This window comes from Clostridium sp. 29_15, assembly GCF_001916075.1.
GTDB lineage: Bacteria > Bacillota > Clostridia > Clostridiales > Clostridiaceae > Clostridium > Clostridium lentum.
In genome coordinates, this window is the sequence record NZ_MNRT01000043.1 from 58,105 (window position 1) to 115,775 (window position 57,671).

Consider the following 57,671-nt stretch of genomic DNA (forward strand, 5'->3'; position numbering starts at 1 on the left):
TAGGTAAAAGTAAAATTAAAAAATTAGATGATATAATTCCAACAAAGTGGTCTACAAAATATTTTTATAATATTAAATTAACAGCACAAGAATATATTTGTAATATGGCTGTATGTAAAGCTCAAGATGCTGAAGATGTATGGTTTATTGCTAATAACCTTTCCGAACCTTATGCAATAAGGGAATACAAAAAAGATTTGATATCTAAGAAATGTTTAGAGATTTTAAAAATAATGGATTTAGTTTAGAAAGTACTTGGAGTACTGACATTCACTATGCAAAGATGTTATACTTTTGTGTTTGTATAGCATATTCTTATATAATTTCACTTGGTACATCTTGCACTAAAGATAAAAAGAATAAATTATTAAGTGCAACTAAAAATATTAAAGGAAAGAAAGTTAGAATTTACAGTTTATTTACTACTTTACTTTTATCTGTTACATACTTCACGAAAAGCAGTGTTAATATATAATCTTTATATTGAGATGCATCCATCCCCCCTCTAAGTTCGTCACAACTTTTCCATAATGAGCTACAATATACTTTACTTTCGTGTAATTATTAAACCCCCTAACGCAAAAATTCCCCAAGACTATAGCCTTAGGGAATATAAAACACACTATTAATTTTTCTAAAATCCCGCTAAACCTTTGATGCCAGGCTATTTCTTAATAAGCCTTACAACTGTCTCAGCGTGAGGAGTATTTGGGAACATGTCCTTAACTTTACTCTTTTCTACTTTGTAACCTGCTGCTAGTAGAGTTTCTAAGTTATCTACCATTGTTTTTGGATTACATGAAACATAGATTATTTCTTTTGCATTAAATTTAATTACGTAATCTAAGGCTTTTGGAGATACACCACTTCTTGGTGGATCTAAAATTATTATGTCTGGTTTAACTTTAACTTGCTTAATTGTTTCTGCAACATCACCAGCAATAAATTCACAGTTATCTAAACCATTTAGCTTAGCATTTTCTTTTGCTGCTTCAACAGCTTCTTCAATAAGTTCAAGCCCAATAACCTTTTTAGCATTAGGTGCTGCTATTTGCCCGATAGTTCCTGTTCCACAGTAAAGGTCAAACACAACTTTATTGTCCCCATTCCCCATGAAATCCCTTACTATACTATAAAGAGATTCTGCTCCTCTAGAGTTAGTTTGAAAGAATGAAAATGGTGATATCTTAAATTTAAGATCTAGTAATTCTTCTATTATATAATCTCTACCATATAGTATATTAACTTTTTCAGGTACTACTGCATCTGAGAATGAATCATTTTCAGTGTGTAATACTGATACTAATTTTCCTTTATAAGTTTGTGATTTTAAAAGTTCTGTATATCCACTTAAGTCAAAATCTATTTGGGTAGTTGTTACTAAATTAACCATAAGTTCTCCAGTGTTAGACGCTTTTCTAACTACAAGGTGTCTTAAGTATCCTTCTCTCTTCATTACTCTATAATAAGGAAGATTTTGCTTTCTAAAATACTCTACTGTAACAGTAAGAACTTTTCTAAAGTCTTCATCAACTATCATACAGTTATCAACTGTTAGCACACCAAAAGATTTACCTTTCATATGCATACCTAAAGTAAGTTCCCCACCTTTTTCTAAATCACCAAAAGTGAATTCCATCTTATTTCTATATTCCCAAGTATTTTCGCTACCTTTAACTCCAAGATACATTCCCATTGGGATATCTTTATCTTCAAATAGCTCACATACTTCATCACTCAATAACTCTAATTGTTTTTCATAAGTTAAGTTTTGAGAGCTACACCCTCCACAAACACCAAAATGAGGACATGGTGCCTCTATTTCATATGGTGCTTTTTCTAAAACTTCTACAAGTTTAACATCTGCATATGTATCTCTTTTTTTCTTTACAGTTCCTTTTACAGTTTGACCTGGGAAAGCCCCTTTAATATATAATTTTTTACCTTCAAATTCACTTATCCCAACAGAAGGAAATTCTGTCTTTTCAATTTTTATTGTAACTTGGCTTCCTCTTTTCATAGTCCACTCCTATTTATATTTATTCATCATAAGCATATTATCTTAATACAAATTTTCTTCCTAATGTTTTACCGCCTAAAAATTCTTGTACTAAAGGATAATATAACACATTACTTACAATAAACACAATAAGGAACATTTCCTCTCTCATAACTATTTTATAACCTGCAACCTTAAATATTAACGAAATTGCTAAATATAATATTAACGCAATAACCACTGCCACTATTTGGTCTACAATACCACTTAAAATATTTTTAATAAACCTAATTACTTTTCCATCTTCTTTTAAAACAGTATCTACTACTATTTCTTCTGATGTCCCTTCTTCAATATTTTCCTCTAAATTTTCAAATTCATCTTTATTATTCATTTATTATCTCCTCCATTTTTTATTTAAAGTTATACTCTTTACTTTCTAATGTATAAATTAAATAATCATCTGTTATAGTTATTGTTTCTGATAATCCATCAAGTTTATTTTCAATTTTATTTACTCCTGAACTATTAGTGATTATATCATATATTTCTTTATTTAATTCAGTATAATCCCTATTCTCTTCCCCTGTAAAGGCTTCTGAGAAAGCTTTTATAGCTGTATTTTCAAATTTGAATTCTCCTTCTTCTTTTATTGCTTTATTATCAAGGTTAAATCCAATTTTTAATACCAGCTTACCAGAAGATAAATCATTTCCATATTGAACTAATTCATATGTCATACTTTCTATTCTGTTGCTTTCTGGTTCTGGTATTTCTAAATATAGACCATTTCTATTTACAGTTGTTCCATTTTCATCTTTAACTTCTTCATGTAAACTATATTCATCTTGTACTTCTAGTATAGTACATATATCTTCTATTCTGTGTAATATTTCTTCATGTAAATTTTGAACTTCATTTCTAGAGTAATCAGTTGCCCATGTACCTTCAGCTTGTATATTTTCTATAACTCTAGCTTTATTATCCTCTAATGAAATACTAATATTATCTTTATTAGTACATGATACCATAGTCATCATTAATAATCCGCTTAAAATAATTGAAATTCTCTTTTTATTCATAAATTACCTCTTCTTCCATCGATAAAAGTTTTTATGATTTCTTAAATCCAATATATTATAACATTTCAAAAAGTTATTTTAAAGTTTTAGCACTAATCTTTAAATAAAATTCATATGTCAAATACTTATAAAGTTATTTGCTCTTTTATCTTTTCAAAAGTCTTATCACCTATTCCATCAACATTTTTTAATTCCTCTAAAGATTTGAAACCTCCATTAGCTTCTCTATAATCAATTATGCTTTGTGCTTTTATATTACCAATTCCTGTTATCTCCTTAAGTTGTTCTAAATCTGCTGTATTTATATTTATTAATGTGCTAACTTTATCGCTATTATTACCGTTACTACTATATGTACTATTATTTTGAACTACACTACTTTCTGTCTCATCATTAATATTACCAATAATAATAAGTTCATGATTTAGAAGTTCCTCTGCTCTGTTAATTCTGCTCAAATCTGCTTCCTCTGTAACTCCACCTGCCATATCAATTAAATCCTTAATAATACTTCCTTCTTCTAACTGATAAACATCTGGCTTTGCAACTTCTCCTTTTATTTCAACAATTATTTTATTTCTGTCTATACTATCTTCATTGATAATAGTGGTATCTTCTTCTAATGTTTCGGTATATTCCATGTTATCATTACTTTCTTCCTCAAATATTTCCGTCATATATTCTTCCTTGAAAGCATTACTACTTTTTTGTTTATATAAAAATATTGAAACAATAAAAATAATAATGGTTATTATAACTAACCCTATAATTTTTTTATTTTTTAAGTCAATCATTTTCTCCCACCTTTTTCATAATATATAATTATTAACATATATATTAAATTTAATCTGAATTTTAATGAAAAAGAATAAAAACATACATGGGAGATACTTATGGGGAACTATACAAAAAAAATAATTACTTCACTTTTTATTTTTGTTATTTTAATTTTGAATATATGCATGATAAATGCTAATGCTTATGTTAGTGAAGTACCTAAATTAAATGCACAGGGTGTGTGCTTAATAGATGGATATACTGGAGATATTCTCTATGAAAAAAATTCAGATGTTCAATTTGAACCAGCATCTACAACAAAAGTAATGACAGCAATAATTACTTTAGAAAACTGCTCACTTAATGAACAAGTTACCATTGGAGAAAATCCTCCTTATGCCGATGGAAGTTCTATGGGACTTCAAGAAGGTGAAGTTTACACTATAGAGGAATTACTTATTGGACTTTTATTACCATCAGCTAATGATGCTGCTGAAGCACTTGCTGAACATGTAGGAGGTTCAATAGAAAATTTTGCTCAAATGATGACAAGAAAAGCCCATGAAATTGGTGCTGTAAATACTACATTTAAAAATCCAAGTGGTTTACATGAAGAAGGACATCTTACTACTGCTCACGACTTAGCTTTAATATTACAATATGCAGCTGAATATAATGATTTTGTTAGAATATCACAAATTGATGAATATTATTACAAAAATCACCCTTATACAGATGGTAGTGAACGTTGGGCAATAAATGGTAATAATTGTTCACCTTACTCAAGTTATGCAAAATATAACTATCCTGAATATGTTTATGATTATATATTTACAGGGAAAACTGGCTGGACTGATGAAGCAAATCATACTTATGTGGCAGCTGCAAAAAAGGATTCTCAATATTTAATTGCTGCTTTTTTAAATGCAAATAATAAGGCTGAACATTATGAAAGCGTTGGTCCTCTATTTGAGTGGGGCTTTGAAAACTTTATTACAAAAAAAATAGTGTCTATAGGCGACATTTTAGATAATTATGTAATTAATGATGATGTTACTATTCCATTAACAAGTGACAGAGATATATATTATACTTTCTTATCAACTGATAATCTATATCCTTCTATAACTGTTAATTACGCCAAGAAAGATTATTCTACTCAAACTATTAGTGAAGGAGACATATTATTTGAAAATGCTTCACTTTTAGTAAATGGAAGTACCTATACTAATGTTAACTTGATAAGTGCAGGGTCAAGAACTTACACTACTTCTGTCAAGGCAGAAGAAACAGTAAACAGTATATCTTCAAACAAATTCTTTATTCCTAGCATAGTTTCTATATTTATTATTTTAATAATAATTTATTTCAATATAAAAAGAAAAATTCGTTACAATAAACGCAGAAGAAGAATAAGGAGAAAACATAGATTTTAATATTTCCAAGCAAAATAAATGAGTCCAAAATTGGACTCGTTTATTTTGCTTTTTTTAAGCTTACTATTAATTTTTCTATATCTGCTGGAAGGTTTGCTGTTAATGCTAATTCCTCTTTTGTTCTTGGAGATTGAAATTTTAATTTATAGGCATGTAAAGCCTGCCTACAAATTAAAGCACTATCATCTGTATCACCATATAAAGTATCCCCATAAATTGGATGACCCATTGCTTTCATATGAACTCTAATTTGATGTGTTCTACCAGTTTCTAATAGACATTCAACAAGTTCAGCATCTTTATAGCTTTCTATTACTCTATAATGAGTTACACTTCTTTGACCTCTTTTATCTACGACTCTCGCCATAACTCCTTCGATTTCTGGTCTATATATAGGAAGGTCTATTGTTCCTTCCTTTTCTGTAAAATTGCCATGAACTAAAGCTAGATATCGTTTTTCTACATTATTGTTTTGCATTTGATTAGATAGCTCGCTATGAGCATACTGGTTCTTTGCCACTATTATAAGACCTGATGTATCCATATCCAATCTGCTTACTAGCCTTACTATACAATCTTGCTTACTTTCTTTAAAGTAATATAATAACCCATTGGCAAGGGTTCCACTTTGATACCTTTTAGTTGGATGTACCACCATATTAGGTGCTTTATTTATAACTATGATATCTTTATCTTCATATACTATATCAAGATTTATCTTTTCTGGAGCGATATTTTGACTTTCCTTTTTGGCTAAATTTATTACAATTTCATCATTTTCTTTTAACATATAGTTCATCTTAACAGGAGTATTATTTACTAATATCCTCTTGTCAATTGATGCACCTTTTATGAGCCTTGATGATAATCCCATCTTTTCCTTTAAGAATTCCCTTATCTTTCTTCCTTCAAATCTCTTATCTACTTTTTCTTCTAAAGTGCTCATTAAACTCCTCCATCATAATATAAATTAATTATAGTCTTCACCTAAAATTATAACTGCATCATATTCAGGATAATTACTTATATCCTTACTTGTTTTACCTATGCCTGTATCACTTTTTAATATATCTCTAAGTTTACTGTCTTTACACATTATAATAGATTTATCCGTTGACTCTGCATTATCTATAGTAACATTTACATATCCTATTTTCTGAAGGTCGCTTCTAAAATTCCCTGCTAATCCATTAGTATTAGTTCCATTTAAAACTAAAATGTTATATCCAGTTCTATCCACAGAAGATACAGATGCACCTGACTTAAGGGCGTCTAATATATCTGTATTATAACTTTTTTCAACAACTAAAAATGATTGTCCATATATTTTTTCATCATACCCTTGTAATGTATGCATACTTATTCCTGAATTCTTTACAATCTTTAAAGCATAATTAATTATCTGACTACCACTCATATTCGTTACTACATTAGATTTTACAGCATTCATAATATCTGGCAAATCTAGTAAAATTAAAGGATTCATCATCTTCTTAAATACAGCTTGCATGAATCTTTGTTGATTTGATATTCTTCCTAAATCTCCATCAACAAATCCACTACCATCATTATTCTTTCTCCATCTGATAAATTCTTCAGATTTTTCACCATCTAAAAGAACTGTCTCACCTTCTTTAAAATGAATATGAAGATTTTGTGCATCATCATCATAATCCATATTTCTATCTATATACATCTCTATTCCACCAATGGCGTCTATTATGCTCCTAAATGCCTTATAATCTATTTCAACAATGTAGTTCACATCTATTTCTAATAATTTTTTCACCTGCATCACAAGTTCATCTTCGCCGCCTAAAGCATAAGCAGCATTTATTTTCCAATAAGGAATGTAATTCCCTTCAGAATCATAGGCATCTTCTACTTCTATAAGTGTATCCCTTGGTATTGACACAATATTAACAACATCAGTAATAGGATTATAATTAAATACCATCATTGTATCTGTTCTTCTAAGTCCAGCATTGCCTTCTTGATCAATATCTCCTATATCCATACCTACCACTAATATGTTTAATGATTCATTTTTAGCTGGTGCTTTTCCACCTCCAAGATTATCTGTCTTTAGCCCAAAAATAAATGATAAAGCATATATTGCGGTAAATGCTATCAGTAAAAAAATTAATATTACAAAAGAAGCTACTGCTCTTTTTCTTTGAGCTTTTTTCTTTGCTTTTCTTCTAGCTTCTTTCCTTTTTTCCATTTGTACTCTTTCAGCCTTACTAATCACCGAAGCATTAAGTCTCTTTTTCTTCGCGACATTATCACTTTTTTTATCATCTTTATGTGTAGCCATACCAATTACCTCACAAATAATTTTATATATCTATTTATAATTATTATACAATAAATAATTTCTTGCTTTCACTGTATTAACATCAATTAAACAGCCCTTTTCAAGTAAATATTTTATTGTATAAGTTAAAGCATTTAGCATAGCTTTATCTAAATCATCTTTGCTATCATTTCTTAATTCTTCTACCATTGAAAAATCTCTTGATGGTTCAATCATATCCGCCAAATATATTATTTTATCAAGCTTTGACATATTTTCTTTTCCAGTAGTGTGCCATCTTATGGCACTTAATATTTCTTCATCTACTATTCCAAAGCGTTCTCTAGCTACTATTGGCCCTACAATAGAATGCCATAACTCTCTAGTATTTTTTTCATCTACACTTAATGTAATATTATTTGCCTCTATAATTTTTAATAATTGCTCCGAAGATAAATTTTTTGCTATATCATGGGCTAAAGCTGCTATTTCAGCCTTTTTAATATCTACTCCGTATCTTTTAGCTAAATCCTTTGCTGTTTCAACTACACCTAAAGTATGTAGATATCTTCCCTTTACCAGATTTTCTTCCAAATACTCTTTCATGAATTCAATATTTTTCATTAATTAGTCCCCCTATAAAGATTATTATAATTTATATATTCCAAAACTTTATTAGGAAGGAAGAAGTCTACCCTCTTTTCTTCCTTGATTCTTTTTCTTATTATAGTTGAAGAAATATCTATAGACATAATATCAAGCAGTACTATTTCTGCTTGATATTTATTTTCTAGATATTCCTTTTGACTTTTTAATGTTTCTCTATTAAATTCCCCTCTATTAAATACTACAAAGGTACAATTATTTAATACTTCTTTAGTATTTTTCCACTTTTCAATATCCATTAAAGAATCAGCTCCAGCTATAAAGTATAGCTTAAGATTTACTTCTTTAAGTACATTCAAAGTTTCATAAGTATAACTATATCCGTTTTTCTCTATTTCATAAGAATTAATTTCAAATCCTTCATAACCTTCTATAGCTCTTCTTACCATCTCATATCTAAATTTTGCATCAATTATTGTATCCTTTTTATGAGGTGGATTTCCAGCTGGCATAAATATAACTTTATCTAAATTCAATTGCTCTTTTGCTTCATAAGCAATATATAAATGTGCTAAATGAATAGGATTAAAAGTTCCTCCCATTATACCATACTTCTTCATAGTCTTACTTCTTTCTTGCTACAGGTAATTCTATTGTTGGCTTTTTCTTTGATTGCTTAAATAATACTATCTTACTTCCAATAGCTTGAATTCCTTCGCATCCTATTGCTTCACAGATTTCATTTGATGCTTCTCTTGCATCTAATCCGCTGTTTTCTAAAACCTTTATCTTTATTAACTCTCTTTTTTCTAATGCATCTTCAATTTGCTTTAAGAAAGCTTCTTCTATTCCACCTTTTCCAATTTGGAATATTGGTTGCATAGTATTCGCTAACCCTCTTAAATATGCTCTTTGTTTACTCGTTATCATATTTTAATCCTCCTATAAAATATACTCAAATTCAAAGTCATTTAAGCTAACCATATCTCCGTCTTTAATTCCCATTTCTCTTAATTCGTTGAATACACCTTTATTGTTAAGAACTTTATGGAAGTATCTTAACGAATCTGCATCATGGATATTAACTGAAGCTAATAATCTATCTACAAATGAGCCTGAAACATAATATGTATCGCACTCTTCACCATGTTCAACATTAATTTCATATGTGAATTTCTTTTCTTCTGGGATATATCTTTCTTCATCAGTAATTTCTAAATCTGCAAATGGAATTTCTGTAAGCATTCTTCCAGCTTCTTTTATTACTTCTTCTACACCTAACTTAGTAGCTGCAGACATCTTATAAACCTTATCAAATCCTAATTCATTAACTTTTTTCTTAAAGTCCTCAAATATTGATTCATCATATAACATATCAGCCTTATTAGCTACTACTATTTGTGGTCTATCCCAAAGCTTAACTGAATACTTCTTAAGCTCTTCATTAATTTTCACGAAATCTTCAAAAGCATCTCTTCCTTCAACTCCTGAAATATCAACAACATGTATAAGAAGTCTAGTTCTTTCTATATGTCTTAAAAACGCTAATCCTAAACCAACACCTTCGGCAGCCCCTTCAATTATACCTGGAATATCAGCCATAACAAAAGCATTCATTCCTTCAGCTTTAACAACACCTAAATTTGGCTTTAATGTTGTAAAGTGATAGTTAGCTATCTTTGGCTTAGCAGCTGTTACTGTTGATAATAACGTTGATTTACCTACATTAGGGAATCCAACTAAACCAACGTCAGCTAATAATTTTAATTCTAATATTAAATTAAACTCTTCACCTGGCATTCCTGGTTCAGCAAAGTGTGGTGCCTGTCTTGTAGGTGTACAGAATTTACAATTTCCTTTACCACCTTTACCACCTCTAGCTAAAACAAATTCATCATCTTTATGTGATAAATCTACAATGATTTTGTTTGATTCAGCTTCTCTTATTATTGTTCCCATTGGTACTTTAATAACAAGATCCTCTCCGTCTTTTCCGTAACATTTTGAGCCTTGACCGTTTCCACCATCAGCTGCTACGAATTTCTTTTTATATTTAAAGTCTAAAAGTGTAGTTAGCCCTGTATCTACTATAAACTTTACACTTCCACCTTTTCCACCATCTCCACCATCTGGACCTCCAAGTGGAACATACTTTTCTCTTCTAAAAGTTACAGCACCATTTCCACCATTTCCAGACTTAACGTATATCTTGGCTCTATCTATAAACATCTCTTTTCCTCCAATCGTTATTATTTTCAGAAATAACAAAACTTTTTATTTATTATTCCCACAACAAGCTATTTAAATTATTCTGTATAGTAATAAAAGCACCCATATGGGTGCTTTTATTATAAAAATTATTCTGCTATTTCTTCAACTTGTACTGGGTACACAGAAACTTTTTTCTTGTCTCTTCCCATTCTTTCGAATTTAACAATTCCGTCTACTGTAGCAAATAGAGTATCATCTCCACCTCTTCCTACGTTAACACCTGGGTGGATTTTAGTTCCTCTTTGTCTATAAAGGATGTTTCCAGCTAAAACGAATTCTCCGTCTGCAGCTTTAGCACCTAATCTTTTAGATTCAGAATCTCTACCGTTCTTTGAGCTACCTACCCCTTTTTTGTGGGCAAATAATTGAAGGTTAATCATTAACATATATTTACACCTCCTCGTACATAAATTTTATATATTTATTCCGTTTATTTTTCCCTAAACTTGCATCAAGAGACATAATTACACTTTCAATACTTTTTTCAAATGTTAAAAGTAAAGTTTGTCCTTGCATTATCATTTCTTCATTAAGAGTAGATAAATCTAATGATAAAAAACCATCATTTATCTCATACTTTACAGGAAGTTTAAGCACTTCTACCATACCAATTAAGATACCTTGAGATAATACTGAAACAGAGTTGCATATCATATCGTACGCATCACCAATGGTGTTTTCCATTTCTTTTCTTGATAAAGCATGGCCTTCAATCTTAAATCCGATTGATAAACTATTGCGTTTAAAACTAACAACCTTAATCATAACTTAAAATTAAGCTTCGATTTTTTCGATAACTAACTTAGTGTATGGTTGTCTGTGTCCAGTTTTCTTTCTGTAATCCTTCTTTGGTTTATACTTGAAAACTGTTATTTTCTTAGCTTTACCTTGAGCTGCAACTTTTGCTACAACCTTAGCTCCTTCAACAACTGGAGTTCCAACTTTTAAAGTTTCTCCGTTAGAAACAGCTAAAACTTCTGTTAATTCAACTGTAGAATCTACTTCAGCGTTTAATTTTTCAACGTATATTACGTCTCCTTCTTGAACTCTAAATTGCTTTCCACCTGTAACTAATACTGCGTACATTAAAACACCTCCTCTAAATACGGTCTCGCCTCTGCAGGTACAAAGATTTAACTTTGTTTTACTTAAAACCTGTTACGTGCGGTCTACAAATGACATTCTATCACAAATTTATACATCTTGTAAAGAAATTTATCATACTTTCTCAATAGTTTTTATCTTGTAATGTTGGTAATTATCTTTTTGATTCGAAAAGATAAGTGGCTCTATTTTATAACCTTCAATATCATATGCAAAGTTTAAATAAATTTCTTTATCTAAACCTTCAATATTTTTTATAAAATTAAATAAATCCCCAGTAATATCATGTTCATAATTCTTATCTATCTCAATATAAAAATCCTTTATTGAGTTTTCTCTAGAGCATTTGATAATTTCATTTCTAATAAGATTTTCAATATATGATCTTTTTAGTAAAAATCCATTGCTTTTGCATACTTTACAAGGTTCTTCTAAATATTCATAAATTGATTTTCCTTTTCTTTTTCTTGAAACCTGTATAAGCCCAAGCTCTGTAAAAGGATATACCTTAACGTTACCTTTATCTTCTTTTAAAGCCTTACGTAATTCTTCTATTATTTTAGGTTTTTGATAATCTTCTCTTAAATCTATAAAATCAATTAAAATAATACCACTTAAATTTCTCAGTTTAATTTGCCTTCCACACTCTCTAGCTGCTTCTAAATTAGTTTGAAATATAGTTTTAGAAAAGTCACGACCCTTGATATTCTTTCCACTATTTACATCTATAACATACATAGCCTCTGTCTTGTCAATTATTATATATCCACCGCAAGGTAAATTAACTTTTTTATGACGTAATTTTAATATTTCCTTTTCAATGCCATAGAAATCAAATAAACTTCTTTTTTCACCATATAAAGATAACTGTATATGCTCTTTATCTTTTAATATTTCACTTATATTGTTTAAATATTCTTCATTATCAAAGAATACCTTAGTTTTCTTATTCTCTATTTCTTCGAAAAACTTCTTTAAAATAGTATTACTTTGAAGTTTGCCTAAATTAGTTGAATATTTAAGCTTTCTTTCCATAGCATCTTTCTTTTCTAGTAAGATTGCAAGCTCTTTTAAAAGTTCTTCTTCTGTAGCCTTTACAGATTCTGTCCTTAATACTATGCCAACATCTTTAATAGGCTTAATAATTGAAGTAAGTCTCTGTCTATCTATTACATCTTCAATTCTTTTAGACAAACTTAATCCTTCATCTCCCATGATTAAAACTAGATTTTTTCCTGCTATTGATATCTTATGAGTTACTTTGGCACCTTTATCACATAAAGGCTCTTTAACCACTTCTATTAAGATATCCTGCCCTTTTTTTATATTCATTCTTTTAAGCTCATCACTATAATACATATAAGCTTCTTTCTCCAGGCCAATATCTACAAAAATAGAATTTATAGCAGGCACTATATTTTTAATTCGTCCTTTATAAATCTCACCTATCTGTGGCTTTGATGTTTCTTCTTCAACTATACATTGAACAAGTTCACCATTTTGTTTTACAGCAACTCTAATCTGCTTTTCTCTACTTTCAACAAAAACTTCTCTCATATACACACATCCTAAAGAGCTTTAAATAATGGTACATACTTATTATCTTTTAATACGTACATTTCTTCTCTTTTTACACTAACAAATGATTCTGTATTTACATTTTCTATCTTGCTTGTTATAAATCTTGCTAAAAGATCAGCTGATAGATTTTCTCTGCTTCCTGTAGCAATCAATGCATTGATAACTAATTCTCCATCTTTAACCCAATACTTTAACTCTTTAACTAAAGGCTTTATATCAGCCATCTTTTCCCCTTTTTTGCTTTTCTTTAAAGTTTCCCAAGCATTTTCATTTAAAAGTGAAGCCATTTTTTCCTCAACTTTTTCTTCATTAACTAACTTTAATTTAATTATGTATCTCCCTGCATCTAAAAGTGCCATGGCTTGTGGTACTCTCTTAACATTTTCTACAATTTCAATTGGAGTAGCTTCAAAAAATCTGATTGTTGGTGGAGCTGCCTCATTTAATCTTGCTAAAATATCATCTACTTGCATCTTTTCAGTTAATACTATATCCATGTATTCCCCATCAGAATAAACACCTACTGAAAGAGGTTGTGCTAAAGATAGTGCCATATGAGGATTGAATCCTTTAGAATATTCTATTGGAACTTGTGATCTTCTTATTATTCTTTGAATAGTTCTCATTAAATCCAAGTGAGAGATAAACTTTATACCTTCACCTTTAGAAAATTTAATTAAGTATCGCACCTTCAAAACACTTCCCTTCCTTAAAGTTTACATTGATTCCACATCCAGTACAGCCTTCTCTACAGTTTCTTGTAGTTGCTGCAACCTTTGCTTTTTCATTTTCTCTTTCAAGATATTTTCTGTTTACACCTATATCTATGAAATCCCATGGTAATATTTCATCATAACTTCTTTCTCTATATACATAGAACTCTGGATCTATATTACATTCTGCCATTGCTTCATTCCAAATATCCATACTGAAGTATTCTGACCACCCATCAAACTTAGCTCCCTTTTCAAAAGCCTTAATTAGAGCTGCACAAGTTCTTCTATCTCCTCTAGCAAATACCGCTTCCATAAGAGATGTATCTTGGTGGTGGTACTTATAGCTTACAGCCTTGCTCTTAATAGCATATTTGATAGCTTTTATTCTTTCAGTTACAACTTCTGGTCTTTCCATTGGAGCCCATTGGAACGGTGTAAATGGCTTTGGTACTAATATTGATGAACTTGCTGTTATCTTTAACCCCTTAGCTCTTTGTTCTTTTGCTATGCTATAGTATACTTCTGCTATCTTATCTGAAAGCTCAGCAATACCTACTGCATCTTCTAATGTTTCATATGGAAGTCCTATTATAAAGTATAACTTAATTGTACTCCAACCTGATTCAAAAGCACTCTTAGCCGCTTCTAATATTCTTTCTTCTGTTAATCCCTTATTGATTACATCTCTCATTCTTTGGGAACCGGCTTCTGGCGCAAATGTAAGTCCACTCTTTCTTACTTTTTGAATTTCTTTTATTAAATCAACTGAGAAAGCATCAACTCTTATTGATGGAAGAGCTATACCTACTTTATTTCCTTCATGCTCAGCCACTAATTCAGTGATAAGCTTTTGTATATCAGAATAATCACATGTACTTAATGAAGATAAAGAAATTTCTTGGTATCCAGTGGCTTTCACAGCATCTCTTGCTTGTTTTATAAGTGTATCTCTGGTCTTTTCTCTTACTGGTCTATAAATCATACCAGCTTGACAGAACCTACATCCATTTGTACATCCTCTAAACGTTTCAAGAACAACTCTATCATGAACTATTTCAGTGTAAGGTACAATCATATCAACTGGGAAGTCTACCTTATCATAGTTATTTACTATTCTCTTTTGTACCTTAGCTGGTACATCTTCATACTTAGGTGTAAATTCCTTGATAGTTCCATCTTCATTGTAGGAAACATCATATAATGAAGGTACATATATACCTCTTATCTTAGATATTTCTCTTAAAAATTCTTTCTTCTTCCCTTTACCTTTATACTTTTTATAAACATCAAGTACATCATTCATCATTTCTTCGCCTTCACCAATTTCAAAGAAATCTACTATATCACATAATGGTTCAGGATTATATGCGCAAGGTCCTCCAGCCATAATGATTGGAGCATCTTCTCCCCTTTCAGAAGCTCTAAATGGTATTCCAGACATATCAAGCATATTTAATATATTTGTATAACTCATTTCATATTGAAGAGTAAATCCTAGTATATCGAATTTCTCTAATGAATCTTTTGTTTCTAAAGTATATAATGGAATATTATTTTTTCTCATTAATTCTTCCATATCTGGCCATGGTGCAAAAGTTCTTTCACAATATGTATCTTCTCTTAAATTTATTGTATGATAAAGTATTCTAGTACCTAAGTGAGACATCCCAACTTCATATACATCTGGGAAACAAAATGCAAATCTTATATCAACATCTTTTGGATTTTTAATTACTTGATTTAACTCCCCACCAACATATCTTGATGGCTTTTCAACTTTACATAAAATATCATCACTAATTTTATTCATAAGTTCCTCCCTTATACATAATAAAAAGAAGTATCTAAGTACTTCTTTTTATTTTTCATTTTAACATATTATTAAATTAAATGAAACTAATTACTACACTTATCTCTTACCATAGTATTCCTCTAAGCTAATGTTTCCATAAATCTTTAATCCTTCTATCAGTTCATCTTCTGCAATAATAAATCTTACTTTTAAATCATCATCAAGCACATAAAAAATATTAAACCTATTCTTATCCACTATCTTCATTAAATCCACAAGTCCCAATTTATAATATACAGAAATCACCCTATTTTCTAAATAGTTGTTCCTAATTAACTTTCGTACTTTTTTATAAATATTCCCCATTAAGATATACATAACCGCCTTTTTTTCAGTTCTCGTTATATAAATGATAATAACAGCAACTAGCAGCATAGTTACATTAATAGAACTATATTTATACACTCCATAAAAACAGATGGCAATGAATGCTCCCCCAATAAAATAACTTATGCCTGCTATCCTAAGCTGTGCTTCTTTATATAGCATCTTCCTAGATAATATAACCTCTAAAATTCTTGCACCATCTAAAGGATATGCTGGCAATAAATTAAATATTGCTAACCCTATATTAATAGTTACAATAATTTCAGATAGCTCAAATCTTACATAATAATTTATTAGTATAAATATAATAGCAATACATATATTAGATAAGGGACCAACTATGTATATAAGCAGTTTTTCTTTATAATTTAGCTCATCTACATCAAGCAGATCCACTCTTGCACCATATATATGCATTTGAAAATTATTAAATTTACTACCTCTCATCATTGCCAATATTATGTGACTGAATTCATGTATAAGTATTGATATAAAAGATATCAGCAAATTTTGTTTTTGTTCTAGATGAAGTATGATAAACATCAGTATTATTTCTGCAAAAATCAATATATTCCATCTATATAACAAACTGCACTTTACCTTTATGAAACCTTTTAAAAATATTTTTTTTATTTTCATATCATTTCTCTATTGGTGCTTCACTAATATTCTCTCTTATCCATTTTAAACATTTTGCTGCTCTACTTTTTATATCGCTAATCTTTACATACTTTATATCATCTATTATTTCAGAATAGCTGCTTCTTTCACTTATATTTTCTTTAAAGACATTAAAAGCTTCTACAGTGCTAGTATTATTGGAATACTTCATTGCTAATACTGTCACTAAAACAATAAATGTTACTATACATTGAAATATACAGTATTCACTACATTGCCTAAAAACATTACTACTCTTATTTTTCTTATAACCATTACTAATATTCCTATATGGCCTTTGGACTTTTGATTTATTAGTTATAGAATTATAGTATTTACTATATTCTGAATTATACTTTCCCATAAATAACCTCACAATAACACTTCAATACTAATTATATTTTTCTTATTAACAAATTATTCTATTACTACCTATAAAGAATGTATACTTCTTAAATATTTATCTATACATAAAAAATAGCCATGGATATTTTCCATAGCTATTTTACTATAACTAAAAATATATTTTCTTTTTACTCATTCCTATATTTAAAACAATTCCTAAAGAAAGAATTGTTGTTAAAAGAGAACTTCCTCCATAGCTTACCAATGGAAGCGTGATTCCTGTTATCGGCATAAGGCCTATTGTCATTCCAATATTTTGTGTTATAGCAAAAAAGAAATAGGACACCATTCCAATAGATACACATCTACCAAATATATCCTTGGAATTTTTCGCAATTTTTATCATTCTTGATATAAGAATACCATAAAAACTTAATAATATTATGGCTCCTATGGTTCCCCATTGCTCTCCTATTTGAGCAAAAATGAAGTCAGTTTCAACTTCTGGCACATATTCTGAGGCAAAACCACCAGTACCATCATTACTATAACTATTATGTGCTCCAAAGAATCCTCCTGAACCTATTCCAATAAGCGATTGCCTTAAGTGATATCCTGAATCTGAAGTATCCGTATCTGGATTCATAAATGATGTTATTCTTGTTTTTTGATAATCTTGAATAAGTCCTGAATTCCATAATAAAACTACTGCTAAAAGCATTGACCCAAGACCATAAAGTATTACTCTTTTATCAAGTCCTCCTATAAAATAAACACCTAACACCATAAAAAATAATACCATGGTCATCCCCATATCTGGTTGAATAACAATAAGTGCTGCTGGAATTACAGCATATATAGCTAAGGTGAAAAAATTTTTCACCGTATTTATATTGCCTTCCATTTCTTCAAGTTTTCGTCCCATCATCATAATAGTTGCAACCTTAGCAATTTCTGCTGGTTGTAGTGATATAACTCCTAAATCTATCCATCCTTGAGCTCCATTTACTGTTTTTCCTATAACTAAAACTAGTACTAATAATACTATTGATCCACCATAAAATAAGTTGGTAAATCCTTTTATTGTATTATAATCAGTTGCTAAAACAAAATATAAAGCAACTAAGGCAACTATAAAAAATATCAATTGTCTTTTAGGATAAAATATACCATAGTTTCCCTTAGTCGCTAAATATATATTAAGAATACCAAATGAAACTATACATATAATAGAAAAAAGCATCCATTTATCTAATTCTTTAAACTTTTTAAAATCAATTTTGAAACTTGGTATTAACTTCATTTTTTCACCTCCACAATGTATCACCCTATTATATAATAATTGCCCATTTTTCTCTATAAAATTTATGTAAATATAAAAGTTCTTTAAGCTTTCTGTAAGAAAGTAAACTTAAAGAACTTTATTTTTTACTTTAAACAATTGTTAGTATATAAAATTTATCTTCCACGCATATTTTTTATAGGAATATTTGCTACAAGAGCAGGTCCATTACCTGTTTCACTTGTTTCAGTCCTATTTAATGCTATTTCAACATCATCTGCATCAATCTCAATATATTTTGATAATACTTGTAATATTTCTACTCTTATTTTGTCAATAGTTTCTGGGTCTATATCCCCTCTATCGTGAATAAGTATTAATTTTAATCTATCTTTTGCTACATCCTTAGGAGTCGTTGTCTTATTATGAAAAATTTTTAACAAATCCATCATTCTTACCTCCTAATTCTTTTTAAATATTTTTATTAATTTTGAAAATATACCATTAGACTCTTCACTTAAATCTAATAGTGGAACATCTTCTCCAATAATTCTATTGGCAATATTTCTAAATGCTTTTCCTGAAATAGATTTATCATCTAAAACTATTGGCTCTCCTTTATTGGTTGATACAGTTATATTTCTATCATCTGGTACAACACCTAAAAGCTTCACTGATAAAGTCTCTATAATATCAGGTACATCAAGCATATCTCCTCTTTTTGTCATTTCATAGTTTAATCTATTAACTATTACTTCATGTTTATCCAATCCTTTAGCGTCTAGTTTTCCAATTACTCTATCTGCATCTCTCACTGATGTAATTTCAGGGTTAACTACCACTATAGCTCTATCAGCTCCAATAACAGCATTTTCAAAGCCTTGCTCTATTCCTGCTGGTGAATCAATGATAACATAATCAAACTCTTCCTTTAATGTATTTACTATGGATAACATGTCTTCTGACTTTATATCATCCTTATCCTTAGTTTGAGCAGTTGGAAGTAAGAATAAACTTTGGTATCTTTTATCCTTAATAAGTGCCTGCTTTAATCTACATCTATTTTCAATAACATCCATTATTGTATAAACTATTCTATTTTCTAATCCCATTAAAACATCAAGATTTCTTAATCCTGTATCTCCATCAACAACCACTACCTTTTTTCCGATAGCTGCAAGTGCTGTTCCTATATTAGCTGTTGTTGTAGTCTTTCCTACTCCACCTTTTCCAGATGTTATTACTATAGAAACTCCCATTTTTTTATCCCTCCAAAATTAATAACTATACTTATTTGGTAAATATGGCTCAACAATTATCATTCCATCCTTAACCCTAGCCACTTCAGGATAAGGAGGTTTAACATCATCAGGAGATACTGTAATTAAATCTCCAATTTGCAGAAGTTGAGGCTGTAGTATAAATGCAGCTATTATCGCTTCTCTATTGCCTCCAATACCTGCTCTTACACGCCCTCTTATGCTTCCAAGAACTATAATATTTCCACCAGCTGATACTTCTGCTCCACTATTAATATCACCAATAACAACAATATTACCTTTACTATTAATACACTGGCCACCTCTTATGGTTTTTTTTATAAATTTAGTTCTTCCTTCATATATACCTGTAAAGACTGTATCAGTTTCTATTTTTCTTTTGTTTGTATCATCAAATATACAATCTCTTATATGTATTTCTTCAAATAGCTTATCTTTCAATTTAGCTATTTCACTATCTGATACATTCTTAAGGTTTGCTATAATTTTTATTATAGAATTTTTATAAAACCCTTTTCCTATAGATAATACGCTTATAATTTCTGCAATAACTTCATCGAAATTTATAAATTTATCTATATTAACTATAACACTTATGCCCTCTTTATCACCTTTTATTTCAATTCTATTTTCCTTCATTGGTTACCCTCCACCAATTTCATACACTTTTTATTATAATTATACCATATATCAACAGTTAATAACATAATATACTATATATTTATAATTTTCTCCTAACTTTAACATAGTTTTTTTATTTTATCTTTTCTATATCTTTTATTATCGAACATTATTTTTAAAAAATAATAGAGTTATCAAAAAATTGATAACTCTATATAATTATTGTGTACTTTCAGTTGCATCACTTTCCACATTATGGCTATTTTCTTCCTGATTTTCTTTATTATCATTTAGCCCATTTGCTACATATTTTTGATAACTTTCTGAACTTTTAGTATAAGCTGAATAGTTGCTTTCTAATAATTCCTTAAAGAATGCTTCATATATAGCTAGATGAATAGTTGCTCCTTCACTACCTTTATTACCATCATATAAAGTTGAGAATATAGCAATTTGTGGATTATCCATTGGTGCAAAACTTATATAGTTACCATATGGTCTTCTTCCTATGACTGTATAATTTTCTTCACTACCAAAGTCTGCTGTACCTGTTTTACCTGCTACAGCAATTGGAAATGAATTAAAACTATTATAAGCTGTACCATTACCACTATAAGTGTTAACCATCCTCATACCTTCTTTTACAGCTTGTAAGTATTCACTAGGTATGTCTAATTTATCCACTACTTCTGGTTCAAACTCTTCAATTACTTCTCCATCTGGCGAAGTAATTTGATCAACAAGCCTAACCTTATATCTTGTTCCCCCACTTGCTAACGTGGCAACATAATTAGCTAATTGTAATGGCGTAAAAGCATTCATGCTTTGACCAATAGCATCCTTAACTATTTCTGCATAAGTATCTATCTGAGTACTCATGTCGCTTATAGTGTATTGTGCTATAGCATTAGCTATTATCTCTGCTTGTTCATCAATACTAGTCTTACTACTTCTAGTACTATTATAACTTTCTAATGATGCTTTATATTCATCAGAAAGTTCCATTATAGATTTTATATAACTTATTAATTGACTAGCAAATTCATCAGCACTTGTAAGCTGTGCATCTGTACCCACTAGCTCTAAAGCTTTATTAATTTGATCCTTCAAGTCTGACTTTGCATTAGCTAATGCTTCACTATCGGTATCATTTTTAGAAATATTCAACGGTGCATAATAGAACATTCCATTATAGTTTCCAGTTTTCAGACTATCTACTAATGTATACATAGGTGTATCAAGTATTCTATTTTTCCATGACTTAAAGTTATATGTCTGGCCGAAGTTTTCTTCTATTTCTATACCTGTAGAAGCATTGCCACCTTCTGTTACTCCAAGTCCAAATTTATAAGCATAATGAGCAATACTATCTAGTGCTGCTACTCTTTCTTTTTCATCATTAGAATTTCCACCATTTTTAAGATATAGTTCATACCCTACATTGTGGAAGAAGAAGTTTGATGAATGCATTAAAGCTTCTCTTACTGAAATAACTCCATTTCCAGTCTTTTGAAAGTTGTATTGTGTAAGATTTCCTACCTTCCACACTCCTGTATCATTTACCGTTGAACTAGTGCTAATTACTCCCTCCATAAGACCTGCAATTGAAGTTAATGGTTTAAATACAGAGCCTGGTGGAAGAAGTGCTTGTGTTGAATAATTGAACATTGCCTTTGGATATAAATCATAAGTATCTTCTCTTGTTCCATCTTCATTTAATGGAAATAATTCATCAATTGTTGATGTTGCACCAGTCTTAGCTATATGCTCAGCAGCAAAGGCTTTATAATCTGGTGAAAAGTATTGTTCATATAATTCATCACTTAATTGTCCTGTAGCAAAATCATTAGGATCAAATGTTGGGTAGCTTGCCATGGCAAGTACTCTTCCTGTACCAACTTCAATGGCCACTACTGAACCTCTAGTAGCATTAGACCTACCATTGCCGTAATCTTTATTAGTTACATTAGCGTCAACACGAGCTAAGGTATCTTTTAGTGCCTGTTCAGCTGCATATTGTACATCTTTATCAATGGTAAGATGAATATTATTCCCTGCATAAGATTCAAGCTTAAATAACTCTTCGGTAGTTCTACCTTCTGAATTAACTTTTACAGTAGTCCCTCCATCTTTTCCCTTAAGCTGTTCTTCAAAGGCAGCTTCAATTCCTGCTGCTCCAACTAAATCTGTGGATGCATCATATCCCTTTAGTTCATATATTTCTTCTTCAGTACTTGTTATAGACGAAACATAACCAAGTATTGATGATGCTACTGATCCATATGGATAATATCTAACTGGCTCTAAATCAACATCTATCCCTGGAAGCTCATTTAACATCTGATAAAATATAAAAGCAGTATCCTTAGTTATATCACTGGCTATGGTAACTGATTTATATCCTTGATAACTCTGAAGATTTATAGCATCTTTAACTACCATATATTTTCTTATATCTTCTATTGAATATTTCTCTAATAAATCTTTTGTGATAGTCTTTCCATCAACATCCTTATACTTAGCAACAATAGCATTATATTCTTCCTTAGTATAATTTTCTGGAAGAAGCATCTTATACATTCCGTATAGCTCTACTAAATAATAAAAAGTATCTTCTGGTGTTATTTCTAATAACTTTGCATTTATATTAGCAAGTTCTTCATCAGTGAAATCACCATCATGATCTTTATATAACTTTTTTACTACTTTATCTTTTAACCCTCTATCGCTTTTAAATAAAAGTTCTGTAGCTTCCTTTACATCACTATTATCACTTTTAAAAGCAAAATAAAACTGTCCATTTGAATTAACCTTTAAAAGAAGGTCATCTTCAAAATTTTCTCCATTTTCACTAAGCACTTTAAATACCTTATCTAAAGTGCTAAATATTGCATTTGCAGATTCAGTAGTTTGCATATAAGTAAGTACATAAGTCTGCTCACTAGTTGCCAAAATATTTCCATCACTATCATAAATTATTCCTCTCGGAGCACTTTCTGATATAAATTTTGTGGAACTTGTATCTGCCTTTTCCTTGTAATCATCATATTTATATACTTGAAGATATAAAAGCTTAGAAAATAAGCTTGTAAATATCACTGCCATAATTATATATAACACTGTATATCTTGATATGGTCTTTTTCTTTTTTGGTTTATTTACTATCATTTAAACCTCCATCTATCATTATCCATATATTTATCACAGGTAGCTAAAACTATATTATAAACAATTATCATAATAATGGAGTTGTAACATGCCGCTAAAATAGTAGCACTATAATTGATACTTTGATTAAATAACCTTAATATTATGGCTACAAAAAAGCCCTTTATTATGGATAATACTAATGTAGATAAAACTGGAACTATCTTATTTCCCTTTAAAATGTTTTCTCCTATTTTTGCCGCTAAAAAGCATAATAATAGATTGCTTAAAGAATTAATGCCAAATCCCTTGACAAAGTATATATCCTGAAGTATTCCACTAATTACCCCTATAAAAACCGCTTCATTTTTTCCACACACTATTGAATAAGCTATTGCAAAAATAAATAAGAGACTTGGATAACTGCCCATTATTTGATAATTAGGTAATAATGAATTATCTAAGACTAAAAGGAAAATTGAAATAAGTATTACAAATATCTTTTTCATACATTTTTCTCCTAATTATATTCAATTTCATCAATATTACGTGTCCTTTAAAATGCCACTTCCAATACCATGAATTACTACAAATAATTCTTCCAATTCATTAAAATTAACAAAAGGCTCAACTACAGCACTTTTCATAACCTTAACATTATCTTCTTCCACTGATACAACAGTACCTACTGGTATTTCCTTTGGATAAATCTTCCCAAGTCCTGATGTTATAATGATATCGCCTTCTTTAACATCTGAGTTTATTGGAAGGTTATATACTACAGGCATATTGTTATCTTTCTTATCACTTAATCCTTGAAGCACCCCAGTGGCTTCTCTTGTCTGTTGATCCATTACAGCAACAGCAATATTTTCATTAAGGATACTTTGAACTATAGCAAAGTTACTAGATACTTTTGTTACTTTTCCAACTAACCCCTTAGAACTTACTACTACCATATTCTTAGCTATTCCATCATTACTTCCTTTATCTATTATGTATCCATCTGATAAGGAACTTCCACTATATCCAATTATATTTACCCCTACATAATTATAATTGTTCTTAGATTCAGTGAAATTTAAAGCTTCTCTTAAGCGTTCAACTTCATCTTTTAATGATTCATATTCGATTAATTCATTGGCAAGTTTCGTATTTTTTTCCTTTAATTCTTCATTTTCTAATTTAACTTCAGAAAAGTTTAAAAAGAAATCTACTGTTTCTTTTACTCTACTATTTATATTATATACTATTTTTTGTAAGGGACTAACTACTGTACTAACACTACTAGATATACCATTTGCATCACTTTGCAAGCTATATATAATCATGCCACAAAAGGCAACTGACAGTAAAAATATAGTTACTGCCAGTTTATTTTTAAAAGGTTTCATTATTGACCTCTTTGAGTTTTACTTAATTCATCAAAATTTTCTAGTGCCTTACCAGCTCCTAAAACAACACAATCAAGTGGTGATTCAGCTATGTGTACTGGCATGTTAGTTTCAGCGTTAATTAATTGATCTAATCCCTTTAATAAAGCTCCCCCACCTGCTAGCATTATTCCTTTTTCAATTATATCTGCTGCAAGTTCTGGTGGTGTCTTTTCTAATGTAGTTTTAATTGATTCTATGATTGCATATACCGGCTCTTTTAAAGCTTCTCTTACTTGTTCTTCAGTAATAGTAACCACTTTTGGAAGTCCAGTAATCATATCACGACCTTTAATTTCTAATGATTCATTTTCATCATCTATCTTGTATGCTGAACCTAATTGCATTTTTATATCTTCAGCAGTTCTTTCACCTATCATTAAGTTAAATTCTTTCTTAACATAAGCAATAATTGATTGATCTAATTCGTCACCAGCAACTCTTAATGATTTGCTTGTTACTATTCCACCTAAAGAAATAATAGCTACTTCTGTAGTACCTCCACCAATATCTACTATCATGCTTCCTGTTGGTTCACCTACAGGAAGTCCTGCCCCTATAGCTGCAGCCATTGGTTCTTCCATTAACACAACTTCTCTTGCTCCAGCATTTCTAGTTGCTTCTTCAATGGCTCTTCTTTCAACTTCAGTTACACCTGATGGATAACAAACTATTATTCTTGGGCTTGTAAATGCACTTTTGCTTGCAACTTTATCAATAAGCTTCTTTATCATTGTTTGAGCAACATCAAAGTCAGCTATAACTCCATCTTTTAATGGTCTTATTGCTACGATATTTCCTGGTGTTCTACCAATCATAAGCTTAGCTTCTGTACCAACGGCTAATGGTCTTTTAGTATTACTATTAATAGCTACAACTGATGGTTCACTTAATACTATTCCTTTACCTTTTACAAATACTAGAGTATTTGCTGTTCCTAAATCTATTCCCATATCTCTATTACTACTGAAAAATCCCATTTGAATTCCCCTTTCAATCTTCAATATTTAAATAATTCCTTTTTCTTTTAAACTGGTATAATTGTTTCTACCAATAATAATATGATCTAAAAGATTAATTCCCATAATTTCTCCGCACTCTTTTACTCTAATACTAACATTAATATCCTCTTTGCTAGGCTCTGGATTACCAGATGGATGATTATGAGAAATTATTATGTTTGCACTACCAAATTTAACGGCTTCCCTAAAAATTTCCCTTGGATGAATCAAAGATGAATTTAAAGTTCCTGTAAAAACATCCCTAGTTCTTATAATATTATTTTTTGTATCTAATAATATTAGCTTTAGTGTTTCCTGCTTTAAAACATTCATTTCATTCATAAGCAATTCTGCTATCTCACTTGGTTTTGTGATTTTAAATAAATCATTTTTCGCTCTTAAAGTCTTAAACCTTCTAAATAGCTCACTTAATGCAATTATCTGACATGCTTTAACATTCTTAATACCTTTGATTTTCTTGATTTCTTCATAGCTTGCATCCAATATTTTATCTAGTCCCCCTAAGTTTGATATCAATCTAGTACTTAATTCAATAACATTTTCGCCTTTAGTTCCAGTTCTCAATAATATAGCTAAAAGCTCCTCATTCCCTAAGCTATCAGCGCCATATTTCACTAATTTCTCCATAGGACGCTCACTTAATGGCAAGTCACTTATCTTTATATTACCCATAAAATCTCTCCTTAATTAGTTAAGTATTTATTTTATAGATAATTTTCCCCATCGCCATTATACAAAAACTATTTAAATTCTTCTAAAATATTATTTAATAAATTTAATGGAAGTCCTACAACATTGTAATAACAACCATTAATTCTTTCAACAAAAACCCCACCAAACCCTTGGATTCCATATGCTCCTGCTTTATCAAGCGGTTCTTTTGTAGATATGTACTTCAATATTTCTTCATTAGTCAAATCTTTAAACTTGACTTCAGTAAAAATACATTCTTTTTTTACTTTATTAGTTTTGCTATTAACAACAACAACTGCTGAATAAACCCTATGCACCTTTCCACTTAAATCTTTAAGCATCTTATATGCATCTTCTTCACTTTTAGGCTTTCCTAATATTTTATCACCATTTACAACTATAGTATCAGCTGCAATAATGATACTATCTTCACTTATTCTTGATAATACGTCTAAAGCTTTTCCTTCAGCTATTTCAATTACGTATTCTTCAACATTTCCATTAAACTTAACTTTTTCTTCATCAAAGTCACTTATTATAATGTCAAAATTGTCTATTATTCTATTTAATAGTTCCTGTCTTCTTTCAGACGCGGATGCCAAAATATATTTCATAACTTCACATCCTATTTTTTATTGATTATTTTTCCATATTTTAACTTATTTTAATCAATAAATAAAAATAAGTTTTTTTGAAAATAAAAAAAGAGTCCAACGCTTGTTATTAACCCTTAAATTTTCTTTTATATTTTATCACTTTATATGTGTTCAAACAAGCATTTTCCTCTCTATATAGAAATTTTTTATAATATTGTAAGATTTATTTTTTTATAGTTTAAATTTAATTTTATATATCCTTAAAATTCAATAATATTGTATAAATATATTCCATTTCTTCAGGTACATTTGCCTTATTTATTTCTGTTTTTAAATTAGCAATATGTTCTTTTAAATTATTTAATATATCTATTTTCTCTCCTTCAGATATGTTTTCTAGCTCATTAGTCCATCTTTTAAAATCATCTGTATTAATTGACTTTACATCATCACTAACGGCTGTATCTAAAAGTCTTATATATCCATCACATATACTTGCAATCTCATATTCTACTTTATCATCATTATTAAAGGAAAATTTAATCTTTGTACACTCAATATTGCTACTTTTTAACTCACTTACAACTTCATCTACTTTATCACTTTCATATACCCCTGATAAGACCCTAAATTTATCTTCCTCTTCATATATGAATGCACTATACTTTCCACTTATGGAATTTAATATATGATTAGCGTTGCTTTCATTAGAAAAATATCCACATTGGACAGTATAAAAAACAGAAGTATTACTTACAGCTGTACTACTTCCTCCTTCTGAATTAGCAATTTCATTGCTATTAGCTCCTATAGAAGTTTCTTTACCTCTGTTTCCTGCTGGAAGCTCATTATTTTTAGTTAATATGCTAAAAGCCACATATGCTAATGCAATGCCACAAATCCCTGCTCCCACCACAGTTCCTACTAATTTTAATATAAATCTAAACAAATCATTATTTTTACTTTTCTTATAGTTATATCTTGTATATCTCATTTTCTCATCCACCACCTCTTATATTTTTATACTTAATATATATTCTCTTTCTTTGGTGGATATACTAACATCTTTTAAATTATGTTACACATTTCAGTAATACTCTAATTAAGTCGTCACAATTGACTAATGAAACGCTTATGTCTCTATGCTAATAAGCTAGTTAAATTTTCAAATTCAAGCATTAAAAAAATAGACCTTTCGGCCTATTTTTTATTTAACTGATTTTAAAATTTCAACTAAGTATTCATAGCAATTTTTAACTGATGAAATACTCATATGCTCTTCTGGTGTATGAACATCATATAAATTTGGTCCAAAGCTTATCATATCTAAATTGCCTAACTTTTCATTAAATAATCCACATTCAACACCAGCATGGATAGCTACAATTTCTGCTTCTTTTCCATACATTTCTTTATGTACAGATTGGCATATTTCTCTTATCTTTGAATTAGAATTATATTCCCATGCTGGATATCCTGAATTACATTCTAATTCTCCACCTAAAAGATTAACTATAGTTTTACTTCTTAAAACTATTTCCTCTTTTAATGAAGATACAGAACTTCTTACTGCTGAATCATACTCTACAAAACCTTCAGTAGTTGTTAAAACTCCTAAGTTAGTTGAACTTTCTACTAGACCTTCTATTTCTGTACTCTTACTATTTATTCCTGATGGATAAAGATATAATAAATTAACTGCTTTTTCTGTGCTTTCCTTTGTAAATACTTTAGATACTGCTGCAACTTCTTGTACTTCTATATTTAACCCTGCATCTTGAGCTTTTAATTCATTTTTAACTAGCTTAGCAAATTCTAAAACTAATTCCGTTGCTTTTACTAAATCACTATCAGCTACCATAATAACCGCTTCTGCTTCTCTTGGAATAGCATTATTCTTTGCTCCACCATTCATCTCACATAAAGAGTATTCAACATTATTTAAAAGATGCTTTAGGATTCTTCCTAAAATTTTATTTGAATTTCCTCTTTCTTTAATAATATCCATTCCTGAGTGTCCACCCTTAAGTCCAGATATCTTTATTTGCATTGCTTTACCATTTGTTCTTTCTTCTCTTATCACTGGAAGCTTTCCTTTAGTTCTTATTCCACCAGCACAACTTACTAAAAGATATCCTTCTTCTTCATTATCTAGATTTATTAGTATCTTTCCATGGATATTTTCTGGTGAAACAGCCATAGCTCCTGACATTCCTGTTTCTTCATCAGTAGTTATTAAAACTTCTAATGATGGATGCATAACATCATCTGAAGCAAGTATAGCCATTGCATATGCAACTGCTATCCCATTATCTGCTCCTAATGTGGTATCAGTTGCATATATGTAATCATCTACTATTCTTAATTTTAAAGGATCTTTCTCAAAGTCATGATTTGTTCCTTTATTTTTTTCACATACCATATCCATATGTCCTTGTAATATTACTGTTGGAGCATTTTCATACCCCTTAGTAGCTGGTTTCTTTATTATTATATTCAAAGCCTCATCTTGAATGCTTTCTAATCCTAAACTCTTACCAAAATTTAAAAGATAATCACTTATTCCTTTTTCATTTCCTGATCCTCTTGGAATTTGAGATATTTCTTCAAAATATTTAAAAACTAATTTTGGTTGTAAATTGTCTAACACTGCCATAATTTTTCTTCCCTTCTGCTAAATTATACTAGAATTAAAATATATATCTAAGTATATCATATTACTAATGATACTTAAATTTATTATACCTAATTTAATGTTCTATTATTTTTAAGGTGTTAATATACAAAAAACAAAAAAGACAAATCTACCTTACTATAACTAATAAAAATACCTATAGACTTAATGCCCATAGGTATTTTTATTAGTTGTCAAAAAGTCCTTTAAATAAATCTCCTAAAGTTTCACCTTCATCGCTATCATTATATGCTAAGTATTCTTGACTTTTTTCTACTGCATCTCTAATGCTTAATGATAGTTTTTTATTTTCAATATCTGCATTTAAAATTTTAACCTTTACTATTTGCCCTATTTCTAAAGCTTCGCTTGGTTTTGCTATATTTTCATCAGTAATTTCATTTATATGAACTAATCCTTCAACTCCAGGGAATACTTCTACAAATGCCCCAAAGTTTAATAGCTTAACTACTTTTCCTTCTAATACATTTCCTTCTTTTAAGCTTTCTCTATGAAGGTTCCAAGGCTCATTATTTACATCTTTTAAGATTAATGATACTTTTTCATTTTCTGCATCTACATTACCTACAAAGACAACTACCTTATCCCCTACAGAAACTACATCTTCAACTCTCTTTACTTTTTCCCATGCTAAATCACTTATATGAATAAGACCTGTTATTCCTCCAATATCAACAATTGCACCAACTTTTAATATTTTTGTAACAACACCTTCTCTTTTTTCTCCAGATTTAACATTTTTCCAAAGTTCTTTTTTATGAGCATTGTATATTTCTTCTTCAATAACTCTTCTTGAAGCAACTACTTTTCTATTTCTTAAATCTAGCTCTATAAGCTTCACTTCTAATTCCTTACCTAAAAGATTCTTTAATTCAATTCTTTCTCTTGCAGCTTGTGATGCTGGTATAAATACTCTAATTGATCCATAGTAAGCTGCTAATCCACCTTTTATTTCTTCTTTAACAACTACTTTGATTGTTTTATTATTTTTATATGCTTCTTCTAATTCTTCTTTTTCTGTGATTTGAAGAGCTCTTACTCTTGAAAGCTGTACATACCCTTCACCATCATTTGGAGATAATACATATACATCTATTTCATCTCCTGGCTTAACTACTTCCAGTGGAGAAGCATCTGCATTTGTAAGTTCTTCTCTGGAAATTACACCATCAAAGGCATAATTTATATTAACTCTTACTTCTTTTTCATCAGCATCTATTACAATACCTTTTAATATATCTCCGCTTTTGATTCTTTTAACATCAAAATCCTTTAATAATTCGCCCATTGTGCTTTCTTCTCTTTTTTCTGAATTCATTAAACTCACTTCCTTAATAAACTTTTGTATTTTATCTAATTAATTTTTGAACTTTTTCTAATCAAGTTATAGCAATAATTAATAATATCGCTTCTTTTTATTATACCTATAAAAATTCCTTCATCATCTACCACTGGCACAAAATTTTGAGTAGTTGCTAGATTTATGATACTTTCTACATCTGCATTTATTGAAACAGACTTATGTTTTATTTTTCTTGGTATATCACTTACTTTTACACATTCAGTATTTCTAAATGTTAATTCAGGAGTATTTTTAAGTTTCCATAATAAATCTCCTTCTGTTAATGTACCTACGTACTTTCCACTTTTATCAATAAGTGGAATAGCTGTATATCCATGATGCTCCATCTTCTCAATTACTTGTCTCATAGTTACATCTAGATATTCATAAATTACCTCATTCTTTGGTGTCAAAAGAAATGCAATATTCATATTTCTTACCTTTCCCTCAAATATTCAATTAATACCTTAAGACATTATTTTTCTATACATAGCAATTATATAATTTTATTATAAAACTTTCAAATGTAAATCTATACACTTGCATTTTTCTTAATAAGTCTATTTTCATATTTTAGAAATTCAATCTCATCAATAATACTGTATACTTCCCTATAGATCATTTCTCCACTTAAACTCTTCTTTACAATAACCTCTTCTAAAATCCTGCTATTACATTTGGAGCATGTCCCAATAGCGACAAATCTCCATCCTAAATTAGTAAAATTATAATCTAACTCAATATTTCTTTTACATCTAGGACAAACTGGATTAATCTTAGAATAATCCAGTTTGAAGTTTTGAAGAGATTTTATCTCCAGTGCTGGCATATCAAATATATCCTTAACAATAAATTGTTTTACTGCTCTGGCATTATATATATTCTTAAAGACGCTTAATGTATATATAGAATCATTCAAAGCATCATGAAGCTTGCTTTCATCAACTTTTATCTTTAATTGTTGAAGAGCATTTTTTAAACTAAGAATATTCTTTTTACCTAATATCTTTGTTGTATATTCCTGAATATCAAGATATCTTTCTATCCAGCTTAAATCACTATATCCATGATGATTTGCATTCCTTATTATTTCTGCAATATCATCCTTTGCCCATGAGCATATGACATCTCCTTTACCTACCATCTTCTTAAGCATATCAAGCCCTTCATTAAAACTTACTCCATTTTCTAGCTCTTCTTTCTTTATATTGGTAATACTTAGTATTTTAGGATTGACTACAGGTATTACTGATGGCTTAATATATACTTTCAAATGCTCTAAAGGCTTCATATACATATCAACTTTAATTGCTCCAATTTCAATTATTTCATTAATTAAATCTAATTCTTTTAAATTTGGCATATCTTTATATATATTTGGATAATATTTATGTATTTCACTTAAATTATTAAATTCCAAATCAATTATAATAAAAGCCACTGCTCTTCCCCCCCATATATTAACCCTTTATATTGCTTTCTTAATTATACTTCAAGTTTTACTTTTTTTCTAATTTTCTACAATTTCTATTCCTGCAAGCTTCATTAAATATTTTGCATTTTGAGTCATACTTCTTCCATTTCTTAGTTTATAATCAAATTTAATCTTATCATCTATATAATATTCTTGGAAATTAAAATTAATAAGCCAATTGTGTATGTTTTCTAAATCACATAACTCAAAGTCATGAGTTGAAACAAGTCCAATACCACCACTTTTCACCAATTGCTCAATCAATATTTTAGCTCCATCATGTCTATCTTTCGAATTTGTTCCTTTAAATATTTCATCTAAAAGAAAAAATACCTTTTCCCCACTTCTGGCAGCCTCTATCACTAATTTAATCCTCAATATTTCTGCATAAAATGAAGATATACTTTCTTCTAGATTATCTTGTGTTCTCATACATGTATATATACTAAAAATCCCACTATTCAACTTTTCAGCTCTCACAGGACTACCTATATATCCTAAAACCATATTAAAACCTATAGTTCTTAGGAAAGTACTCTTACCAGACATATTTGATCCTGTTATAAGAGCAGCTTTTTTGCCATGATGTAAAGCAAAATCATTACTTTCAGCTTTTTCTCCTAATAAAGGATGAGCAATCCCCCTACATTCAATGCTTCTTTCTTCAGTAAAGTCTGGATATGACCACTTTGGATTATCAAATGCTATATTAGAAATACTAATTAGAGCTTCAAACTCAGCTATAGTTTTAATCCATGTTCTAATCTTAAACCCATTTTTTCTTCTCCATTTTTCAAGATTATATAGAACAAATATATCACTTAGCATAAACACATTTAAAAGTAGATAATATGCATTAGCATTACTATCTCCTATCCAATTAACAATATTTTTAAGCTTATTAATTTCCACCATGCAGTTTTCTCCACTATTTATAAGCTTTTCTTTTAATTTAACAAGTTTTCTTGTAGAAAACTCTTCACTACTTAATATTCTTAATATCTTTTCATATTGAATAATGGCATTTTTATTTTCCAAGATAATATTTATACTATCACTTAAATTCTTCGTTAATAGCTTTACCACAAGATAATTAACAAACAAATCTAAAATTAAATAATTTACAGGTACCCTTCCAGCAGCTGTAAGATATAAAAACAGCAAGGTAATAATGATAAATAAATATGGTACATATCTTACTGTAAAACTTATCTTTTCCTCCTTTTCCATCCAAGCTAAAAACTTATCCACTGAATGCTTATCTTTTTTTCCTTTATTAAAGGATATATAAATATTTTCACAAAACTCTCTCTTTCCACTAAGTTCCTTAATAGCTTCTTGTCTATCCTTTATTATTTGCTTATTAGGCAATGACTTAAGAGATAATATTTCAGCTAATTTTTTTCTACCAAGGGGACTTTTAGTTGTATTTATCCATTGAAATAAAGAGTTCTTACCAAATATATCTAAGTCACCACTAAAATTATGGCTGTTATTTAAAAACTCTTCTCCTTTATCCTCAAATTCCTTCCACTCTCCATTTATCCTCTTTAACCCCTTTTCATTGTATTCTAACTTCAATAAGTACTGTTCTTTTTCATTTATCTTATTATTATGGAATATAGCTGTTAAAATAAAAATTAACAATGTAGCTAAAAATGAAGCACATAAATAAATAAACTTATCAGCTTTATATAGATAGTACATTACTGCTATGCCCACAATTACTATTATTAATCTTAGCACTGCAAAAGTTAATATTATTCTTTCTAATTCTCTTAAATTTTTATTAATTTTATTAATATTACTTTCATAATACTCTTTTGGATTTTCCATATCTCTACCTCATACTTATTTTTAAATTTCATTTATAAATGAATTTTTTAACTTTATAATCAATTGTATCATAAGAGAGAATATATCATAAAAGAAATTTTTTTTAAAACATTACTACTTATGAAGATAAAAAAAATAGAATATTATAAAACATATGAAGTTAAAGAATGTCTTAAGATTTTTATTAATGGAAAGTTATGGACAGCAATTTCTTTTTACATATCAGCATAGAAAAAAAATCACTTGAAGACCTTACTATAGACTTTAATTATCTTGAATTATAACAAATCCTTTGATAAAAGAAGAAGATGCATTGCTGCATCTTCCCTTTTGTAATGATAAATCAATTTTTTGGTGGTTCATCCATTTCAGTCTCCATCCTTTCAAGGCATTGACCCTCTCTTGAGATTTCATACCGTTGTGGCTTATCTTAACCCACTTTCATATTGTTCTACCATTCTCTTAACCATTTCACCACCAACGGAACCACATTGTCTTGAAGTTAAATCTCCATTATATTCTTTAAATGGTACTCCTAACTCCATTGCTACTTCGTTCTTGAATGCATTTAACCCTTGCTTTGCTTCTGGAACTAATGCTTTATTTGACATTACAGATTCCTCCTTCGGCTACCGGTCTATATAAACAAAAGTACAAGAAAATTCTTCTTTACGAATTTTTTTACCTCCTGTTTACACTATTATATTGCCCCAGTATCTTTATATTATGCATATAAAAATTTATAAAGAATAATATTTTTTTCCTAACAAAAAATAATACTGTTTATAAATATAATTTAGGAGGTTTAATATGAAAATTAAAACTATAAAATTCTGCAGTCTTTTTCTATATGTTTTACTAATTTTTCAATTAGTATCAGCCTTTCCAATATCCTTTAGCAATAAAAATGAAACTTTAATTGTGAAAGATAGTGATGCAATCACTGGACTTCCAAATCGTTTTAGAGATTTAACTAATTTAAATATTTCAGGTAGTGCACAATTTACACCTTCTCAAATAGAAAATATAAAAAACTCCATAAATAAACCTGATATATGCATAGTTGATTTAAGACAAGAATCTCATGGATTTATAAATGATTTAGCTATCAGCTTCTACAGCATTGGTAAAGATTTAAATAATGGATTTACCACAGAAGAAACCATTTCTACTGAAGATAAATTATTAAATTCCATTAAGCAAAATTCACAAATAAATATATATGATAAACTTGGTAAAGTTTTAACTAATATTACTGTTGATTCTGTTTCCACTGAAAATAATGCAATTAATAAAAATGGGTTAAAATATCAGCGTTTTGCTGTTAAGGATGGTGGAATTCCATCTACTACTGTAATAGATGATTTTGTAGATTTTATTAAAAATAAACCTGAAGGACAACATCTTCATTTCCATTGTGATGCTGGTGAAGGAAGAACTACAACTTTTATGGTACTATATCAAATTATGACTGATAACGGTAATTTATCTTTAGATCAAATTTTATGTTATCAATATAATATGGGTGGAATTACCTTGACTGATGATGTAGATAGAGCTTATTTCCTAAATGCCTTTTATAATTATGTTGAAGAAAATAAAACTGACAACTATAGTATTAAATTTTCTCAATGGATTAAACAATGAAAATACGGAGCTGAAAAAATTCAGCTCCGTATTTTTTTAATTTTCTCTTGCAGCTAAAACAACTCTATGAATATGCATTGTTAAATATATTATCTCATCTTCATTAACTTCATAATTATAAGTATTTTCTATATATTCTTTTATCTTCAGTGCACATTTATAAGCTTCAGGATAGCTATTTTCAATAATCTTTGCAAAGATTTCATCACTAGTACTCTCATCTTTGCTATTAGTAATAATTCTCTTAGTGAAATATTTTAAATGAGTAAGCAATCTATCATAATTCAAATCATCCTCATTAAATTCTAATTGATAGTTTAATCTGATAATTTGTAAGATTTCCTTTATTATCTTAGTAGAAGTAATTGATTCAGTGGTATTTCTATTATATGCTGCATTAACAAAATGAAGTGCTATAAAGCCTGCTTCATCTTCTGGAAGATCTATTCCTAATCGTTCATTTAAATATTCAACAGCCCATAATGCCACTTTAAATTCTTTTTTATGTATTCTTCTAATTTCATTAAGTAAATCATTTTTTAAACTTATATTATTTTTAAACCTTTTTATAGCAAATGCTATATGATCTGATAATGAAATATATATTTGCTTGTCTAATTCTGTGTCTAATTCTTTAGATGCATAAGAAATTATTTCATCAGCAAGTTCAAAGACACCTTCAGGTATTTGATTGATAAGTTTTTTTATCTTATCACCTAGGGTCTTGTCTTCTACCATAAATCTTTTTTCAATTTTACTTTCGTCAATTTCTTGCCCTATTTTTTTACCAAAGGCTATTCCTTGCCCCATTAGAATTATTTCTTTCCTTGTCTTTGGTTCTATAGATACAACAACATTATTATTTAATACCTTTTCTACTATCATTGATTACCTCATATTCTACATAAAATATAAAAACCTAAACTAAGCTCATCTTAATTTAGGCATCTATATTATTTTATTATATACTATCATTACATAAAAACGTTGTCAACGTATAAGTAAACCTTTTATTTCAATTGTTTTACAGGTAATAAAATAGAAAATTCACTTCCTTTTCCCAGTTCGCTTTTTACTCCTAGGTCTCCTTTATGTAATTCAATTATCTGTTTAGTTAGCATTAAGCCAATTCCGCTTCCACCAAATTCTTCACTTTTCTTATTATAAGCTTGTTCAAATCTATTAAAAATTTCATTTATATCTTTTTCAGATATGCCAATGCCAGAATCTATAATGGATATTTTAACCTTATCGTTTAAATCTGATATCCTAATAATTATCTTTCCCCCTTCCGGAGTAAACTTCATAGCATTTCCAATTAAGTTTATCAAGCATTTTTCAATATCATTTATATCACATTCTATAATTTTTTCTTCAATTTCCGGATCTATAATTAATTCTATTCCTTTAGCTTCAATATATTCCTTCATAGAAAGAGCTAATTCTTCTACAAAGAATACAATTTCATGCTCCATAATATCAATATTATACATCTCTTCTTGGATTTTAGATAGATCAATTATATCATTAATAAGTTTAAGTAGCCTTTTAGAATTTCCTCTTAAGATATCCATATAGTTATTTAATTTATCTTTATCTATATTTTCATTTCTTGAATTTAAATTAGTTATAAGTTGTTCTGTAGATAATATTATATTTAATGGAGTTCTAAGTTCATGAGATAAATTCATAAAGTAATTATTTTTATCGATTTCTTTTGAATCTCTTTGTTCTTTTAAATTATTATTTTTATAACTTAATATAATTATTATACAAGTTATAAGCATTAGCAATGATATAATTGAAATTATATTTGATGTTAACGTGCTTTCTTCTATGATAAAACTATACAAGTTAGTACTTAAAATAATAACCATTAATATACTAAGAATAATCAATAAAAATTGCTCTTTATTTTTCTTCATAATTATCATATACCCCTTTTTTATAAATTATATCAATTTATCTATTATTTTACAACATATACCTTAATTCTACCTTACTAACTAAAACTTTTATATAAATTTACAAAAAAAAAGTTAGTATAAATACTAACTTTTTTGTGGCAGGGGCAGTAGGATTTGAACCCACAACCAATGGTTTTGGAGACCACTACTCTACCGTTGAGCCATACCCCTTCGACAAAAGTTATTTTATCATAGTCCACAATAATATGTCAACAAGTTTTTTCCTACAATAACAAAGTTTTTATTAATGATGAACTTAAATAATGATGAGTGATGAATGATGAATTGTGGAATAAACTCCTTTAATGGAGTTTAGAAATATATATTTTTTAGAAACTCTATGAGTTTCAACCTTAATTCATCATTCGTAATTCATCATTCATCATTAAATAAATTTCCCTGAAATTTATTTAAGAGGCTGATTCTTCAATTATCTTTTTAAGAATGATTCCTTTTATAGCATCATAGCTTATATTGCTTGGAACCTCTTCCTTTATTGCCTTAAGTTTATTAAAGCCCACATTCTTAATGACTCCCTTTACTATTTCCTCATCCTGTTCATTAAATATATCACTAAAGTCTATTTTAAAATCTATGCTATTTCCTTCACTTATATATTTTTCAACATGAGAAATAATGGTAGTAAGCGTTAATTCTCTTTCTCCAGCAGTCTTCCTTAAACTACCACATACTCTTAACATCTCCACTGTATTTATATATGATTTTTCTTTAATATTTTTGCTACCCTCTATATTATTTTTCTTTTCTTCTATTGATATATCACTCTTAGCTTTTGATATCCATATATGATTTATATTATTACTATTTAAATAATTCATTATCTTTTCAATAAATCGCTGACCATACTTATCATATTTTCTTTCACCTACACCACTAACCTCTAACATCTGTTCTTTATCTACAGGCATTCTTGAACTTAATTCTTTTAGTGTACTGTCTCCAAATACCATATATGGTGGCACCTTTTCACTAACTGCAATTTCATGCCTTAGTCTTCTTAATATCTCAAATAATTCATTATCAACTGTAAAACTAGCCTTATTGATTTTATGTTCTCTAATCCACACAGTTCTTTTACCTTTTACTATATCCATAGAATTATTATTTAAGCTAACTACTGGATATTCACCGCCATAATTTAAATATCCTAAAGCGATTAAGGTATTGATAAACTCCGTAAGATTATCCTTTGAATAATCCTTCATTATGCCATAAGTACTAACTTCATTTAATTTTAAATCCAATAATTTTTTATTTTTTGAACCACGTAAAACATCTACAAGCATGCCAACACCATAACCTCTTTTTACCCTATATACACAAGATATAACCTTTTGAGCATCTATGGTCTTGTCTTCCTTGCTTTGCTCTGTATCACAATTACTACATTTATTGCAGTTCCCTTCATATTCTTCACCAAAATAATTAAGAATATATTTTCTATAACATTCTTGTGTATATATTAGGTTTACCATCGTCTGAAGCTTTGCATATTCCTTTTCTTTTCTAACACTGTTAGAAGTACCTATATCTATAATGTATCTTTGTGTCTGTACATCTGAAGGTGAAAAAAGCATTATACATTCACTTTCCTCACCATCTCTACCAGCTCTTCCTATTTCCTGATAATATCCTTCCAAGCTTTTAGGCATATTATAGTGTATTACATATCTGATATCAGGCTTATCAATTCCCATTCCAAAAGCATTAGTAGCTACCATCACATTGGCCTGATCATAAATAAATCGTTCCTGTGCTACCCTACGCTCTTCATCATTTAATCCTGCATGATATCTTTCACCCTTTATATTATTTGCTATAAGCATTTCATATATAATATCTACATCTTTTCTGGTGGCACAATAAATTATTCCACTGGCACCTTCGCTACTATTTATGTAATCCAAAATATACTGCTTCTTCACTACAGCTTTTTCTATGGTTATTTTTAAATTCTTCCTATCAAATCCAGTGATAAAAATTTTCGGTTCATTAAGCCTTAATAGATTTATAATATCTCTTCTGACTTCCTCAGTGGCAGTAGCTGTAAAAGCTGTTATTATTGGTCTATATACTAACAAATCAATAAACTTACTTATCCTTCTATAACTACTTCTAAAATCATGTCCCCATTGTGATATACAATGTGCTTCATCTACAGCAATTTGTGATATTTTTACCCTTGTTATCAAATTTAAGAATTCTGTTGATTCCAATCTTTCTGGTGCAACATAGAGAATTTTCACCTCATTTTTAATTACATCATTTAATATACTCTTAATTTCGTTCTCACTTAAGGTTGAATTTATATATGCACTTTTAATCCCCATATTTTTAATATTATCAACTTGATCCTTCATTAAAGATATTAAGGGAGAAATTACAATAGTAAGTCCATCTAATATAAGGGCAGGCACCTGATAACATATAGATTTTCCGCCACCAGTTGGCATAATTGTTACTACATCTTTTCCCTCTAAAATAGACGTAATAATTTCCTCTTGCCTTTCTCTAAATGAATCATATCCATAATATTCTTTAAGGACTTCTCTTGCTCTATTTATCATCTTATCACTCCTGACTATTCTTTTTTATTTAAAATTATTAACATTCTTTATTTTTCTATTCAAACATTTGTTCGTTTTTTATATTATAAGCATTAACATGAATAATACTTGCTAAAGCAATCATATTACTATGTTAATGCAGACTAATTATAAGTCATAAACTTTTTTATTTTCTTCTATAAATTAATTATACATATAAAACTTGTCCTACATATATCAAATTTGCATTGCTTATATTGTTTGATGATACTAAATTTACTACTGTTGTGCCAAACTTTGTTGCTATAGAGCTTAAAGTATCACCTTCCTGTACAGTATAAGTTCTACTACTATTTCCTGATGATGGTAACTTTAAAACTTGACCTACATATATCAAATTAGGATCACTTATATTGTTTAATGATACTAAATTTGCTACTGTTGTCCCAAATTTTGTTGCTATTCCGCTTAAGGTATCTCCAGCTTGCACTACATAAGTTATTCCTTGACCTAATCCTGAAGAAGACTTATCTGAAAAATATAAAATTTGCCCTACTGTTATTAAGTTAGGATTAGAAATATTATTCCATCTTACAAGCTGATCTACTGTAACACCAAAATCATTGGCAATGGCACTTAAAGTATCATTACTCTTCACTGTATAAGTTCCATCTAAATTCTTTGTTCTTCCTACTGGTGCTGGAGTTACTCCACCTGTACTTTCTCCGCTGCCTGGATTTCCAATAAACATTCCATCATAAAAAGTATTTAAATCTACATATGCATTTATTCCAGGAATTATCCCTTGATCTGAATATTGATGTCCTACAAATCCAGTCCAAATACCTCTTAGTGTTGGAGTTGATACATAATAATGAGCAACCCAAAGTCCATAATTTAAAAGATTTATATCTATAAGATTATCTCCAGCAAAATATGCACCTGAATATATTACACAATCTAATCCTAAAACTTGCTTTACCCTATTAATAAATAATAAAACCTGATTATTTATATCAGCCATTGATACTTCAACGTCAATAACAGGTTTTATGGTCATTCTATCTTTATATTTATTTATTACACTACAAAAATAATCAGCTTCTGCTATTCCTTGCCCTCTGAAGAAATGATAAAAACCAACATTAAGCCCTGCATTTAAAGCTCCAGAAGCATGGTTATCAAAATACATATTGGTATATGTGGTACTTTCAGTAGCTTTCACAATACATATTTCAACTCCACTATTTCTTACTGCCGAAAAGTCAATATCGTACCCTTGATAACTAGAAATATCAATTCCTTTATAACTACTCACGTTTTCATCCTCCTTGATTTTTATATAAGAATACTTCTTTCCTCTTATATAATATTTACATAAAGGTGAAAATGTTAAAAAATAAAAATTAATTTTATATAAATATATATTTTTACGCATAAAAAAAACTAGCAAGTATTACTTACTAGTTTTACTGGCAGGGGCAGTAGGATTTGAACCCACAACCAATGGTTTTGGAGACCACTACTCTACCGTTGAGCCATACCCCTAAGTACAAAGTATATTATATAATGAAATATTACAAAAATCAATATTTTTATTCTAATTTATATAATTCTTTTCTTTTTTATATATTTTGGATAGAATATAAGTTAGAGAAATATTAGTTTAATTTATGTAATTAAGCTTTATTGTTGAAAGGAGAGGAAATATGATTTTTTCTGTTAGTAACATAGAAGAAACTACTTCCATAGGTTATGAACTTGGAAAATTACTTAATGCTGGGGATATTATATGTCTAACTGGTGATTTAGGTACTGGTAAAACTCATATAACAAAAGGAATTGCTAAGGGCCTTAGCATTGATGAATACATAACAAGTCCAACATTTACAATAGTTAACGAATACGATTCTGGAAGATTAAAATTAAATCACTTTGATGTTTATAGAGTTTCAGACCCTGATGAAATATATGCCATTGGTTTTGATGATTATATATTTTCAGATGCAGTTTCAATAATTGAATGGGCTAACTATATAGAAGATATTCTACCAAAGGAATATTTACATATTCATATTGAAAAAAATCTTGATAATGGAGAAAATTTCAGAACCATTACATTAACACCATATGGTGAAAGATATAATTACATAAAGGAGTTAAAAGTATGATAGTTTTAAGCATGGACTCTTCATCTTTAGTTACTACAGTTGCACTACTTAAAGATGAACATTTATTAGGTGAATTTACCTTAAACTTCAAAAGAGAACATTCTGTAATCCTTATGGAAAAGATAGAAATGCTACTTAATGATTGCAATATAGATATTAGCGAAGTTGATGGCTTTGTGCTTTCTAAAGGTCCTGGTTCATTTACAGGTCTTAGAATAGGTATGGCTACAGTAAAAGGATTAAGCATGGGTTCAAATAAACCTTATCTAAGTATTTCTAGTTTAGATGCATTAGCTTATTCCCTAATTAATTTTGATGGCATAATCTGTCCTATAATGGATGCATTAAGAGATAGTGTATTCACATGCATGTATAAATCTTCTAATGGAGAACTTTCAAAAATAATTGACTATAGTGCTCTTTCTTTAGATGAACTAGTAGAAATATTGCAAGAAAAAGATGAATCTGTCATCTTTACCGGTGATGGAGTATATAAGTATAAAGAATATTTATTAGAAAAGCTTCCTAACGCTAAGTTTGCCCCTAACCATCTAAGTGTTGTAAAAGCTTCAGCTCTAGGAGAGCTAGGAATGGAACTTTTAAGACAAGGCCAATGCGATGATATAAATTCTTCACCTTTATATCTAAAGAAGCCTCAAGCAGAAAGAGAATTAGAACAAAGGATGAAAATGCAAAATGGCCATATTGTATAAGCCAATGGATTCATCCCATGTACAAGGAGTTTTTGAGTTAAGCAAAAACTCCTTTCATATTCCTTGGAGCTTAGAATCTATAAGTCAAGAGATTACTAATACTCTTGCTAGATATGTTGTTGCTATTGATTCCCATAGTAATAAAGTAATAGGCTTTGCAGGAATGTGGATTATTGCTGGTGAAGGCAATATTACAAACATAGCAGTTGATGTTGATTTTAAGCGTCTTGGCATCGGCTATAATTTATTATCTTCCTTATTTGATATCTGCCAAAAAGAAAATTGTCCAGATATAACTCTTGAAGTAAGAGTATCTAATATTGCTGCACAAAAGCTTTATGCCAAGGCAGGATTTATTAATGAAGGCATAAGAAAAAAATATTATGATGATAATGGCGAAGATGCCATGATTATGTGGAAAAGAAACATTATATAATTTAAATTATATTAATTTTTAATTCATATTACTTCTCTTAAACGTATAGTATAGTTAATAAAGTGTATTAAGTGGAGGTATTTATATGGAAACTAATGCTGGTTCTACTCTTTTACCTGTTATTAAAATTATAAATAATACTACGAAAGAACTTACTAATGTGGTATTATCTTATGAAGGTCTTAATGACTCTTCAATACAAATTAGCAAATTAAATACTAACTCAGAAATTATTACAACCATAAGTACATCATTTGTTAAAGATACTGTGAACCTTATACTAAGCTACGATCATGATAATATTCATGAAGAAAAGATAGTTTATCCTAATTTCACTGCCAATTCATTAATTAAATTGACTTTAGAAATTAGTGATGTAAATGGTGAACATAATATAGTAAGTATCATTGAAAAAGATCCTGTGGATAATCCAATAGAATTAATGAAAGCAGAAAAAACAAACACTCATAAATTTATAATAATTGCAGGTATAGCTACTTTAAGTGCTCTTTGTTTATATACTATTCAAAAAATAAAAATTCAAAATGAAAATATTTAATGACAGCTATAATAGTAGCTCACTATGCAAAAAACTTCTTTAGTGCAATAATTTCTATAACTATTTCACCAAAGAAGTTTTTTTATTTTAACTATGCTACATTTCTTTTATCTCCCAATCTTGAATCAACCTTAAATATAGACATTGATAATCTTTTATATAATATAAATGTACCAATACACACAATAAGCGCCTTTATACCATTAAATGGTATAAGTCCAACAAAAACATATTTTGTTAAATCAACTTCTATTCCATAGGCTGGAAGTAAGAAGTATATATTAGCAATAATCCCTACTAATTGCATAACTAATGCACCAACTACCATCCCTGTAATAGCAGATTTCTTGCTTTTATTTCTATTGTATAACCATGCCGCTGGCGTTACTAAAGCAACCCCTACTAATATATTGGCAATTTCACCTACTCCAAAAGTTGCGCTTCCTTTAAGTAATAATTTCAAAATAACTTTTAATACTACAATGATTCCACCAATAACTGGTCCATAAGCAAATCCTCCTATTAATGCTGGAACTTCACTAAGATCAATCTTTAGCCACGGAAATATAGGTACAATTGGAAAGTCAAAATACATAAGTACTACTGCAATTGCCACTAATAACGATATTTTTATGCTTTTGTTTAAATCTTTTCTTTTATTCATATATAATCCCCCTTTATCTCTCAGTGGAGGTATAAGTTTTGTTTCATTTATATTTTTATATCCTAGAAACTTTTTATACTTTAAATTAATGCACAGGCATAAAAATATTTTGCTGTAATAAAAAATCCTGATGCTATAAAACATCAGGACGTAATTAACTTTATTTTAAATATAAATAAAACTTACTTATTGCCTTCTTTCATCCAGACTATACTGTCGGCTTCGGAATCACACCGAATCATGCTATTTCTAGCTCGTGGGCTATAACCACCGGTGGGGAATTGCACCCCGCCCTGAAGATATATTATTTTATACTTATATTATAGTTCTAATAGATTCTTATTTCAAGATATACTTATAATAATTTCGTTATTCCTTTATATCTTTCATAGTAAGTGCAATTCTCTTTCTCTTGCTATCAACTTCCATAATTGCAACTTTTACAACATCGCCAACTTTCACAATATCAAGAGGATGCTTGACGAATTTATTAGCCATTTGGCTCTTATGCACCAATCCATCTTGATGTACTCCTATATCAACAAATGCTCCAAAATCAGATACATTTCTTACAGTTCCCATTAATACCATTCCTGGAGTTAAGTCTTTTAAATCTATGACACCTGTTTTTAAAATAGGCTTTGGCATATCTTCTCTTGGATCTCTTCCTGGTTTTTGCAGCTCTTTAATAATATCCTTAAGTGTAAGTTCTCCTACTTCTAATTCCTGTGCTAAGTTCTTCAATCCTTTAGTCATAACTCTTTCTTCAATATCATTTAATTTTCTATCAGATAAATCTTCTTTAGAGTATCCTAATATCTCCATAAGCTTTTTAGCTATACTATAAGATTCTGGATGAACAGAAGTATTATCAAGAGGCTCTTTACTTTCCATAACTCTTAAGAAACCAGCACATTGCTCATATGCTTTTTGACCTAATCTCTTAACTTTTAGTAGTTCTTTTCTGCTGCTAAACCCACCTACTTCATCTCTATACGCTACTATATTATTAGCAATGGATGTGTTTATTCCTGCAACATAAGTTAGCAATGAAGGTGTTGCTGTATTTAAATCTACTCCAACCTTATTTACTGAATCTTCAACTACTCCACTTAATGATTCATCTAATTTTTTAGGAGTTACATCATGTTGATATTGACCTACACCAATGGCCTTGGGCTCTATCTTTACTAGTTCTGCCATTGGATCTTGCAATCTTCTTCCTATAGAAATAGCTCCTCTTATGGTAACATCTAAATCTGGATATTCTTTAGCTGCTAACTCTGAAGCAGAGTATACTGAAGCTCCTGCTTCTGATACTATTACATATGCTAGTCCCTTATCTGTTTCATTCTTTATTTCACTTATTATTTCAGCAATTACTTCTTCTGATTCTCTTGAAGCAGTACCATTTCCTAAAGAAATTACATCTACGTTATATTTCTTAATCATTTCTTTTAATATTTCCTTAGTTCCTTCTATATCTCTTTTAGGAACTGTAGGATATACTGTTGCCTTATCCAAGAATCTTCCTGTTGCATCTAATACAGCCACTTTACATCCAGTTCTAAAGCCTGGGTCATATCCCATAACTACTTTACCTTTTATAGGTGGTTGCATAAGAAGTGCTTTTAAGTTTTCCTTGAATATTAATATTGCTCCCTCTTCACCTTTATCAGTAAGCTCATTTCTAATTTCCCTCTCAATTGATGGGAATATCAACCTCTTATAAGAATCTTTGATGGCTACTTTTAAATATTCAGCCGTTATAGAATTCTCTTTAAGTATCTTACTTTCTATATAGCTTATTATCTTCTCATCATTAACAGAAATCTTTACAGATAATATCTTTTCTTTTTCACCTCTGTTGATTGCTAATATTCTATGAGAAGGTATCTTAAATACCTCCTCACTATAATCATAATACATTTCATAAGGAGTACTTTCTTCACTTGAACCTTTAGTTTCAATTTTACCTTCTTTAAAGACTATATTTCTAATATACTTTCTAAGGGCTGCATCATCAGATATTCCTTCGGCTATTATATCTAATGCTCCAGCTATAGCATCTTCAATACTGTTTACAGCCTTTTCTTCATTAATAAATGCTTCTGCTTGCTTTTCAACTGTGCCATTAAAATTACCTGCCAAAATAATATCAGCCAATGGCTTTAATCCTTTTTCTAAAGCAATGGTTGCTCTTGTTCTCTTTTTAGGTTTAAAAGGTCTATATATATCTTCTACTTCAGTAAGGGAATCAGCCTTTTCTAATGCTTTAACTATTTCCTCAGTAAGTTTCCCTTGTTCATCAATTAATCTTAATACATCCTCCTTCCTATCCTTTAAATTTCTTAAGTATGTCAGTCTTTCAAAAAACTTTCTTAATATATCATCACTTAAAGCACCTGTCTGCTCTTTTCTATATCTAGCTATAAAAGGTACTGTATTTCCTTCATCTAATAATTTAATTACATTTTGTACCTGTACTAATTTTATTCCTAATTCTTTTTCTAATCTTTTTTCAATATTTACCATTGTTCTCTCCTGTAAAAATATTTTTCCCAATACCTCTATTATAATATTTTTATTTTATTTTTACAGTATTGATATTAAGTTATATTGGATTTATAATTAAATTGTAATTTTTTACCATCAAGAGGTGATTCTTTGCGTTCTATCTTTAATAAATTTATTAATGTAATGCTTATTCTTTTACTTGTTATTTTAATTTTAAACAGATACTATGTTATTGAATTCAATGTTACTTTAAGAAATATATTTATATACCTTTCCTTAATCATAATATTGTTAACTTCCATTAAGGAAGCCTTAGAAGGATCAGGATTTAATAAATTTCTTGGCATAATAATTATACTTTTGGCTATTGTCGGCGGCATTATTACTGTTATAAATGGTAAAATAAACTTTTTTGTTTTTCTCTGTCTTTTATTTTCCTTAGTTCATAGTTTTTTAGAAATTGTATATTCAAAATAATAAATATTTATTATGGTATTCATATTACACTGCCTCAATTAATAATATTAAGTATATATTATTAGCTGAGGTATTTTTTTATGAAAAAAAAGATCTTTTATTTTTCAACCTTATTGATTACTATTCTTTGCTTGTTCACATGTATTGCCTTAAATGATCACATATATAATTTCAATGCCGAAAATGTTGTGAAAAATATAAAATATCTATCTTCCTCATCCTTTGAAGGAAGACGTTCTGGTAGTGATGAAAATCTTTTAGCTGGGGAAATAATAAAAAATAAATTTAAAGATTTAAAATTAAGCCCCTATAAGAATACTTATATTGAAGAATTTATTACAACTTGCCCAGTAAAAACTGATGAAACAGTTTATTTTAAAATTTTTGATGATAATGGAAGTGAATATTTAAAATATGGCGAAGACTATAAGGAGGATATGATTAATTTCAATGCTAATTCCTTTACTTTTTCTAATAAAGATAAGATAAATATTTTTTCTACCTCTATTGAGGTATCTAATGATGAAGGAACTCTATTATTTTATCTAAGTCAAAATGATGATTTATCATTTAGAAGTTCTTTTATGTGTGAACTACGTTTTGATTTAGTAATTGCTCTATCTTCTAAAGGCTATAATAAAATAATTGATGCCTTAAAGAATGGTAAAACCTTAACTACTTATATTCCTTTTAAAAATGCAGACAAAAAGTTAGTTAACATTCAAGGAATTATTGAAGGTTCAGATCAATCACTAGCACCATTAATCCTTACTGCACACTTTGATCATCTCGGTAGTGATTCACAAAATAATATTTATTACGGTGCTTTAGACAATGCTTCTGGTACTTCATTTTTATTGGAACTTGCCAATACCTTATCCACCTTTGGCAAACCTAAACGCTCCATAATTTTTGTTGCTTTAAATGCTGAAGAACTTGGACTTAAAGGGTCTAACTTTTTTGCTGAGAACAATTACTTTGATATTAAAAATTCAAAAGTTATTAATTTTGACATGATAGGTGCAAAAGATTGTCCCATTACCTTTATTCAAGGAGTAGCCTTCAAAGGTAATTCTTCTAACATCTTAAATTCACTTTCTAATATCTGTTCAAATGACTCTATAGAATATCTAGTGGAATACGAAAATTCTAGCGATCATGCAAGCTTTAATGAATTAGGCATTGATGCATTAACCATTTGCCATAGTGATACGTCACATATTCATACACCAACTGATACTGTAGACTATATTGATACTGATGCCATAAATACAGTATATAAAGTAGTTAATAAAGAAATTAAAAAAGATTGCTACAGTACTGTAACAACCTTTATATATAGTAGAAAATCTATTAATTTATTATTAATTATACTTTTAGCACTTATTATCATTGGCATACTAAATACAAAACCTTTCAAGAAATCTTCTTGATTTCTTGAGTTAATCAGTGCATATCCCTACGCTAATGCACCTAATTAAGTCGTCACAAGTGAAGTATAATGGAATTAAAAAATCCCATTATACTTTTTATTTTTGTGCTTCCTGCTTTAAGTAGCTTATGATAAATTGGTCGATTTCTCCATTCATTACAGCATTTAAATTAGATGTTTCTTCATTTGTTCTGTGATCCTTCACCATATTGTATGGATGGAATACATATGATCTTATCTGACTTCCCCATCCCATGTCTTTAAGCTCACCTGTTAAATCTTCGATTTTTTCTTTATGAGCTCTTTCTTTTAATTCAATAAGCTTTGACTTAAGCATTGCCATTGCAGTATCTTTATTTGCAAATTGACTTCTCTCATTTTGACATTGCACCACAATACCTGTTGGTAAGTGAGTTATTCTAATAGCTGATTCCGTCTTATTAACGTGCTGACCACCTGCTCCACTGGCTCTATAGGTATCTATCTTTAAATCCTCTGGTCTTATATCAATATCTTGATCCTTAGTTAATTCTGGAAGAACTTCTACTGAAGCAAAAGAAGTCTGCCTTTTTCCATTGGCATTAAATGGTGAAATTCTTACCAATCTATGGACTCCTTTTTCAGCCTTTAAATAACCATAAGCAAATTCACCTTTTACTTTTAAAGTTACACTTTTAATACCAGCTTCATCACCTTCTAAAAGATCTAAAGTTTCAACTTTATATCCCTTCTTATCACACCATCTTGTATACATTCTAAGAAGCATTTCAGTCCAATCATTAGCATCTGAGCCACCAACACCTGCATGTAAGTTTAAGATGGCATTATTTCTATCATATTCACCTGATAAAAGAAGCTCTACACGATAATTTTCAACTTCTTTTTCAATTGATCTTATTTCTTTTATAACTTCATTTATAGTATCTTCATCCTCTTCTGCTAATTCAGCCAATACTTCTATATCATCAATTCTACTTACTAAGTTTTCATATCTTTCTATTTTATCTTTTATTATCTTACATTCTTTAGTAACTTCTTCTGCTCTTTTAACATCATCCCAAAATCCATTTTCTTGCATTTGAAGCTCTAATTCTTGAAACCTTTTTTCTAAGCCTCCTTTGTCAAAGTGAAGCCCCCATTTCCTTTAATATATTTTTTAAACCTGTTAGTTTAGAAACTTCTTGTTCTAACTTTAATAACATTGTATCACTTCCTTACCTTAAATAAGCAAGGTGAAAAATGCCTAATTAAAATAAGACACTTTCCACCAATAGTTTTATATTTCTAATTATGCTTCTCTACCACAGCAGTTTTTATATTTCTTTCCGCTTCCACATGGACACATATCATTTCTGCCAACTCTATTTTCACTTTTTACTGGCTCATTTTTCACTGACTTATCATTTCCATGACTTGCACCAGTTTCTTCTGCAACCTTTTCTCTTTCAACTGGTCTTTCTGCTCTTACATGATATAGTAATTTAACAGTTTCCATCTTAATTCCTTGTATCATTTCATCAAACATTGCACTACCTTCCATTTGGTATGCTTGAATAGGATCTTGTTGCTTGTATGCTCTTAATCCCATTCCTTGTTTTAAATGATCCATATTATCTATATGTGCCATCCATTTTTGATCAACAACTCTTAAAAGAATTACTCTTTCAATTTCTCTCATTTGCTCTTGACCAAACTCTTCTTCTCTTTCACTATAGATACTTCTTGCTTTTTCTACTAATATACTTATTATTTCTTCATTAGATAAATCTGCTAACTCATCTACAGTAAATGTTCCATGTGGGAAACATATATCTTCAAGATATTTTAATAACTCTTTTATATCATCTTCAATATCTATATGTTCACCAACTAAATGACTGTTAACTGAAGATGTTATTACTTCCTCTATCATTCCTTCAATTTGCTCTTTTAAGTTCTTTCCATCAAGAACTTCAGCTCTTTGCTTGTAAATAACTTCTCTTTGTAAATTCATTACATCATCATAACCTAATAAATTCTTTCTTATGTCAAAATTATTTCCTTCAACCTTCTTTTGAGCATTTTCGATAGCCTTAGTAACCATTTTACTTTCTATAGCTTCATCTTCCTGTAATCCTAATTTATCTATAACACCTTGAATTTTTTCTGAACCAAATATTCTCATTAAATCATCTTCCAATGAAATATAGAATACTGATTCACCAACATCTCCTTGACGTCCTGCTCTACCTCTTAATTGATTGTCAATTCTTCTTGATTCATGTCTTTCAGTACCAATTACTTTTAATCCACCAACTTCTAGTACACCTTCTCCAAGCTTAATATCAGTACCTCTACCAGCCATATTTGTTGCTATAGTAACCATACCTAATTCTCCAGCATGAGAAATAATTTCAGCTTCCTGTTCATGATATTTAGCATTAAGAACTTGATGTTTTATTCCCCTCTTCTTTAATAAAGATGAAATATATTCTGACTTATCTACACTAGCTGTACCTACTAATACTGGTTGATTTTTACTATGAGCCTCTATAACTTCTTCAACTATTGCATTATATTTTCCTTTTGCATTTTTATAAATCATATCATGTCTATCTATTCTTGCTATAGGTTTATTTGTTGGAATTACTATAACATCTAATCCATAAATTTCTCTAAATTCATTTTCTTCTGTTAAAGCTGTACCTGTCATACCTGAAAGCTTATTATACATTCTAAAGTAGTTTTGGAAAGTAATTGTTGCAAGAGTTTTTGATTCTCTTTGAATCTTAACTCCTTCTTTAGCTTCAATTGCTTGATGAAGCCCATCTGAATATCTTCTACCTTCCATAAGTCTTCCAGTAAATTCATCTATAATAACTACTTGATTATCTTTAACAATATAATCTTTGTCTAATCTCATTGTATAATTTGCCTTTAATGCTTGAGTTACATAATGTTGAAGTTCTAAGTGTTCTGCTTCTGCATAATTTTCAATACCAAAATATTTTTCTGCTTTTTCCATACCACTATCTGTTAATAAAACAGCACTTGCTTTTTCATCAATATTGAAATCTTGATCTGCTATTAAACTTTTAACAAAATTGTCTGCTACATTATAAAACTTGGTAGATTTATCTCCCATTCCTGATATTATAAGAGGAGTTCTTGATTCATCTATTAAAATTGAATCAACCTCATCTACTATTGCAAAATTAAGTTCTCTTTGAACTCTTTCTTCTTTATATATAACCATATTATCTCTTAGATAATCAAATCCAAATTCATTATTTGTTCCGTATGTTATATCACAGTTATAAGCTTCTCTTCTTTGAGCTGGTGTAAGTCCATGAATTATACATCCTGTTGTTAAACCTAAAAATCCATATAGTTTTCCAACTAATTCTGATTGAGTTTTTGCTAAATAATCATTTACTGTGATTACATGAACACCTTTTCCTGCTAAAGCATTTAAATATGCTGGAAGAGATGCAACAAAAGTTTTACCTTCCCCTGTTCTCATTTCAGCTATTCTTCCTTGATGAACTACCATTCCTCCAATAAGTTGAACTCTAAAATGCTTTATTCCTAAAACTCTCCATGAAGCTTCTCTACAAACTGCAAATGCTTCTGGTAATATATCATCTAAAGTTTCACCTTTTGATAATCTATCTTTAAATTCCGTAGTTTTATTTCTTAACTCATCGTCACTTAACTTTTGCATTGATTCATCTAATGATTGTATTTTATCTACTACAGATCCAAGTCTTTTAACTTCTCTCTCGCTATAAGTCCCAAATAGTTTTTCTATAAATCCCATAAGTATATCCTTTCGTCATCTATATCAAATGATTTTTTCTTTAATATTCTTTCTATAGATTATAACATTTAGCATATTTATAATTCAACTATAAAACTACTGTCTTTCAATCTATATGCTTTCTCCAAAAATAAAAGCCACCTATCTTCTAAAATAGGTGACTTTTTCTATAATATTATTTATAATCTGGTTCTAAAAGTCCATAATTTCCATCTTTTCTCTTATATATTACATTTACATTATTTGAATCAGCATCTCTGTATACAAAAAAGTTATGTTCAATTAACTCCATCTGTAGCATTGCTTCCTCTGGACTCATTGGCTTTATATTAAATCTCTTTACTTTAACTATTTCTCCATCTTTTTCTTCATTTTCTTCTACTGTTAAAGGCTCAAAATTAGTAAATCTTAAAGAATCATTATTTCTTCTTTGTAACTTAGTCCTTTGCTTTCTTATTTGTCTTTCTAATTTTGCTTCTACTAAATCTATTGATTTGTACATATCTTCAGTAGTTTCTTCACATCTTAGGATAACTCCATTAAAAGGTATAGTAACCTCAAAAATTTGATTGTTTTTTTGCACTGTAAGTGTGGCTCTTGCTTCTATATCTGGACTAAAATATCTATCTAATTTAGATATCTTCTTTTCAACCATCTCTTTTAATGCTGGTGTTACATTAATATTTTTACCTATTACTGTTACTTTCATAAAGTCAACCCCTCTCGTTTTTACTCAAAATATTAATATAAATATTAATATTAATTACCTTTCATATTTATATTTTACCACCATTCCCTTTGACTTACAATAAACATATGTTAAATTTTCAGAAAATTAAAACTCTTTTTTCAACATCCTTTTAATGACTTTTACATTAATTTTCAAAATATTATCTACTTTAAGTAAAAAATAAAAAAACACTAATTTAAATTAAATTAGTGTTTTTTTATAAAGCTAGCTGACCTGGCTTTTGCCCCCACACTCGCCTACTGGAGCTTTTGCTACCCGGAATTAACCTCTCACTACTAACACTCTCAACATCTCTGTTGGTAGGACTAACATCTATACCGCACCATGCTCATTAGCTCTTTGTCTAACTTACGTGGATCGTTTCGCCTGCGACTGGCATCGACTTTCATCCACAGACCTAGCTTTATACTACTATTATATATTGCTTTTTGCAATTGTCAATAGATAAATTTTATTTATATTGCATTTTTCGATACTTTTTTTACATTCATTTATAGTAGCACCAGTGGTATAAACATCATCAATTAATAAAATATTTTTTCTAAAAAGCTTTTCTTTATTTTTTATTGTAAAAGCATTTAATATGTTTTTTGCTCTTTCTTCTTTCCCTAAAAGCTTTTGTTCTTTTGTTTCTTTTACCTTTACTAAACAATCAATAATAGGTATGTCTAAAGCTATACTCATATTTTTTGCTAGCACCCTACATTGATTAAATCCTCTTTTTTTTAATGATTTCTTACTTATGGGTACATAACATATGTAATCTATACTTAAATGTTTTTCCCTAATTATCTGGCATAGAAAATCAGCTAAAACCTCACCTGCTATAAAGCTCTTATGATATTTTAAATTTAGAATAAGTTTTTTAAGTACTCCTCCATAATATCCATAAGCTATTATTTCTTCTTGCTCTTGAACTCTCTTTATATCACTTTTGCACCTGCTACATATTCCTCTAAATCCTTCGATTCCACAAATTATGCATTTATTATCATATGGGTAAATAATATCTAAAAGTGCTTCTATTACAATATTTATTATCTTAATAAATTCTTTTCCCATAATTTTTTATTAAATTCTCTTATTATATTCCTAGACTTATCCATCTCTACAGAGGTTTCTCTTGAAACCAAAAGAACTTCTGGTAATATATCACTTTTTACATATATACATCCACATAAATACACAATTTGTTTATAAGTATAACTTGCATCATCACCAAATAATATTAATATATTTACATCTTCAATGCTATTTATATAATCTCCCATGCTGTTTGTTACTATAAAAGCAGGCTCATTTTTAACAATATTTTCTATATTTTTAAAATCATCACCTTTTTCATACTTAACAACTTTTGCATTATTATCTTTTAAATTATTCTTATAGGTATAATATACCTTACTTAGTTTTTCTTCGTCAGGAACCATAATAATTACATTTTTATTATTATAGCTAAACCATTTCACATATTCATATACCGCCAGTGGAATATCATCTTCTAATTTTATCCTAGTATTTAGAAATCTTGGTTCTATCATTGGCATAGGATTTAATAAATAAACCAAATCCATATTTTCACCAATAGGAAACACTCTTTCACAACTATAAATAATTATCTTATTAACCTTCCAATATACCTTTTCAATAGCATCTCTTATATCTTTTATTGTTGATTTAGAAAACATAGTTATATCATCAAATATAATAAGGCTATATTCCTCTCCTATATTCTCTATTTCATCTATTGAAATAAATGTTATACCATTTTCTATATCACCAGGCATAATCTTTTGAATGCTTTTCATATACAGTTCATCATGACTCTTACTCTTTATCTCATCAGAACCCATACTAAAAACATATAATACCTTTTTATTATCATTTATCAACCTACTTATTAAATCAAAAAAAACAAAACCTGTATTATACGGTCTGCTTTTTATATTTAATACCTTGGTCTTTTTTTTATACCAAGATATTATATTTTTAAAAGCATAACTCAACTCTTTATAATTCACTTATCAAATACCTCTTTTTCTAACCTACTCAATCATATTCTTATCTATCGTTATATCCATTATTCTTTCTTTCAATGAAGAATATCTCTTCATATTATTAGTATTATTAACCATATATTGAAGAGATTTTTGATTTCCAACAACAACCACTAACTCTTTTGCTCTTGTTATACCAGTATACAGTATATTCCTATTCATCAAAAATGCTGACCCCATAAATGTTGGCATAACTACAACTTTAAATTCACTTCCTTGGCTCTTATGTATAGTAATTGCATATGCTAATTCTAATTCATCTAAAAACATAAATTCATATACAACTCTTCTTTCATCATCAAAGACTACACTTAAAACCTTTCTTTCTTCATCTATGGTTTCAATATATCCCATATCTCCATTGAAAACACCTACACCTTTATTTTCACCATCTCCACCAATTCTATGCCATTCAAGAGAGTAATTATTCTTTATTTGCATAACCTTGTCGCCTTCTCTGAAAACTATATCTCTTACCTGCTTTTCCTTCTTATCTTTGCAACTTGGATTTAATATTGCTTGTATTTCATTATTCAAATTATCAACACCTAAAATACCTTTTCTTGTAGGAGATAAAACTTGTATATCCCAAATTTTGCTCCACTTTGTATTAAATGATGGAAGCCTTCTATTTACTAAATCAAGGACAGTACTTAAAATATTTTCAACTTCATCTCTAGCATCAAAGAAAAAATCACCTCCTTTTTTATTTAAATAGGGCATTTCTCCATTATTAATCTTATGGGCATTGACTATTATCATACTTTCTTTTCCTTGCCTAAATATTTCCTTTAATCTTACAACATTGATAAACTTACTGTTGATTAAATCCCTAAGAACATTTCCTGGTCCTACAGATGGCAACTGATCCACATCCCCCACTATTATTACCCTTGTTCCTAACTTTATAGCTTTTAAAAGACTATTCATCAGCATTATATCTATCATCGATGCTTCATCTATAATAATCACATCTGCTTCTAAAGGCTCACTTTCCCCTTTACAAAAAAAAGAGTTTTCCTCATAACTTACTCCCATCTCTAAAAGCCTATGAATTGTTTTTGCTTCTCTTTCTGTAGACTCACTCATTCTTTTAGCAGCTCTTCCTGTAGGTGCTGCTAAAAGAACCTTCATACCACTATTTTCATATATTTCAATTATACATTTTATTATAGTGGTTTTACCTGTTCCAGGTCCACCTGTTATTATTTCTATACCATTTTCAAAAGCTCCCAGTATGGCTTTCTTTTGTGATGGAGCAAATTTAATGTTATTTTTCTTTTCAAATGTACTAACTTCAAATTCTACATCAGTATTTATGGTCTGGAAATTTTCTATACATAAAGTTATTATTTTATTCGTTACTCCCAATTCACAATAATAATATGGTAGAGAATATACAGCTTCTATATCTTTAATTTTTTCAATCTTCAACTTTTCT

Annotated in this window: 54 protein-coding genes, 2 tRNA genes, 2 pseudogenes and 1 riboswitch (1 of these 59 running past the window's edge); of the genes and pseudogenes, 8 read left to right on the forward strand and 50 right to left on the reverse strand. The window is 29.2% G+C overall.

The window, feature by feature from the left end; all coding sequences use genetic code 11:
- Window positions 1–248 (forward strand): annotated as a pseudogene (locus BHW04_RS11615) (IS4 family transposase); the annotation flags it as partial.
- A 160-nt stretch (window positions 249–408) separates the two neighbouring features.
- Here the strand turns inward: BHW04_RS11615 and BHW04_RS11620 are convergent.
- The 5 genes and pseudogenes from BHW04_RS11620 to BHW04_RS11640 all read right to left on the reverse strand — a co-directional run.
- Window positions 409–525: pseudogene (locus BHW04_RS11620) on the reverse strand (type I restriction-modification system subunit M N-terminal domain-containing protein); the annotation flags it as partial.
- Window positions 526–664: 139 nt separating this feature from the next.
- The gene (rlmD, locus tag BHW04_RS11625; protein ID WP_302699764.1) at window positions 665–2,020 is read right to left on the reverse strand and encodes a 23S rRNA (uracil(1939)-C(5))-methyltransferase RlmD; all 1,356 of its coding nucleotides are present in this window, start codon (window positions 2,018–2,020) and stop codon (window positions 665–667) included.
- A gap of 37 nt (window positions 2,021–2,057) precedes the next feature.
- Complete coding sequence (locus BHW04_RS11630) at window positions 2,058–2,393, reverse strand: hypothetical protein (protein WP_022168497.1); 336 nt, start codon at window positions 2,391–2,393, stop codon at window positions 2,058–2,060.
- A 19-nt stretch (window positions 2,394–2,412) separates the two neighbouring features.
- The gene (locus tag BHW04_RS11635; RefSeq protein ID WP_022211804.1) at window positions 2,413–3,081 is read right to left on the reverse strand and encodes a hypothetical protein; all 669 of its coding nucleotides are present in this window, start codon (window positions 3,079–3,081) and stop codon (window positions 2,413–2,415) included.
- 125 nt (window positions 3,082–3,206) lie between these two features.
- A complete protein-coding gene (locus BHW04_RS11640) occupies window positions 3,207–3,875 on the reverse strand; it encodes a ComEA family DNA-binding protein (protein ID WP_022211805.1) in 669 nt (222 codons plus the stop codon).
- Window positions 3,876–3,974: 99 nt separating this feature from the next.
- On the opposite strand from BHW04_RS11640, the gene BHW04_RS11645 reads away from it, so the two are divergent.
- On the forward strand, window positions 3,975–5,294 hold the full coding sequence (locus tag BHW04_RS11645) for a D-alanyl-D-alanine carboxypeptidase family protein (RefSeq protein WP_302631049.1): 1,320 nt from the start codon (window positions 3,975–3,977) through the stop codon (window positions 5,292–5,294).
- Between the two features lie 40 nt (window positions 5,295–5,334).
- On the opposite strand, the gene BHW04_RS11650 is transcribed toward BHW04_RS11645, so the two are convergent.
- The 31 genes from BHW04_RS11650 to BHW04_RS11800 form a co-directional block, all read right to left on the reverse strand.
- The gene (locus tag BHW04_RS11650; protein ID WP_022211807.1) at window positions 5,335–6,240 is read right to left on the reverse strand and encodes an RluA family pseudouridine synthase; all 906 of its coding nucleotides are present in this window, start codon (window positions 6,238–6,240) and stop codon (window positions 5,335–5,337) included.
- 24 nt (window positions 6,241–6,264) lie between these two features.
- Window positions 6,265–7,611 carry an LCP family protein gene (locus BHW04_RS11655; protein WP_302699767.1) on the reverse strand — a complete coding sequence of 449 codons (1,347 nt, stop codon included), beginning with the start codon at window positions 7,609–7,611 and terminating at the stop codon, window positions 6,265–6,267.
- 30 nt (window positions 7,612–7,641) lie between these two features.
- The gene (gene yqeK, locus BHW04_RS11660; protein WP_022211809.1) at window positions 7,642–8,214 is read right to left on the reverse strand and encodes a bis(5'-nucleosyl)-tetraphosphatase (symmetrical) YqeK; all 573 of its coding nucleotides are present in this window, start codon (window positions 8,212–8,214) and stop codon (window positions 7,642–7,644) included.
- Entirely contained in the window at window positions 8,214–8,816 is a 603-nt protein-coding gene (gene nadD, locus BHW04_RS11665; protein WP_186834636.1) for a nicotinate-nucleotide adenylyltransferase, read from the reverse strand. The genes yqeK and nadD overlap by 1 nt, the downstream gene beginning before the upstream one ends.
- A gap of 4 nt (window positions 8,817–8,820) precedes the next feature.
- A complete protein-coding gene (yhbY, locus tag BHW04_RS11670) occupies window positions 8,821–9,126 on the reverse strand; it encodes a ribosome assembly RNA-binding protein YhbY (protein ID WP_022211811.1) in 306 nt (101 codons plus the stop codon).
- A gap of 12 nt (window positions 9,127–9,138) precedes the next feature.
- Window positions 9,139–10,425 carry a GTPase ObgE gene (gene obgE, locus BHW04_RS11675; RefSeq protein ID WP_302623312.1) on the reverse strand — a complete coding sequence of 429 codons (1,287 nt, stop codon included), beginning with the start codon at window positions 10,423–10,425 and terminating at the stop codon, window positions 9,139–9,141.
- Between the two features lie 128 nt (window positions 10,426–10,553).
- Window positions 10,554–10,853, reverse strand: coding sequence for a 50S ribosomal protein L27 (gene rpmA / locus BHW04_RS11680; RefSeq protein ID WP_022211813.1), 300 nt, complete (start codon window positions 10,851–10,853; stop codon window positions 10,554–10,556).
- A 4-nt stretch (window positions 10,854–10,857) separates the two neighbouring features.
- On the reverse strand, window positions 10,858–11,232 hold the full coding sequence (locus BHW04_RS11685; RefSeq protein WP_022211814.1) for a ribosomal-processing cysteine protease Prp: 375 nt from the start codon (window positions 11,230–11,232) through the stop codon (window positions 10,858–10,860).
- 9 nt (window positions 11,233–11,241) lie between these two features.
- Complete coding sequence (gene rplU / locus BHW04_RS11690; RefSeq protein ID WP_186834634.1) at window positions 11,242–11,553, reverse strand: 50S ribosomal protein L21; 312 nt, start codon at window positions 11,551–11,553, stop codon at window positions 11,242–11,244.
- 132 nt (window positions 11,554–11,685) lie between these two features.
- Window positions 11,686–13,128 (reverse strand): Rne/Rng family ribonuclease, encoded by a 1,443-nt coding sequence (locus tag BHW04_RS11695; protein WP_302699771.1) that lies wholly within the window; start codon window positions 13,126–13,128, stop codon window positions 11,686–11,688.
- An 11-nt stretch (window positions 13,129–13,139) separates the two neighbouring features.
- Window positions 13,140–13,841 carry a TIGR03936 family radical SAM-associated protein gene (locus tag BHW04_RS11700; RefSeq protein ID WP_302699849.1) on the reverse strand — a complete coding sequence of 234 codons (702 nt, stop codon included), beginning with the start codon at window positions 13,839–13,841 and terminating at the stop codon, window positions 13,140–13,142.
- Entirely contained in the window at window positions 13,825–15,678 is a 1,854-nt protein-coding gene (locus BHW04_RS11705; RefSeq protein ID WP_302699773.1) for a TIGR03960 family B12-binding radical SAM protein, read from the reverse strand. Before BHW04_RS11705 ends, BHW04_RS11700 begins: the two co-directional genes overlap by 17 nt.
- 99 nt (window positions 15,679–15,777) lie before the next feature.
- Window positions 15,778–16,686, reverse strand: a complete 909-nt coding sequence (locus BHW04_RS11710) for a site-2 protease family protein (protein ID WP_302623497.1) — start codon at window positions 16,684–16,686, stop codon at window positions 15,778–15,780.
- A 1-nt stretch (window position 16,687) separates the two neighbouring features.
- Complete coding sequence (locus tag BHW04_RS11715; RefSeq protein ID WP_186834630.1) at window positions 16,688–17,071, reverse strand: hypothetical protein; 384 nt, start codon at window positions 17,069–17,071, stop codon at window positions 16,688–16,690.
- Window positions 17,072–17,221: 150 nt separating this feature from the next.
- Window positions 17,222–18,355, reverse strand: a complete 1,134-nt coding sequence (gene rodA / locus BHW04_RS11720; protein WP_302699776.1) for a rod shape-determining protein RodA — start codon at window positions 18,353–18,355, stop codon at window positions 17,222–17,224.
- 155 nt (window positions 18,356–18,510) lie between these two features.
- Window positions 18,511–18,783, reverse strand: coding sequence for a cell division topological specificity factor MinE (gene minE / locus BHW04_RS11725; protein WP_186835153.1), 273 nt, complete (start codon window positions 18,781–18,783; stop codon window positions 18,511–18,513).
- Window positions 18,784–18,795: 12 nt separating this feature from the next.
- The gene (minD, locus tag BHW04_RS11730) at window positions 18,796–19,593 is read right to left on the reverse strand and encodes a septum site-determining protein MinD (RefSeq protein WP_022211822.1); all 798 of its coding nucleotides are present in this window, start codon (window positions 19,591–19,593) and stop codon (window positions 18,796–18,798) included.
- A gap of 18 nt (window positions 19,594–19,611) precedes the next feature.
- Window positions 19,612–20,253: a septum site-determining protein MinC gene (gene minC / locus BHW04_RS11735; protein ID WP_302623495.1), complete on the reverse strand. Its 642-nt coding sequence runs from the start codon at window positions 20,251–20,253 to the stop codon at window positions 19,612–19,614.
- Window positions 20,254–20,454: 201 nt separating this feature from the next.
- Window positions 20,455–23,403, reverse strand: a complete 2,949-nt coding sequence (locus BHW04_RS11740) for a penicillin-binding transpeptidase domain-containing protein (RefSeq protein WP_302699779.1) — start codon at window positions 23,401–23,403, stop codon at window positions 20,455–20,457.
- On the reverse strand, window positions 23,400–23,891 hold the full coding sequence (mreD, locus tag BHW04_RS11745; protein ID WP_302699781.1) for a rod shape-determining protein MreD: 492 nt from the start codon (window positions 23,889–23,891) through the stop codon (window positions 23,400–23,402). Before mreD ends, BHW04_RS11740 begins: the two co-directional genes overlap by 4 nt.
- Before the next feature lie 36 nt (window positions 23,892–23,927).
- On the reverse strand, window positions 23,928–24,776 hold the full coding sequence (gene mreC / locus BHW04_RS11750; RefSeq protein WP_302699783.1) for a rod shape-determining protein MreC: 849 nt from the start codon (window positions 24,774–24,776) through the stop codon (window positions 23,928–23,930).
- On the reverse strand, window positions 24,776–25,795 hold the full coding sequence (locus BHW04_RS11755) for a rod shape-determining protein (RefSeq protein WP_302636726.1): 1,020 nt from the start codon (window positions 25,793–25,795) through the stop codon (window positions 24,776–24,778). The genes mreC and BHW04_RS11755 overlap by 1 nt, the downstream gene beginning before the upstream one ends.
- Window positions 25,796–25,822: 27 nt before the next feature.
- Window positions 25,823–26,509 carry a RadC family protein gene (gene radC, locus BHW04_RS11760; RefSeq protein WP_302699785.1) on the reverse strand — a complete coding sequence of 229 codons (687 nt, stop codon included), beginning with the start codon at window positions 26,507–26,509 and terminating at the stop codon, window positions 25,823–25,825.
- 68 nt (window positions 26,510–26,577) lie between these two features.
- Complete coding sequence (locus BHW04_RS11765; protein ID WP_302699787.1) at window positions 26,578–27,144, reverse strand: Maf-like protein; 567 nt, start codon at window positions 27,142–27,144, stop codon at window positions 26,578–26,580.
- Window positions 27,145–27,376: 232 nt separating this feature from the next.
- Window positions 27,377–28,120 carry an SPOR domain-containing protein gene (locus BHW04_RS11770; protein ID WP_302699789.1) on the reverse strand — a complete coding sequence of 248 codons (744 nt, stop codon included), beginning with the start codon at window positions 28,118–28,120 and terminating at the stop codon, window positions 27,377–27,379.
- Window positions 28,121–28,333: 213 nt separating this feature from the next.
- A complete protein-coding gene (locus BHW04_RS11775) occupies window positions 28,334–29,782 on the reverse strand; it encodes an aminoacyl-histidine dipeptidase (RefSeq protein ID WP_302699791.1) in 1,449 nt (482 codons plus the stop codon).
- Window positions 29,783–29,987: 205 nt separating this feature from the next.
- Window positions 29,988–31,139: a 30S ribosomal protein S1 gene (gene rpsA, locus BHW04_RS11780; RefSeq protein WP_302699793.1), complete on the reverse strand. Its 1,152-nt coding sequence runs from the start codon at window positions 31,137–31,139 to the stop codon at window positions 29,988–29,990.
- A gap of 35 nt (window positions 31,140–31,174) precedes the next feature.
- Window positions 31,175–31,594, reverse strand: a complete 420-nt coding sequence (locus tag BHW04_RS11785) for a CBS domain-containing protein (RefSeq protein WP_022211833.1) — start codon at window positions 31,592–31,594, stop codon at window positions 31,175–31,177.
- Between the two features lie 101 nt (window positions 31,595–31,695).
- A complete protein-coding gene (locus BHW04_RS11790) occupies window positions 31,696–32,604 on the reverse strand; it encodes a 3'-5' exonuclease (RefSeq protein WP_022211834.1) in 909 nt (302 codons plus the stop codon).
- Between the two features lie 69 nt (window positions 32,605–32,673).
- A complete protein-coding gene (locus tag BHW04_RS11795; RefSeq protein ID WP_302653334.1) occupies window positions 32,674–34,473 on the reverse strand; it encodes a MutS-related protein in 1,800 nt (599 codons plus the stop codon).
- Window positions 34,474–34,898: 425 nt separating this feature from the next.
- Complete coding sequence (locus BHW04_RS11800; RefSeq protein ID WP_022168533.1) at window positions 34,899–35,084, reverse strand: alpha/beta-type small acid-soluble spore protein; 186 nt, start codon at window positions 35,082–35,084, stop codon at window positions 34,899–34,901.
- Between the two features lie 199 nt (window positions 35,085–35,283).
- Here BHW04_RS11800 and BHW04_RS11805 point away from each other — a divergent pair, with 199 nt between their 5' ends.
- The gene (locus BHW04_RS11805) at window positions 35,284–36,120 is read left to right on the forward strand and encodes a phosphatase domain-containing putative toxin (RefSeq protein ID WP_186835140.1); all 837 of its coding nucleotides are present in this window, start codon (window positions 35,284–35,286) and stop codon (window positions 36,118–36,120) included.
- A 36-nt stretch (window positions 36,121–36,156) separates the two neighbouring features.
- Here BHW04_RS11805 and licT read toward each other — a convergent pair whose 3' ends face one another.
- The 6 genes from licT to BHW04_RS11835 form a co-directional block, all read right to left on the reverse strand.
- Complete coding sequence (licT, locus tag BHW04_RS11810) at window positions 36,157–37,005, reverse strand: BglG family transcription antiterminator LicT (protein WP_022168535.1); 849 nt, start codon at window positions 37,003–37,005, stop codon at window positions 36,157–36,159.
- Window positions 37,006–37,130: 125 nt separating this feature from the next.
- Window positions 37,131–38,045 (reverse strand): sensor histidine kinase, encoded by a 915-nt coding sequence (locus BHW04_RS11815; RefSeq protein ID WP_302699796.1) that lies wholly within the window; start codon window positions 38,043–38,045, stop codon window positions 37,131–37,133.
- A gap of 138 nt (window positions 38,046–38,183) precedes the next feature.
- Window positions 38,184–38,258, reverse strand: a tRNA-Trp gene (locus tag BHW04_RS11820).
- A gap of 239 nt (window positions 38,259–38,497) precedes the next feature.
- Complete coding sequence (recQ, locus tag BHW04_RS11825) at window positions 38,498–40,672, reverse strand: DNA helicase RecQ (protein WP_302699851.1); 2,175 nt, start codon at window positions 40,670–40,672, stop codon at window positions 38,498–38,500.
- A 190-nt stretch (window positions 40,673–40,862) separates the two neighbouring features.
- Window positions 40,863–41,972 (reverse strand): LysM peptidoglycan-binding domain-containing protein, encoded by a 1,110-nt coding sequence (locus BHW04_RS11830; protein ID WP_302699798.1) that lies wholly within the window; start codon window positions 41,970–41,972, stop codon window positions 40,863–40,865.
- Window positions 41,973–42,127: 155 nt separating this feature from the next.
- A tRNA-Trp gene (locus tag BHW04_RS11835) sits at window positions 42,128–42,202 on the reverse strand.
- A gap of 161 nt (window positions 42,203–42,363) precedes the next feature.
- On the opposite strand from BHW04_RS11835, the gene tsaE reads away from it, so the two are divergent.
- The 4 genes from tsaE to BHW04_RS11855 all read left to right on the forward strand — a co-directional run bounded on the left by tsaE (window position 42,364) and on the right by BHW04_RS11855 (window position 44,533).
- A complete protein-coding gene (tsaE, locus tag BHW04_RS11840) occupies window positions 42,364–42,825 on the forward strand; it encodes a tRNA (adenosine(37)-N6)-threonylcarbamoyltransferase complex ATPase subunit type 1 TsaE (protein WP_022211840.1) in 462 nt (153 codons plus the stop codon).
- Window positions 42,822–43,538: a tRNA (adenosine(37)-N6)-threonylcarbamoyltransferase complex dimerization subunit type 1 TsaB gene (gene tsaB / locus BHW04_RS11845; RefSeq protein ID WP_302699800.1), complete on the forward strand. Its 717-nt coding sequence runs from the start codon at window positions 42,822–42,824 to the stop codon at window positions 43,536–43,538. Before tsaE ends, tsaB begins: the two co-directional genes overlap by 4 nt.
- On the forward strand, window positions 43,522–43,974 hold the full coding sequence (rimI, locus tag BHW04_RS11850) for a ribosomal protein S18-alanine N-acetyltransferase (RefSeq protein WP_022211842.1): 453 nt from the start codon (window positions 43,522–43,524) through the stop codon (window positions 43,972–43,974). Before tsaB ends, rimI begins: the two co-directional genes overlap by 17 nt.
- Before the next feature lie 85 nt (window positions 43,975–44,059).
- The gene (locus BHW04_RS11855; protein WP_302653337.1) at window positions 44,060–44,533 is read left to right on the forward strand and encodes a hypothetical protein; all 474 of its coding nucleotides are present in this window, start codon (window positions 44,060–44,062) and stop codon (window positions 44,531–44,533) included.
- 91 nt (window positions 44,534–44,624) lie between these two features.
- On the opposite strand, the gene BHW04_RS11860 is transcribed toward BHW04_RS11855, so the two are convergent.
- Window positions 44,625–45,197: an ECF transporter S component gene (locus tag BHW04_RS11860; RefSeq protein WP_302699803.1), complete on the reverse strand. Its 573-nt coding sequence runs from the start codon at window positions 45,195–45,197 to the stop codon at window positions 44,625–44,627.
- Between the two features lie 187 nt (window positions 45,198–45,384).
- Window positions 45,385–45,502: riboswitch (FMN riboswitch) on the reverse strand.
- A gap of 64 nt (window positions 45,503–45,566) precedes the next feature.
- Entirely contained in the window at window positions 45,567–47,732 is a 2,166-nt protein-coding gene (locus BHW04_RS11865; protein ID WP_302699805.1) for a Tex family protein, read from the reverse strand.
- 539 nt (window positions 47,733–48,271) lie between these two features.
- Between BHW04_RS11865 and BHW04_RS11870 the strand changes: the two genes are divergently transcribed.
- On the forward strand, window positions 48,272–49,624 hold the full coding sequence (locus BHW04_RS11870; protein WP_302623329.1) for a M28 family metallopeptidase: 1,353 nt from the start codon (window positions 48,272–48,274) through the stop codon (window positions 49,622–49,624).
- Window positions 49,625–49,720: 96 nt separating this feature from the next.
- On the opposite strand, the gene prfB is transcribed toward BHW04_RS11870, so the two are convergent.
- From prfB to recD2, 6 genes are all read right to left on the reverse strand, one after another.
- Window positions 49,721–50,825 (reverse strand): peptide chain release factor 2 gene (prfB, locus tag BHW04_RS11875; protein WP_302623328.1). Its coding sequence is split into 2 segments (ribosomal slippage): window positions 49,721–50,746 and window positions 50,748–50,825, totalling 1,104 coding nucleotides; the frame shifts between segments, so codons are not numbered across the junction.
- An 86-nt stretch (window positions 50,826–50,911) separates the two neighbouring features.
- Window positions 50,912–53,422 (reverse strand): preprotein translocase subunit SecA, encoded by a 2,511-nt coding sequence (gene secA, locus BHW04_RS11880; RefSeq protein ID WP_302699807.1) that lies wholly within the window; start codon window positions 53,420–53,422, stop codon window positions 50,912–50,914.
- A 175-nt stretch (window positions 53,423–53,597) separates the two neighbouring features.
- Window positions 53,598–54,131, reverse strand: a complete 534-nt coding sequence (hpf, locus tag BHW04_RS11885) for a ribosome hibernation-promoting factor, HPF/YfiA family (protein ID WP_022211850.1) — start codon at window positions 54,129–54,131, stop codon at window positions 53,598–53,600.
- 456 nt (window positions 54,132–54,587) lie between these two features.
- Entirely contained in the window at window positions 54,588–55,235 is a 648-nt protein-coding gene (locus BHW04_RS11890) for a ComF family protein (RefSeq protein WP_302699809.1), read from the reverse strand.
- Window positions 55,211–56,194 (reverse strand): hypothetical protein, encoded by a 984-nt coding sequence (locus BHW04_RS11895; protein ID WP_302699811.1) that lies wholly within the window; start codon window positions 56,192–56,194, stop codon window positions 55,211–55,213. Before BHW04_RS11895 ends, BHW04_RS11890 begins: the two co-directional genes overlap by 25 nt.
- A gap of 24 nt (window positions 56,195–56,218) precedes the next feature.
- Window positions 56,219–57,671: the 3' portion of an SF1B family DNA helicase RecD2 gene (gene recD2, locus BHW04_RS11900; RefSeq protein ID WP_302699813.1), read on the reverse strand. Its footprint extends 782 nt past the window's final position; 1,453 of the gene's 2,235 nt are visible here — the last part of the coding sequence; the start codon falls outside the window, past its right edge; it ends in the stop codon at window positions 56,219–56,221.

Excerpts from the sequence above, each read along its gene's own strand:
- rlmD (WP_302699764.1), bottom strand. The coding sequence starts at position 2,020 with ATGAAAAGAGGAAGCCAAGTTACAATAAAAATTGAAAAGACAGAATTT.
- BHW04_RS11630 (WP_022168497.1), bottom strand. The coding sequence starts at position 2,393 with ATGAATAATAAAGATGAATTTGAAAATTTAGAGGAAAATATTGAAGAA.
- BHW04_RS11635 (WP_022211804.1), bottom strand. The coding sequence starts at position 3,081 with ATGAATAAAAAGAGAATTTCAATTATTTTAAGCGGATTATTAATGATG.
- BHW04_RS11640 (WP_022211805.1), bottom strand. The coding sequence starts at position 3,875 with ATGATTGACTTAAAAAATAAAAAAATTATAGGGTTAGTTATAATAACC.
- BHW04_RS11645 (WP_302631049.1), top strand. The coding sequence starts at position 3,975 with ATGGGGAACTATACAAAAAAAATAATTACTTCACTTTTTATTTTTGTT.
- BHW04_RS11650 (WP_022211807.1), bottom strand. The coding sequence starts at position 6,240 with ATGAGCACTTTAGAAGAAAAAGTAGATAAGAGATTTGAAGGAAGAAAG.
- BHW04_RS11655 (WP_302699767.1), bottom strand. The coding sequence starts at position 7,611 with ATGGCTACACATAAAGATGATAAAAAAAGTGATAATGTCGCGAAGAAA.
- yqeK (WP_022211809.1), bottom strand. The coding sequence starts at position 8,214 with ATGAAAAATATTGAATTCATGAAAGAGTATTTGGAAGAAAATCTGGTA.
- nadD (WP_186834636.1), bottom strand. The coding sequence starts at position 8,816 with ATGAAGAAGTATGGTATAATGGGAGGAACTTTTAATCCTATTCATTTA.
- yhbY (WP_022211811.1), bottom strand. The coding sequence starts at position 9,126 with ATGATAACGAGTAAACAAAGAGCATATTTAAGAGGGTTAGCGAATACT.
- obgE (WP_302623312.1), bottom strand. The coding sequence starts at position 10,425 with ATGTTTATAGATAGAGCCAAGATATACGTTAAGTCTGGAAATGGTGGA.
- rpmA (WP_022211813.1), bottom strand. The coding sequence starts at position 10,853 with ATGTTAATGATTAACCTTCAATTATTTGCCCACAAAAAAGGGGTAGGT.
- BHW04_RS11685 (WP_022211814.1), bottom strand. The coding sequence starts at position 11,232 with ATGATTAAGGTTGTTAGTTTTAAACGCAATAGTTTATCAATCGGATTT.
- rplU (WP_186834634.1), bottom strand. The coding sequence starts at position 11,553 with ATGTACGCAGTATTAGTTACAGGTGGAAAGCAATTTAGAGTTCAAGAA.
- BHW04_RS11695 (WP_302699771.1), bottom strand. The coding sequence starts at position 13,128 with ATGAGAGAAGTTTTTGTTGAAAGTAGAGAAAAGCAGATTAGAGTTGCT.
- BHW04_RS11705 (WP_302699773.1), bottom strand. The coding sequence starts at position 15,678 with ATGAATAAAATTAGTGATGATATTTTATGTAAAGTTGAAAAGCCATCA.
- BHW04_RS11710 (WP_302623497.1), bottom strand. The coding sequence starts at position 16,686 with ATGAAAATAAAAAAAATATTTTTAAAAGGTTTCATAAAGGTAAAGTGC.
- BHW04_RS11715 (WP_186834630.1), bottom strand. The coding sequence starts at position 17,071 with ATGGGAAAGTATAATTCAGAATATAGTAAATACTATAATTCTATAACT.
- rodA (WP_302699776.1), bottom strand. The coding sequence starts at position 18,355 with ATGAAGTTAATACCAAGTTTCAAAATTGATTTTAAAAAGTTTAAAGAA.
- minE (WP_186835153.1), bottom strand. The coding sequence starts at position 18,783 with ATGGATTTGTTAAAAATTTTTCATAATAAGACAACGACTCCTAAGGAT.
- minD (WP_022211822.1), bottom strand. The coding sequence starts at position 19,593 with ATGGGAGTTTCTATAGTAATAACATCTGGAAAAGGTGGAGTAGGAAAG.
- minC (WP_302623495.1), bottom strand. The coding sequence starts at position 20,253 with ATGAAGGAAAATAGAATTGAAATAAAAGGTGATAAAGAGGGCATAAGT.
- BHW04_RS11740 (WP_302699779.1), bottom strand. The coding sequence starts at position 23,403 with ATGATAGTAAATAAACCAAAAAAGAAAAAGACCATATCAAGATATACA.
- mreD (WP_302699781.1), bottom strand. The coding sequence starts at position 23,891 with ATGAAAAAGATATTTGTAATACTTATTTCAATTTTCCTTTTAGTCTTA.
- mreC (WP_302699783.1), bottom strand. The coding sequence starts at position 24,776 with ATGAAACCTTTTAAAAATAAACTGGCAGTAACTATATTTTTACTGTCA.
- BHW04_RS11755 (WP_302636726.1), bottom strand. The coding sequence starts at position 25,795 with ATGGGATTTTTCAGTAGTAATAGAGATATGGGAATAGATTTAGGAACA.
- radC (WP_302699785.1), bottom strand. The coding sequence starts at position 26,509 with ATGGGTAATATAAAGATAAGTGACTTGCCATTAAGTGAGCGTCCTATG.
- BHW04_RS11765 (WP_302699787.1), bottom strand. The coding sequence starts at position 27,144 with ATGAAATATATTTTGGCATCCGCGTCTGAAAGAAGACAGGAACTATTA.
- BHW04_RS11770 (WP_302699789.1), bottom strand. The coding sequence starts at position 28,120 with ATGAGATATACAAGATATAACTATAAGAAAAGTAAAAATAATGATTTG.
- BHW04_RS11775 (WP_302699791.1), bottom strand. The coding sequence starts at position 29,782 with ATGGCAGTGTTAGACAATTTACAACCAAAATTAGTTTTTAAATATTTT.
- rpsA (WP_302699793.1), bottom strand. The coding sequence starts at position 31,139 with ATGAATTCAGAAAAAAGAGAAGAAAGCACAATGGGCGAATTATTAAAG.
- BHW04_RS11785 (WP_022211833.1), bottom strand. The coding sequence starts at position 31,594 with ATGAATATTGCATTTCTTTTGACACCAAAGAATGAGGTAATTTATGAA.
- BHW04_RS11795 (WP_302653334.1), bottom strand. The coding sequence starts at position 34,473 with ATGGAAAATCCAAAAGAGTATTATGAAAGTAATATTAATAAAATTAAT.
- BHW04_RS11800 (WP_022168533.1), bottom strand. The coding sequence starts at position 35,084 with ATGTCAAATAAAGCATTAGTTCCAGAAGCAAAGCAAGGGTTAAATGCA.
- BHW04_RS11805 (WP_186835140.1), top strand. The coding sequence starts at position 35,284 with ATGAAAATTAAAACTATAAAATTCTGCAGTCTTTTTCTATATGTTTTA.
- licT (WP_022168535.1), bottom strand. The coding sequence starts at position 37,005 with ATGATAGTAGAAAAGGTATTAAATAATAATGTTGTTGTATCTATAGAA.
- BHW04_RS11815 (WP_302699796.1), bottom strand. The coding sequence starts at position 38,045 with ATGAAGAAAAATAAAGAGCAATTTTTATTGATTATTCTTAGTATATTA.
- tsaE (WP_022211840.1), top strand. The coding sequence starts at position 42,364 with ATGATTTTTTCTGTTAGTAACATAGAAGAAACTACTTCCATAGGTTAT.
- tsaB (WP_302699800.1), top strand. The coding sequence starts at position 42,822 with ATGATAGTTTTAAGCATGGACTCTTCATCTTTAGTTACTACAGTTGCA.
- rimI (WP_022211842.1), top strand. The coding sequence starts at position 43,522 with ATGGCCATATTGTATAAGCCAATGGATTCATCCCATGTACAAGGAGTT.
- BHW04_RS11855 (WP_302653337.1), top strand. The coding sequence starts at position 44,060 with ATGGAAACTAATGCTGGTTCTACTCTTTTACCTGTTATTAAAATTATA.
- BHW04_RS11860 (WP_302699803.1), bottom strand. The coding sequence starts at position 45,197 with ATGAATAAAAGAAAAGATTTAAACAAAAGCATAAAAATATCGTTATTA.
- BHW04_RS11865 (WP_302699805.1), bottom strand. The coding sequence starts at position 47,732 with ATGGTAAATATTGAAAAAAGATTAGAAAAAGAATTAGGAATAAAATTA.
- BHW04_RS11870 (WP_302623329.1), top strand. The coding sequence starts at position 48,272 with ATGAAAAAAAAGATCTTTTATTTTTCAACCTTATTGATTACTATTCTT.
- secA (WP_302699807.1), bottom strand. The coding sequence starts at position 53,422 with ATGGGATTTATAGAAAAACTATTTGGGACTTATAGCGAGAGAGAAGTT.
- hpf (WP_022211850.1), bottom strand. The coding sequence starts at position 54,131 with ATGAAAGTAACAGTAATAGGTAAAAATATTAATGTAACACCAGCATTA.
- BHW04_RS11890 (WP_302699809.1), bottom strand. The coding sequence starts at position 55,235 with ATGGGAAAAGAATTTATTAAGATAATAAATATTGTAATAGAAGCACTT.